At 42.1% G+C, this 57,671-nt stretch carries 52 protein-coding genes (2 of these 52 running past the window's edge); 9 read left to right on the forward strand and 43 right to left on the reverse strand.

Going from position 1 to position 57,671, the window contains the following annotated elements; translation table 11 throughout:
- Both FET73_RS01550 and FET73_RS01555 read right to left on the reverse strand, forming a co-directional pair.
- Window positions 1-340, reverse strand: the 5' portion of a protein-coding gene (locus tag FET73_RS01550) for a hypothetical protein (RefSeq protein WP_154222150.1). Its footprint begins 17 nt before the window's first position; the window shows 340 of its 357 coding nt (coding positions 1-340); its start codon is at window positions 338-340; its stop codon lies off the left edge, out of view.
- 406 nt (window positions 341-746) lie between these two features.
- The gene (locus FET73_RS01555) at window positions 747-2,948 is read right to left on the reverse strand and encodes a prolyl oligopeptidase family serine peptidase (RefSeq protein WP_154222151.1); all 2,202 of its coding nucleotides are present in this window, start codon (window positions 2,946-2,948) and stop codon (window positions 747-749) included.
- A gap of 155 nt (window positions 2,949-3,103) precedes the next feature.
- Between FET73_RS01555 and FET73_RS01560 the strand changes: the two genes are divergently transcribed.
- Window positions 3,104-4,735, forward strand: coding sequence for a cation:proton antiporter family protein (locus FET73_RS01560; RefSeq protein ID WP_154222152.1), 1,632 nt, complete (start codon window positions 3,104-3,106; stop codon window positions 4,733-4,735).
- A gap of 59 nt (window positions 4,736-4,794) precedes the next feature.
- Here the strand turns inward: FET73_RS01560 and dnaE are convergent, their stop codons facing one another.
- From dnaE to FET73_RS01675, 23 genes are all read right to left on the reverse strand, one after another.
- Window positions 4,795-8,244: a DNA polymerase III subunit alpha gene (dnaE, locus tag FET73_RS01565; RefSeq protein ID WP_154222153.1), complete on the reverse strand. Its 3,450-nt coding sequence runs from the start codon at window positions 8,242-8,244 to the stop codon at window positions 4,795-4,797.
- Complete coding sequence (locus FET73_RS01570) at window positions 8,244-8,837, reverse strand: ribonuclease HII (RefSeq protein WP_154222154.1); 594 nt, start codon at window positions 8,835-8,837, stop codon at window positions 8,244-8,246. Before FET73_RS01570 ends, dnaE begins: the two co-directional genes overlap by 1 nt.
- Complete coding sequence (gene lpxB / locus FET73_RS01575; RefSeq protein ID WP_154222155.1) at window positions 8,834-9,943, reverse strand: lipid-A-disaccharide synthase; 1,110 nt, start codon at window positions 9,941-9,943, stop codon at window positions 8,834-8,836. Before lpxB ends, FET73_RS01570 begins: the two co-directional genes overlap by 4 nt.
- Window positions 9,943-10,707 carry an acyl-ACP--UDP-N-acetylglucosamine O-acyltransferase gene (lpxA, locus tag FET73_RS01580; RefSeq protein ID WP_154222156.1) on the reverse strand — a complete coding sequence of 255 codons (765 nt, stop codon included), beginning with the start codon at window positions 10,705-10,707 and terminating at the stop codon, window positions 9,943-9,945. The genes lpxB and lpxA overlap by 1 nt, the downstream gene beginning before the upstream one ends.
- Complete coding sequence (gene fabZ / locus FET73_RS01585) at window positions 10,704-11,162, reverse strand: 3-hydroxyacyl-ACP dehydratase FabZ (RefSeq protein WP_154222157.1); 459 nt, start codon at window positions 11,160-11,162, stop codon at window positions 10,704-10,706. The genes lpxA and fabZ overlap by 4 nt, the downstream gene beginning before the upstream one ends.
- On the reverse strand, window positions 11,159-12,169 hold the full coding sequence (lpxD, locus tag FET73_RS01590; RefSeq protein WP_154222158.1) for a UDP-3-O-(3-hydroxymyristoyl)glucosamine N-acyltransferase: 1,011 nt from the start codon (window positions 12,167-12,169) through the stop codon (window positions 11,159-11,161). Before lpxD ends, fabZ begins: the two co-directional genes overlap by 4 nt.
- A 7-nt stretch (window positions 12,170-12,176) precedes the next feature.
- Complete coding sequence (locus tag FET73_RS01595) at window positions 12,177-12,677, reverse strand: OmpH/Skp family outer membrane protein (protein ID WP_154222159.1); 501 nt, start codon at window positions 12,675-12,677, stop codon at window positions 12,177-12,179.
- A 3-nt stretch (window positions 12,678-12,680) separates the two neighbouring features.
- Window positions 12,681-15,152 (reverse strand): outer membrane protein assembly factor BamA, encoded by a 2,472-nt coding sequence (gene bamA, locus FET73_RS01600; RefSeq protein ID WP_154222160.1) that lies wholly within the window; start codon window positions 15,150-15,152, stop codon window positions 12,681-12,683.
- Between the two features lie 29 nt (window positions 15,153-15,181).
- Window positions 15,182-16,546 (reverse strand): RIP metalloprotease RseP, encoded by a 1,365-nt coding sequence (gene rseP / locus FET73_RS01605; RefSeq protein WP_154222161.1) that lies wholly within the window; start codon window positions 16,544-16,546, stop codon window positions 15,182-15,184.
- On the reverse strand, window positions 16,543-17,721 hold the full coding sequence (dxr, locus tag FET73_RS01610; protein ID WP_154222162.1) for a 1-deoxy-D-xylulose-5-phosphate reductoisomerase: 1,179 nt from the start codon (window positions 17,719-17,721) through the stop codon (window positions 16,543-16,545). The genes rseP and dxr overlap by 4 nt, the downstream gene beginning before the upstream one ends.
- Window positions 17,718-18,524, reverse strand: a complete 807-nt coding sequence (locus tag FET73_RS01615; RefSeq protein ID WP_154222163.1) for a phosphatidate cytidylyltransferase — start codon at window positions 18,522-18,524, stop codon at window positions 17,718-17,720. Before FET73_RS01615 ends, dxr begins: the two co-directional genes overlap by 4 nt.
- Window positions 18,517-19,230: a polyprenyl diphosphate synthase gene (uppS, locus tag FET73_RS01620; RefSeq protein WP_154222164.1), complete on the reverse strand. Its 714-nt coding sequence runs from the start codon at window positions 19,228-19,230 to the stop codon at window positions 18,517-18,519. The genes FET73_RS01615 and uppS overlap by 8 nt, the downstream gene beginning before the upstream one ends.
- 26 nt (window positions 19,231-19,256) lie before the next feature.
- On the reverse strand, window positions 19,257-19,814 hold the full coding sequence (gene frr, locus FET73_RS01625) for a ribosome recycling factor (RefSeq protein WP_154222165.1): 558 nt from the start codon (window positions 19,812-19,814) through the stop codon (window positions 19,257-19,259).
- Window positions 19,815-19,872: 58 nt separating this feature from the next.
- A complete protein-coding gene (gene pyrH / locus FET73_RS01630; protein WP_179952133.1) occupies window positions 19,873-20,589 on the reverse strand; it encodes a UMP kinase in 717 nt (238 codons plus the stop codon).
- Window positions 20,585-21,463, reverse strand: coding sequence for a translation elongation factor Ts (tsf, locus tag FET73_RS01635; protein ID WP_154222166.1), 879 nt, complete (start codon window positions 21,461-21,463; stop codon window positions 20,585-20,587). The genes pyrH and tsf overlap by 5 nt, the downstream gene beginning before the upstream one ends.
- 96 nt (window positions 21,464-21,559) lie before the next feature.
- Window positions 21,560-22,432 carry a 30S ribosomal protein S2 gene (gene rpsB / locus FET73_RS01640; protein WP_154222167.1) on the reverse strand — a complete coding sequence of 291 codons (873 nt, stop codon included), beginning with the start codon at window positions 22,430-22,432 and terminating at the stop codon, window positions 21,560-21,562.
- Window positions 22,433-22,615: 183 nt separating this feature from the next.
- A complete protein-coding gene (rpmG, locus tag FET73_RS01645; RefSeq protein WP_154222168.1) occupies window positions 22,616-22,771 on the reverse strand; it encodes a 50S ribosomal protein L33 in 156 nt (51 codons plus the stop codon).
- 2 nt (window positions 22,772-22,773) lie between these two features.
- Complete coding sequence (rpmB, locus tag FET73_RS01650) at window positions 22,774-23,010, reverse strand: 50S ribosomal protein L28 (RefSeq protein WP_154222169.1); 237 nt, start codon at window positions 23,008-23,010, stop codon at window positions 22,774-22,776.
- Between the two features lie 18 nt (window positions 23,011-23,028).
- The gene (gene rplS, locus FET73_RS01655; RefSeq protein ID WP_154222170.1) at window positions 23,029-23,385 is read right to left on the reverse strand and encodes a 50S ribosomal protein L19; all 357 of its coding nucleotides are present in this window, start codon (window positions 23,383-23,385) and stop codon (window positions 23,029-23,031) included.
- Window positions 23,386-23,432: 47 nt separating this feature from the next.
- Window positions 23,433-24,122 (reverse strand): tRNA (guanosine(37)-N1)-methyltransferase TrmD, encoded by a 690-nt coding sequence (trmD, locus tag FET73_RS01660; RefSeq protein ID WP_218944243.1) that lies wholly within the window; start codon window positions 24,120-24,122, stop codon window positions 23,433-23,435.
- A complete protein-coding gene (rimM, locus tag FET73_RS01665; protein WP_179952049.1) occupies window positions 24,123-24,614 on the reverse strand; it encodes a ribosome maturation factor RimM in 492 nt (163 codons plus the stop codon). It abuts the gene before it with no gap.
- A gap of 6 nt (window positions 24,615-24,620) precedes the next feature.
- Window positions 24,621-24,869 (reverse strand): 30S ribosomal protein S16, encoded by a 249-nt coding sequence (rpsP, locus tag FET73_RS01670; protein ID WP_154222171.1) that lies wholly within the window; start codon window positions 24,867-24,869, stop codon window positions 24,621-24,623.
- 114 nt (window positions 24,870-24,983) lie between these two features.
- On the reverse strand, window positions 24,984-25,643 hold the full coding sequence (locus FET73_RS01675; protein ID WP_154222172.1) for a response regulator: 660 nt from the start codon (window positions 25,641-25,643) through the stop codon (window positions 24,984-24,986).
- Between the two features lie 84 nt (window positions 25,644-25,727).
- Here FET73_RS01675 and FET73_RS01680 point away from each other — a divergent pair, with 84 nt between their 5' ends.
- Window positions 25,728-26,939, forward strand: a complete 1,212-nt coding sequence (locus FET73_RS01680) for a patatin-like phospholipase family protein (protein WP_154222173.1) — start codon at window positions 25,728-25,730, stop codon at window positions 26,937-26,939.
- Between the two features lie 6 nt (window positions 26,940-26,945).
- On the opposite strand, the gene FET73_RS01685 is transcribed toward FET73_RS01680, so the two are convergent.
- Window positions 26,946-27,317 carry a VOC family protein gene (locus FET73_RS01685; protein WP_179952050.1) on the reverse strand — a complete coding sequence of 124 codons (372 nt, stop codon included), beginning with the start codon at window positions 27,315-27,317 and terminating at the stop codon, window positions 26,946-26,948.
- Window positions 27,318-27,396: 79 nt separating this feature from the next.
- On the opposite strand from FET73_RS01685, the gene FET73_RS01690 reads away from it, so the two are divergent.
- On the forward strand, window positions 27,397-28,986 hold the full coding sequence (locus tag FET73_RS01690) for a choice-of-anchor D domain-containing protein (RefSeq protein WP_154222174.1): 1,590 nt from the start codon (window positions 27,397-27,399) through the stop codon (window positions 28,984-28,986).
- 126 nt (window positions 28,987-29,112) lie between these two features.
- On the opposite strand, the gene FET73_RS01695 is transcribed toward FET73_RS01690, so the two are convergent.
- Entirely contained in the window at window positions 29,113-29,733 is a 621-nt protein-coding gene (locus tag FET73_RS01695) for a phasin family protein (protein ID WP_154222175.1), read from the reverse strand.
- A gap of 240 nt (window positions 29,734-29,973) precedes the next feature.
- Here FET73_RS01695 and tkt point away from each other — a divergent pair, with 240 nt between their 5' ends.
- Window positions 29,974-31,983, forward strand: a complete 2,010-nt coding sequence (tkt, locus tag FET73_RS01700) for a transketolase (RefSeq protein WP_154222176.1) — start codon at window positions 29,974-29,976, stop codon at window positions 31,981-31,983.
- Between the two features lie 73 nt (window positions 31,984-32,056).
- On the opposite strand, the gene FET73_RS01705 is transcribed toward tkt, so the two are convergent.
- Window positions 32,057-34,102 (reverse strand): sodium-translocating pyrophosphatase, encoded by a 2,046-nt coding sequence (locus tag FET73_RS01705; protein WP_154222177.1) that lies wholly within the window; start codon window positions 34,100-34,102, stop codon window positions 32,057-32,059.
- Between the two features lie 280 nt (window positions 34,103-34,382).
- Between FET73_RS01705 and lgt the strand changes: the two genes are divergently transcribed.
- Window positions 34,383-35,255, forward strand: coding sequence for a prolipoprotein diacylglyceryl transferase (lgt, locus tag FET73_RS01710; protein WP_154222178.1), 873 nt, complete (start codon window positions 34,383-34,385; stop codon window positions 35,253-35,255).
- Between the two features lie 6 nt (window positions 35,256-35,261).
- Here the strand turns inward: lgt and gspN are convergent, their stop codons facing one another.
- From gspN to FET73_RS01750, 8 genes are all read right to left on the reverse strand, one after another.
- A complete protein-coding gene (gene gspN / locus FET73_RS01715) occupies window positions 35,262-36,005 on the reverse strand; it encodes a type II secretion system protein N (protein ID WP_179952051.1) in 744 nt (247 codons plus the stop codon).
- Entirely contained in the window at window positions 36,005-36,478 is a 474-nt protein-coding gene (gspM, locus tag FET73_RS01720) for a type II secretion system protein GspM (protein ID WP_154222180.1), read from the reverse strand. The genes gspN and gspM overlap by 1 nt, the downstream gene beginning before the upstream one ends.
- A 10-nt stretch (window positions 36,479-36,488) precedes the next feature.
- Window positions 36,489-37,664, reverse strand: coding sequence for a type II secretion system protein GspL (gene gspL, locus FET73_RS01725; protein ID WP_154222181.1), 1,176 nt, complete (start codon window positions 37,662-37,664; stop codon window positions 36,489-36,491).
- A gap of 85 nt (window positions 37,665-37,749) precedes the next feature.
- Window positions 37,750-40,122, reverse strand: a complete 2,373-nt coding sequence (locus tag FET73_RS01730; protein WP_154222182.1) for an efflux RND transporter permease subunit — start codon at window positions 40,120-40,122, stop codon at window positions 37,750-37,752.
- 21 nt (window positions 40,123-40,143) lie between these two features.
- Window positions 40,144-41,058 (reverse strand): WD40/YVTN/BNR-like repeat-containing protein, encoded by a 915-nt coding sequence (locus FET73_RS01735; protein WP_179952052.1) that lies wholly within the window; start codon window positions 41,056-41,058, stop codon window positions 40,144-40,146.
- Between the two features lie 78 nt (window positions 41,059-41,136).
- Window positions 41,137-42,498 carry a DUF1329 domain-containing protein gene (locus FET73_RS01740; protein ID WP_154222184.1) on the reverse strand — a complete coding sequence of 454 codons (1,362 nt, stop codon included), beginning with the start codon at window positions 42,496-42,498 and terminating at the stop codon, window positions 41,137-41,139.
- Between the two features lie 15 nt (window positions 42,499-42,513).
- Complete coding sequence (locus FET73_RS01745) at window positions 42,514-44,442, reverse strand: DUF1302 domain-containing protein (protein WP_179952053.1); 1,929 nt, start codon at window positions 44,440-44,442, stop codon at window positions 42,514-42,516.
- A 10-nt stretch (window positions 44,443-44,452) separates the two neighbouring features.
- A complete protein-coding gene (locus FET73_RS01750; RefSeq protein ID WP_154222186.1) occupies window positions 44,453-46,537 on the reverse strand; it encodes an Ig-like domain-containing protein in 2,085 nt (694 codons plus the stop codon).
- Between the two features lie 93 nt (window positions 46,538-46,630).
- On the opposite strand from FET73_RS01750, the gene FET73_RS01755 reads away from it, so the two are divergent.
- Complete coding sequence (locus FET73_RS01755; protein WP_154222187.1) at window positions 46,631-48,028, forward strand: SLC13 family permease; 1,398 nt, start codon at window positions 46,631-46,633, stop codon at window positions 48,026-48,028.
- A 52-nt stretch (window positions 48,029-48,080) separates the two neighbouring features.
- Here the strand turns inward: FET73_RS01755 and epmA are convergent, their stop codons facing one another.
- Together epmA and efp are read right to left on the reverse strand one after the other, a co-directional pair.
- Complete coding sequence (gene epmA / locus FET73_RS01760; RefSeq protein WP_154222188.1) at window positions 48,081-49,052, reverse strand: EF-P lysine aminoacylase EpmA; 972 nt, start codon at window positions 49,050-49,052, stop codon at window positions 48,081-48,083.
- 1 nt (window position 49,053) lies between these two features.
- Entirely contained in the window at window positions 49,054-49,623 is a 570-nt protein-coding gene (efp, locus tag FET73_RS01765; RefSeq protein WP_154222189.1) for an elongation factor P, read from the reverse strand.
- Window positions 49,624-49,744: 121 nt separating this feature from the next.
- On the opposite strand from efp, the gene epmB reads away from it, so the two are divergent.
- The 3 genes from epmB to gluQRS all read left to right on the forward strand — a co-directional run bounded on the left by epmB (window position 49,745) and on the right by gluQRS (window position 53,877).
- A complete protein-coding gene (gene epmB / locus FET73_RS01770) occupies window positions 49,745-50,716 on the forward strand; it encodes an EF-P beta-lysylation protein EpmB (RefSeq protein ID WP_154222190.1) in 972 nt (323 codons plus the stop codon).
- A 192-nt stretch (window positions 50,717-50,908) separates the two neighbouring features.
- Window positions 50,909-52,960: an EAL domain-containing response regulator gene (locus FET73_RS01775; RefSeq protein WP_154222191.1), complete on the forward strand. Its 2,052-nt coding sequence runs from the start codon at window positions 50,909-50,911 to the stop codon at window positions 52,958-52,960.
- 17 nt (window positions 52,961-52,977) lie between these two features.
- Window positions 52,978-53,877 carry a tRNA glutamyl-Q(34) synthetase GluQRS gene (gene gluQRS / locus FET73_RS01780; protein WP_246172630.1) on the forward strand — a complete coding sequence of 300 codons (900 nt, stop codon included), beginning with the start codon at window positions 52,978-52,980 and terminating at the stop codon, window positions 53,875-53,877.
- Window positions 53,878-53,901: 24 nt separating this feature from the next.
- On the opposite strand, the gene FET73_RS01785 is transcribed toward gluQRS, so the two are convergent.
- The 5 genes in view from FET73_RS01785 to FET73_RS01805 are tightly spaced (at most 7 nt apart) and all read right to left on the reverse strand, a layout consistent with a single transcriptional unit that may run on beyond the window.
- A complete protein-coding gene (locus FET73_RS01785) occupies window positions 53,902-54,996 on the reverse strand; it encodes a peptidylprolyl isomerase (RefSeq protein ID WP_154222193.1) in 1,095 nt (364 codons plus the stop codon).
- Window positions 54,997-55,003: 7 nt separating this feature from the next.
- Window positions 55,004-55,894 carry a 5'-nucleotidase gene (locus tag FET73_RS01790; RefSeq protein WP_154222194.1) on the reverse strand — a complete coding sequence of 297 codons (891 nt, stop codon included), beginning with the start codon at window positions 55,892-55,894 and terminating at the stop codon, window positions 55,004-55,006.
- Between the two features lie 6 nt (window positions 55,895-55,900).
- Window positions 55,901-56,656, reverse strand: coding sequence for an NAD kinase (locus FET73_RS01795; RefSeq protein ID WP_154222195.1), 756 nt, complete (start codon window positions 56,654-56,656; stop codon window positions 55,901-55,903).
- A gap of 4 nt (window positions 56,657-56,660) precedes the next feature.
- The gene (gene gspK, locus FET73_RS01800; protein ID WP_154222196.1) at window positions 56,661-57,650 is read right to left on the reverse strand and encodes a type II secretion system minor pseudopilin GspK; all 990 of its coding nucleotides are present in this window, start codon (window positions 57,648-57,650) and stop codon (window positions 56,661-56,663) included.
- On the reverse strand, window positions 57,635-57,671 hold the 3' end of the coding sequence (locus tag FET73_RS01805; RefSeq protein ID WP_154222197.1) for a PulJ/GspJ family protein. It continues 575 nt past the right edge of the window; 37 of the gene's 612 nt are visible here — the last part of the coding sequence; its start codon lies beyond the right edge, outside the window; it ends in the stop codon at window positions 57,635-57,637. Before FET73_RS01805 ends, gspK begins: the two co-directional genes overlap by 16 nt.

Raw genomic sequence — 57,671 nt, forward strand, 5'->3', positions numbered from 1 at the left:
AAGAATAAGCCGCACGAGTGAACTTCAATCGCTTCATTTCGTAAATGGGTCGAGAACTGCTGGTTTGATTATTTATATCAATCTTGTAATCAACCCAAAGTTGGTTCAATGATTTATTTAAGGTTTCGAAATTACCAGATTCAGAAATACGTGCATTTACATCAACATCAGTGCCATTAGACATTTGGTTATTTATGAAATTTCTCAATTTATCTGCATCAGAAGCACCAGCTATGTCAGACCAAGTATTTTCATCAAACAAACCCGGCGTCACACCATAACCCAATCTACTGTAAACCATATGAGAAAATGACTGTTGGGGCAATTTTGCTGCTTTCATGCCCTCGAATAAAGGGTTTCTGTTTAAGCTTGGACCCTTATTTTTTTTTGAGTCTGCAAAAACAAGCTGACTTGAAAGAGGTAATGCAGTTAGCACTGTAGTGGCTACCCCTCCAGTCAATAATTTTCTACGATCCGTACTGTATTTTTTCATAACGTTCTTCATTAATTAATAATGACATTTTTAAAAAGTATACAAAACTTAATTGTGACACTTATCTCAAAACATTGTTAATTCAATAAGACTAAGCTCCTCATAACCTTTTTTTAATATCTATTGAACTGATTCTTTTAGCATAAAACCAAGGTACAAGGTGATCGCAGATTGCTGATGCTGTTTTTTACCTTAACCATAAAAAAAGGCCACTGACAGATCAGCGGCCTTTTGCATTACGGTTTAAACTAAATTACAACGTTTTAACACCCATGTTCCACAAAGTGAATGCATAAATATCGGCATACTGCTCTATGGTTTTAGACACAGGTGTGCCGGCACCGTGGCCTGCATCAGTTTCAATGCGGATCAACAGCGGATTGGCCTTGCTGCCTTTGGCTTGGAGTTCAGCAGCGAACTTGAATGAATGCGCCGGTACCACTCGGTCATCGTGATCACCTGTGGTGACCATGGTGGCAGGATAATCAACGCCTTGCTTGATGTTGTGCAGTGGCGAATAACCCAACAAATACTTAAACATCTCTTCATTCTGCTCAGCTGTACCGTAGTCATATGTCCAACCTGCACCTGCGGTGAATGTGTGGTAACGCAGCATATCCAGAACACCGACTGCAGGCAATGCCACTTGCATCAAGTCAGGTCTTTGTGTCATCACAGCACCTACCAATAAGCCACCATTAGAACCGCCTCTGACAGCCAGCTTGTCACTGCTGGTGAATTTGTTTTCAATCAGGTATTCACCTGCCGCAATGAAGTCATCAAAGACATTTTGCTTTTGCAATTGGGTACCAGCAATGTGCCATTCCTTGCCGTATTCACCACCGCCACGCAAGTTAGGTACCGCATAAACACCGCCCATTTCTAACCAAACGGCATTGGCAATGCTGAACCTTGGCGTCAAACTGACATTGAAACCGCCGTAACCATATAAGATGGTAGGGTTGTTGCCGTCTTTGTTCAGGCCTTTTTTGTGGGTGATGATCATCGGCACTTGGGTACCATCTTTTGAAGTGTAAAACACTTGCTTAGATTCAAATTTTTCTGGGTCGAAATTCACTTTAGGCTTTGAATAAAAGTCTGACTTTTGTGTATTCGGATGGTAAGTGTAAATGCTGCCTGGTGTGATGTAATTTGAGAACGAATAATACAACACCGTTTCATCTTCTTTGCCGCTGAATCCACTGGCAGTACCCACGCCAGGTAACTCGACCTGTTTAATCATTTGACCTTTGTAGTCATACTGCTTTACTTGCGATACTGCATCAACCATGTATTTGGCAAAGATATATCCACCACCATTACTGGCAGATAACACATGCTCAGTTTCAGCAATCAAATCTTTCCAGTTTTCAGGTGCAGGATTTTTCGCATCAACCGTTACGATGCGTTTATTGGGTGCGTCTAAGTCAGTCATCAAGAACAGCTGTTCTCCGATGTTATGGAACACACTGGTATTAGAATCTGTGTGGTCTAAAACGGTAACCAGCTTGCTGTCCTTTTGACTCAAGTCTTTGAGGAACAATTTGTTGCCATTGGTAGATACCGCTGCAGAAATATACAGGTATTTGCTGTCTTCAGTCACACCACCAAATACATAGCGGTGCTTTTCTTCTTCCGTACCTCCAAAGACCACAGAATCATCTGATTGTGCTGTGCCCAATTTGTGGTAGTACAGTTTGTGTCGGTCTGTTTTGGCTGACAGTTCACTGCCTTCTGGTTTGTCATAACTGGAGTAATAAAAACCTTCATTTTTATACCAAGACAAGCCACTGAATTTGATGTCAACCAAGGTGTCTTCAATTTGTTCTTTGCTTTCTACATCAATGATGCGCACTTTACGCCAGTCACTGCCGCCTTCAGAAATGGCATAAGCGGCTTTACTGCCGTCATGTGAGAAGCTCAATTGACCCAATGATACGGTGCCATCTTCGCTGAATTGATTCGGGTCTAAGAAAACTTCACTGGGGCCATCACCTTTTTTGCGGTAAACCACGTACTGGTTTTGTAAGCCGTCATTTTTATAGAAGTATGTGTAGTCGCCTTCTTTAAAAGGTGCGGTTACTTTTTCATAATTCCAAACCGCTGTTAAATGTTCTTTGATTTGGTCTTTATAAGGAATGTTGGCCAAATACTTTTGTGTGACTTTATTCTCAGCTTTTACCCAAGCGGCGGTGTCATCAGCCAAGTCATCCTCTAACCAACGGTACGGGTCTTTCACCTCGGTGCCAAAATAAGTGTCTACTACATCACCAGTTTTGGTTTCTGGATAATTCCATTCAAGCGAAGCTTGCTTTTCAGTTGACTGCTTTTCTTCAACTTGTGTGGCCACCACTTCTGTCGGCGCGGGTGCTGCATTGGTGTTTTGGGTGCTGACGTCACTGTCACATGCAGATAACAAAAACATCAAGATTAAATAAATTATAGGGTTTTTCATTGTGTTCTCAGGTTATATTTCGGCAATCATTATACAAAAAAATAAGAACAATATATGACTTTAAGCCATCGACTGTGACTGTGTTATCATGAATAATAAGTAGATACACTTTGATTTTTGACACTGGACCACAGATTGAACATGAGAATCAACCGATGAAGTTTGCAGAGATGGTAATGGCATTCAGCGAAGTGTCTTGGGTGATTGTGGCCTTCACTTTGGGGATGTTAGCCAAGCGGTTTCATTTACCGCCTTTGGTAGGCTTTTTAGTCGCAGGCTTCATCATCCAACACTTCCCCACGCTTAACCTTCAATTATTCAAACAGCTGTCTTCCGTCGGCATTACCCTATTACTCTTTACCATTGGTTTAAAAATCAAAGTCAAAAATCTCATCAAACCACATATTTGGGCAGTCACATCTGTGCATACCCTCTTAACTGTGCTCTTTTTTGCTTTGGTTTTTAAATTTTTCTCATGGTTGGGTATGACGCAATATTTAGGACTATCTAACAATACTTTATTAATCATTGCATTTGCACTGAGTTTTTCCAGCACCGTTTTTGTGGTCAAAATTCTTGAGGACAAAGGTGAATATTATTCACGCCATGGTCGCATTGCTATTGGCGTTTTGGTCATCCAGGATATTTTTGCTGTGTTGTTCATGGCAATTTCCACAGGAAAGCCTCCCTCCGCTTGGGCACTTGGGCTGTTGTTATTGTGGCCTACACGGCATTTAATATCACGCATTTTAAATGCCATGGGCCACGATGAACTGTTGGTATTGTTAGGCTTTATTTTATCTATGGGCGGCTCACTGTTATTTGAATTTGTTGGTATCAAAGGCGATTTAGGTGCCTTAATCATGGGTTTAATGCTGTCCAATCACAGCCGTGCCAGGGACATGGCCAAAACCATGATGTCGTTCAAAGATTTATTCCTGCTTGGGTTCTTTATTTCTATAGGCTTAACTGGCGAACTGACATGGATGCACATTGGCATGGGGTTTGTGTTATTGGCTTTGGTGCTGTTTAAATCCGCTTTGTTTTATTTACTGTTCACTCGGTTTAAATTACGAGCACGAACCAGTTTGATGGCCACATTGAACTTAAGTAACTACAGTGAGTTTGGTCTAATTGTTGTTGCCATGTGTGTGGCCAATCAATGGATATCAGCCTCCTGGTTGGTGACCATTGCTGTGGCCATGACCTTATCTCAAATATTGGCAGCTATATTAAACGCTCAAGCCCATCACAACTTTGTTAAATACCGGAGCTGGTGGCGTCGTTGGCAAAGGAAAGAACGACTTGCAGATGACCAGGAAGTCGACATCTCTGGTGCTGAAGTTGCCATTATTGGCATAGGCCGAGTTGGCTGTGGTGCGTATGACAGCATGCATGAATATTTAGGAAACCGTGTGATTGGCATTGATATCAACCCTGATGTGATTGCTGATAAAGCCAGTCCTGATCGTCGTATGATTCAAGGAGACCCAAGTGATGCTGACTTTTGGGACCGTGTACTAGAAAGCCATGAGTTAAAGTTGGTGATGATTGCATTACCTAACATCAATGCTTCTATGGCAGTGGTTGAACAACTGAAAGCACTAAATTTTGATGGCCAAATTGCTGCCACCACCCACTTTGAAGAAGAAATAGAAGCCTATAAAGATGCAGGTGTTCACAGTGTATTCAACGTCTTCATACAAGCTGGCAGTGGTTTCACACAACAGGTATTAAGCCAGGGAATGTGTGACAAAATCTTGCAAGGGCCCGCTTCTAAGCTATAACAAGCTCCTTTGATTGGCCCGTAAACCCCAAAAAAGGGGTTGATCATTAAATGCAACGATCAATGCGTTAAAACATCTTGGATTGAAGCTTTTTCCAATGCCTTTTCTATCAATTCATAACTGGGTCTGATGCGATGATCTTCTGATAGCTGCAGGTTGATTTTTTGTTTACTGCCGATGTAATGGACATAAATTTGGGCTTTTCCACGACCAAATTCACTCAATAAATCGTCTATATCTTTCACCAATTGTTCGCTGTTCTTTTCGCTGACAAAACACAAGCGATCACAATACATGGCAATGGCCGAATTGAGGTCAATCATACTGCTGATAGTACAAGCGAAGTACTCTTTGTCATCTTCCCCCTCTTTGCCTTTGAAAGTGCGTTTTCCAGCAGCACCTTCTATCATCACGATATCATAGGTGTTGAGCAACTCTTGGTATTCTTCGAACTGTTTGGCAGTTAAGGTGAACTCATAACTGCCTGAGGCATCTGACAGCATCATTTTCATTTTGTCATTAAAACCAGGCCTGATACCAGTAATCATACCCAGCATGCGAAAATCACCACCTGATTCCATCAATTTATTCATTTCAACCATGCGTTTCATTTCATAACTGCATTGGTTGGCCAAATAGGACCTGGCAGGCCTGATGGGGTGATCTGACATGAACGAACCTAAGACTGCCTTTTCTGCTAACAACTTCTCTAACAGTGGCATTTCTTCAACTTCAGGCAACGAAATGCTTTGGTAGCTGTTGTCCGCCATACCGCCAAATAAATCAAACTGCCCAGCATCTCGGTCTTTGCTTTGTTGATCTGCGGCTTTAACGACTTGTTCCATACCCTGTAGCAGTTGATTTCGATTGTTGTGTAGATGGTCAAAAGCACCGCCATTAATCAAGGCCACCAAGGTGCGTTTGTTACATTTACGTAAGTTGACGCGGTTACACAGGTCTTGGAATGATTTGTACGGGCCTGATTGCTCACGCTGAAAAACGATGTCTTCAATCGCACCCTCGCCCACACCTTTAATGGCTCCCAAACCATATTGAATCGCGCCATCGCGCGCCTTGAATCGATAAACCGAATGATTCACATCAGGCATTTTAACTTCAATACCAAAGTTATTGATGTCTTGAATTTGGTTAACAATTTTATCTGTTGAATCCATATCTGCAGATAAAACAGCAGCCATAAAGTGAGCTGGATAATGAGTTTTTAAATAAGCGGTCTGATAAGAAACCAAAGCATAAGCCGCTGAATGGGATTTATTAAATCCATAACCCGCAAAAGTTTCAATGTTTTTAAATATTTTAGCGGCGAGCTCACCATCAACGTCATTCTCTACCGCGCCATCAATAAAGATTTGCTTCTGTTGTTCCATCACCTCAGCAATTTTTTTACCCATCGCTTTACGTAAGATGTCCGCCCCACCCAAAGTATAATTGGACAGCACTTGTGCAATTTGCATCACTTGCTCTTGGTACAAAATCACGCCGTATGTGGGCTTGAGGATTTCTTCCAAACTGTCATGCATATAGTCAGGCTGTTCTTGGCCGTGTTTACATTTCACATAAGTGTCCACCATGCCTGAATCCAAAGGGCCTGGTCGAAACAATGCCACCAAAGCAATGATGTCTTCAAAACAGTCTGGTTTCAAACGTGTGATCAGCGCTTGCATGCCCGCAGATTCCAACTGGAATACAGAAGTTGTTTTGGCAGCCCTCAGCAATTCAAACGTCGGCTCATCATCCAAAGGAATCAAATCGATGTCTATTTTTTCACCCGTTTGGTTCTCTATCGACTTTATTGCCCAATCAATGATGGTCAGGGTTTTTAACCCCAAGAAGTCAAACTTTACCAATCCAATGGTTTCAACATCGTCTTTATCGAATTGCGAAACCACGCTTTGTGATTGTTGTTCAATGTAAATCGGGCAAAAGTCTGCAATCGCACTGGGCGCTATCACCACACCACCGGCATGTTTTCCTACATTACGCTTCAACCCTTCTAACTTTAGGCCCAACGAAATCACTTCATTGGCTTCATCATCGGTACGGTTCAATTCCGCCATTTCTGGTGAATCAAGGGCTTCAGTCAAAGTGATACCTAACTCATTAGGGATGACCTTGGCAATTCCATCAACCACAGGATAAGGATAACCCAACACACGGCCTGAATCGCGAATCACTGCTTTTGCCGTCATAGAACCATAAGTGATGATCTGACTGACTTTTTCTTTACCGTACTTTTCACCCACATAAGCAATCACTTCATCACGCCTGTCCATACAAAAATCGACGTCAAAGTCGGGCATGGAAATACGTTCTGGATTCAAGAACCGCTCAAAAAGTAATTCATATTTTAACGGATCTAAGTTGGTGATTTTTAAAACATAAGCGACCAATGAACCTGCCCCTGAACCCCGGCCAGGCCCAACCGGTATGTCATTGTCTTTTGACCACCTGATGAAGTCAGATACAATCAAGAAATAACCCGGAAAGCCCATGCCTAAAATCACTTTAACTTCGTGATGCAAACGTTCAAAGTAGTCGGCTTCTGTATAACCCTCTGCAACCCCGAATGTCGCCAAATGGTTAGTCAATAGCTCATCACACAATTTGGCGAAGTATTCGTCTATGGTCAAGCCATCAGGCACAGGAAAATCTGGTAGAAAATAATCTTTGAAGTTGAAATCTATATTACAACGTTTGGCAATCTCATAGCTGTTTTCGAGCAATACAGGAAATTTACTGTACAGTTGTGACATCTCTTCAGGGTTTCGTAAATACTGCGAATCTGTAAAGTCTTTGTCACGTTTTGGGTCGGCCAAAACATCACCTCGATTGATGCATATTCTGGCTTCATGGGCACTGTAATCTTCTGACGCCATGAAACGCACACGGCCTGACGCGACCATGGGTATGTTTTGATGGGCTGCCATATACATGGCAGCTGCATTGATCTGTTTTTCATTGGGCCGATTAATTTGGGCAACAGCCAAATAATAACGATCGCCAAATGTGCTTTTCCAGTCAACCAAACAATCAACCGCCTGTTCTAACTTTTTACTCTGAATCCAGTAACCCACATCACTGGCCACTGAGTCAGCAAGCGCAATCAAACCACTGTTGTGCGCTTTAATCATTTCAGTGGTGACACAAGGCGTGCCACGACCAATCACATGTTTTTGGGCCTTTGATAGCAATATACTTAAGTTTTTATAACCTGCCTCGTCTTGACACAATAGGGTCATTTCCCATGTTTTGTCAGGCAAGTCTTCGTTTTGCACCAGTACATCAGCACCCACTATGGGTTTGATGCCAGCGTTTTTTGCTGCTTTAAAAAACTTAATAGTGGCAAACAAATTATTCACATCGGTGATGGCCACAGCTGGCATGCCCATGTCTTTGACACTTTTAATCAATTGGGGAATGCGCACGGTTGAGTCAACTATCGAATATTCAGTGTGCACATTTAAATGAACAAAATGTGGATGAGACATCAGAACAGTTCCCCTTGAATCAAGTCTCGAACCGGTGCAAATGTTTTTCTGTGTGCAGCACAAGGCCCATGTTTTTTCAAAGCAATCATGTGTGCAGCTGTACCATAGCCTTTGTGGCGCTCAAAACCATATTCTGGGTGGTCATATCCTAACTCCTGCATCAACTCATCGCGGGCAGACTTCGCCAAAATGCTGGCCGCTGAAATCGCAGCCACTTTACCATCGCCACCAACAATGGCTTCAGAATTTATGCACAAATTCTGTGGAATTTTGTTACCATCTATTTGAACAAAATCAGGTGTAACCGCCAGATCATTCACCGCTTGAGTCATTCCTTTCATGGTGGCCTGAAATATATTGATTTGATCTATTTCTTCTACTGAAACATGAACAACAGTCCATGCCAGTGCGTGTGACTTTATGGGTGCTAACAAAGCCAACCTTTTTTTTTCTGACAATTTTTTAGAGTCATCTAATGCCAATAGTTCATCGGGCAATTCGTCAGGCAATATCACCGCTGAGACTGTTACCGGGCCGGCCAAAGGGCCGCGACCGGCTTCATCGACCCCTGCTGTTAATTTCACTGCCTTCATGATGACTCCAAGAACTGGTGCACCTGGGCCGCTGAAGCACCTTCACTGGGAGACAATAAGCTCAAATGTATTTGTTTGAATCTGGCTTTTAGTTTTGGTAAATCTTTGTCCGTCATTAAATGGTTCAGAGTGGTTAGAAGATTGACTTCTGTTAATTCTTTTTGCATCACTTCAGGCACCAAAAAACCGCCGTGCAATACGTTAGGCAGGCTATAGTAAGGCAGCTGCATCATGCGAAAGGATTTTACTATAAACCATGTAATTTTCGATATTTTATAAGCCACAACCATAGGTGTTTGACACAGCATGGCTTGTAATGCAACAGTGCCTGAACCCAATAAAGCAAAGTCTGCTTGCTTTAACAATTCAGTCGCATCGTCAAACCACAGCATTTTGACTCCTGCCTCTTTTGCCATGGCCTCACATCTTTGTTGTTTTTCTTTTGAAACATTGCAGCTGGCCAATTGTATATTCGGTAGCTGACTGGCTACACGTAAGAATAATGGCATCAACGTTTCTATTTCCCTGTTCCTACTACCAGGCAATATAGCCAATAAAGGCGTTTCATTGTTAGGTTTTGAAAATTCAGGATCAATGTTTTGAGCCAAGCTGTGACCGACAAAACTGGCCCCCATACCCGATGCTCTATAAATCTCTGGTTCAAACGGAAACAAGCACATCACATGATCGATAAATTGTTTCATTTTTTGTACCCGACCGGGTCGCCACGCCCAAACAGATGGGCTGACATAATGCATGACTTTAATGCCATGAAGTTTAAGCGATTTTGCAATGGAAAAATTCAGGTCAGGTGAATCAACGCCAATAAAAACATCCGGTTGATAATCTATGATTTTTTTAACTATGGTCTTTTTTAAACGCAATAACTTGGGTAAGTCTTTCAAGACTTCAAACAAGCCCATAACAGCAAAGTCTTCATTGTCTTGAATGACATTGACACCAGTGGCTTTTATTTTGGGGCCACCAACGGCCATGATTTCATAGCATTCTGGTCTTTTTTGAATTTGTTCTATTAGATCAGCACCCAACAAATCGCTGGAAGCTTCACCTGCCACCAAGGCGATTTTGTAGACTTTTTGTGTCATCAGCGAATGATGCTGCGTTCCGATCGTTCGATGAAATCAATCATCAACTGTACATCATCAGATTCAAGCTTCTTCATCTCTGCTACCGCTTCTGCCAAAGGTAAATCTGACTTATACAACAACCTGAAACCTTTCTTTATCATGCCTATACGCTCTTTTGAAAAACCGCGTCGTTTCAATCCTTCAAAATTAATGGCCCTAGGAATCGCAGGACTGCCTTGTGCCATAACAAAAGGCGGTACGTCTTTTTGAAAACCTGAATCCATAGCAGCAAAAGCATGTGCACCGATTCGACAGAACTGATGTAATTTACTGAAACCACCCAGAATCACATGGTCATGAATGTGAACATGGCCGGCCAAAGTGGTGCCGTTGGCCATAATGGTGTGATTACCCACCTGACAATCATGTGCAATATGAACATAAGCCATGATCCAATTGTCATCCCCCACTTTTGTGATGCCTTTGTCATCAGTCGTGCCCAAATTGATGGTCACATATTCACGGATGGTATTACCATCGCCAATGACAACTTGTGTGTCTTCATCTGCAAATTTTTTATCCTGAGGGTCTTCACCAATAGATGCAAAAGGATAAATTTTGTTATTTTTTCCAATTGAAGTCCGGCCAGAAACCACAACGTGAGACTTTAAAACAGATCCGGAACCTATGGTAACTTTCGGCCCAATAATACAGTAAGGACCAATCACCACATCATCGGCGACTTTTGCCCCTGCTTCAATGATGGCTGTTGAGTGTATCATTTACTCTTCTCTGCACATAAGAACTCTGCTTTGGCCGCAACCTTTCCATCAACTTTTACGGTCCCTGTATACATGGTCATGTTTTTAATGACCTTTTTTATATGGCATTCCATCACCATTTGATCTCCTGGCACAACCACTTTACTGAATTTGGCCTTGTCTACTTTGACCAAATAAAACAAGGCATCATCCGCCTGTCCGTCACGACTCAATTGAGTCAACACACCAGCAGCTTGAGCCATGGCTTCAACTATCATCACACCAGGCATCACTGGATGGTCAGGAAAATGACCTGTAAACTGTGGTTCATTAAAGGTGACATTTTTGATTGCTGTGATGGATTCTCCAGGCACATATGAAAGCACCTTATCGACCAATAAAAAAGGGTAGCGGTGCGGTATCAGGTTCATGATTTCTTCAACGCCTATGGTGCCGTTTGTAACTTCAGTTGTCATTTTATTTTTTTCTCTATTTGATTCACTTTTCTTGCCAATTGATCTAACTGGCGAAATCTGACCGCATTTTTACGCCAGTTTTTGGTTTCTTGTAAAGGTGACGCTGCACTGTAATTGCCTTTTTTCTTTATGCTATGGGTTACCAGGCTCATGGCCTGAACGATCACTTCATCACATATTTTTATGTGGCCAACAATACCAACGCCACCACCAATTAAACAATTTTTACCTATTTGAGTAGACCCTGCAACTGCCGTACAACCTGCAATCACAGTATGGTCACCAATGTGAACATTGTGACCGATTTGAATTTGGTTGTCCAAACGCACATCTTTACCTAATACGGTGTTTTCTATGGCACCGCAATCTACAGTCGTGTTGGCACCAATTTCACAATCATCACCAATAATAACCACACCTGTCTGAGGTATTTTAATCCACCCTTTCGTGTCTCTGGCCAAACCAAATCCATCTGCCCCAATCACAGCACCAGGATGAATGACAACACGATCACCCAAATGACAACCCGCTTCTACAGTCACCCCGGATTTAATGACACAATCATCACCTAAAATCACGCCTTCGGCTATGGTTACATTATTTTCGATTTGACAACCCGCACCAATTTGGCATCCAGGGCCTATAACAGAAAAAGCACCAACACCAACCCCCACACCCAGATTTACAGTGGCATCTATTGCGGTTTGTTGATGTATATTGGCAGGTTTTTTATCGGCTTGAGCAAACAATTGCGCCACTTTAGCAAATGCCACATAAGCATCAGGTGCCAGCAGCACATTACCCTCATAATCAACCGCATCCTGTGTGGTTAAAATCACGGCTCCTGCTTGGGTGTTTCTTAATTGATCTGTGTATTTGGTGTTAGCAAGGAAGCTGATTTGATCGGGTTGTGAAGCAGCTAATGTGCCTACCGAAGAGAGCATATAATCACCGTCACCACGGAAATCTAATTCAAGACTTGCTGCTATTTGCGCCAAAGATTTCATGGCTTTATTATTGGTTGTGGCTTTGTCGCAATTGCGCCAAAATTTCGTCAGTAATGTCCACTTCGTCGTTAACATATAAAATGGCATTAATTAAAATGGCATCAAATCCGTTGTTTTCTGCATACTCTGTTACGACTTTTTTTAGTTCTGCTTGCACCTCATCAACCATTTGAGAGTTTCGAATGGTAATCGCATCTTTTAAATCTTCTTTTGCACGTCGAACCTGACGCTCTAATATTCGAGCGCGCTCTTGTAACTTCAGCAATTCATCAGTAGTCATCAACGGACCTTCTTGTGTGATGCGTTTTTCTAATGAGGAGAGGTCTGATTCTTGTTGTGAAATTTTTTGGTTTTCAGCCTCAAATTCTGCAGTTAAATTTTGGTTTGCTTGCAAAATCTGAGGCGACTCACTGATGAGTATGTTCATGTCCACATAGCCAATTTTACCCGCTGCCCAAAGCACATTGCTGGATAACAATAAAATCAAAATTAGCTGATGCTTGTTCATTTTTTAGAACGTGTTACCAAAGGTAAATTGCAACTTCTCAACATTGTCAAATCGGTCACTGTTAAACGGATAGGCATAGCTTATCACAATTGGACCCATGGGCGCTTGCCATTTAAGGGCAACCCCTGTTGACATCCTTAACTCGCGTGCTTCAAAAGAATCAAAGTCTTCAAAAACGTTACCCACATCAATAAACCAAGCCAATCGTGCCGCATTAGAATCTTTAGCAAATGGTGGAGGGAATATTAATTCCGCAGATCCAACCACTTTAAAAGAACCACCCACAGCATCACCTTCTCTTGAAGTAACGGGCAAATCAGGGTTGTTGAAAAAGTCATCATTGATGGTTGATTTGGGACCCAAAGTATTGTCATCGTAACCGCGTACTGAATTCACACCACCAGTAAAGAAATGTTCGAAGAAAGGCAAGCCGTTGGTATCTCCATAACCATCACCATAACCCACTTCACCTTTCAAAGACAAAGTAAAAGAATCACTCAAAGGGAATAAAATATTTTCCTTCAAGTTAATTTTGTAAAACTCTGCCGTACTGCTAGGTAATGCCGCTTCAATACCAATCGAATGATAGCTACCACTGGTTGGGTTAAAAAAGCGATTACGTGAATCTCTTGCCCACCTCGCTTCTGCTTTATACAAAGTAAAAGCACGTCGGTATTGATATGGAATTTTAATAAATTCTGGATCTTCATCAGTGCCAGAATATGGCGGTATTACGCCATCATTACACTGTGGCGTTAACACAGGTAAATCTTCATCATCCTCAGGCCTGATAATCGTTTGACAGTTATACGCATAACCTCCCAAATCTATCAGCCCATCAATAATTGCTGAAGCACTTGACCCTTCGTTGGCACGCAAAGCAACCCGCTCATATGATAAATTGGTAAAAATGCGGTCAAACTCAGAAATTGGGAAACTTGCTTGAACACCCAAAGAACCATTGGTTGAATTGAATCGTGCTATATTCGCTTCACCTTGGTTAATGTTTGAATAATTCATACTGTACCCTATAGAGATGCCATCATCTGTAAAATAAGGGTCCTGATAAAACAAATTCAAACGTTTATAGTAGTTACTGGTATTAACAGCTACTGATACCGTGTTACCAGACCCCAATAAATTTTGTAATGAAACACTGCCCGATAAATTTAAGCCACTGAGTTGTGAATAACCTACACCAAAAGTGAACTGACCAGAGTTACGCTCTTCAACTTTGACATTCACATCCACTTGGTCATCAGTACCAGGAACCTGAGGCGTTTCGATTTCTACTGTTTCAAAATAAGGTTTTTGCTGCAACCTTAACTTAGACCGGTCTATCAATGCCTGTGAAAACCACGCCCCCTCGAATTGACGCATTTCCCTTCTCAGAACCTCATCTTTGGTTTTCACATTACCAATGAAGTTAACACGCCTGACATAAACTTTTTTACCTGGATTAACAAAGTAAGTCATATCAACAGTTTTATCTTCTTCATTAATTTGTGGTACAGGTTCAACTTCAGCAAAAGCATAGCCACGATTGGCCAAAACACTCTTTAAACGTTCTGCTGAATATTCAACCATATTTTGGGCAAAGTTTTCGCCTTCTTTGGTCATCAGGTATGACATCATTATTTTTTTGTCAAAAATAAATTCACCAGTAATTTCTTGCTTTCCAAAGGTGTGTAATTCACCTTCTTGCATATTGGCTGTGATATAGATGTCTTTTTTATCTTGACTGATTGTGACTTGTACAGATTCCACATCCGTATTAATGTAACCGCGATCCATATAATAAGATTTTAATTTTTCTATATCTCCATTTAATTTTTCTTTGGAGTATTGGTCATCTTGAGAATACCATGACAACCAATTTGATGTGTCAGACTCAAAAACGTCAATTAATTCTTCGTCACTGAAAATGGTGTTCCCCACCACTTTGATGTGTTTAATCTTAGCTGACTTACCTTCATCAATAGTAATAACAATAAACACGCGATTTCTGTCTAAATCTTTAACACGTGTTTTTATTTCAACATTGTATTTACCTCGAGAAAAAAACTGTCTGGTCAATTCATTTTGAACACGGTCCAGTTCTAACTTATTGTAAACTTCGCCTTCAGCCAAACCGATATTACTCAACCCAGCCATCAACTCTTCGGTTTTGATACTTTTGTTACCCGTAATACTGATGGTGGCAATTGCTGGACGCTCAACAACACGAACAATCAAAACATCGCCATCCTTTGCCAGTTTTACATCTTCAAAATACCCTGTACCAAACACGCGTCTGACAGAAGCTCGTACCATTTCTGAATTGACTTCATCACCACGTTTGATTGGTAAATATGAAAATATGGTCCCGTGAGAGATTCGATCAGCACCAATAATTCTGATATCTGAAACTGTAAACGGTTCTACTGCATGCGCAGAAAAGCCGAGCACCAACATAAGTAAAAATAATTTTCGCATAGTTTTTATCGTTATTTTTTCGCTGTATTTTAAGACAAGGAACGTAAAATGTCGTTATAAAATGCTACGGACATCAAAGAAAGTAGCAGAAACATACCCACCATCTGGGCTCTTATTTCAAAACGCTCACTCAAAGGAGCGCCTTTAATTTTTTCAAAAGCAAGGAATAACATTTGACCACCATCCAACATAGGCACTGGCATCAAGTTGATAATACCCAGGCTCAAGCTAACCAAAGCAAGGAAAGATAAATACCAAGCAAATCCTCGTCCGGCAGATTCATTGGCCACTTGTGCAATGGTAATTGGACCTGATAAATTCTTAACTGAAGCTTTGCCAGTCACCAACTTCCACATCATTTCCAAAGACTTTGAAGTAATTTTACCCGTTTCATTCCACGCTTGACCCAGGGCCTTCAAAGGGCCATAGCTTAATGTAAAGTACATTTCTCGCATAAATGCGATGTCTTTTTTAGCTGGATTCTGAGGCCTGACACCTAAAACTTTCTTATTCTCATCATCTGGGTTTACCGCTAATTTTTCTAACGTAATTTGTTGTTCTTTACCACTTCTGATGAATCTAATTTCAACTGGTGGCCGATTAATTTTTTGAACGGATTCAACCAAACCATACCAATCATTAACCACTTCACCATTGATATGTGTGATTTCATCTCCCTGCCTCAAACCAGCTTGTGATGCCGGCAAATTTTTATCCAATTCTGCCATGATAGCAGGGGCAGGAATGCGCCAGGGCGACAAACCGATATGATCTATTAAATCCTCTTCCGACACATGTTCTGGTACAGTCGAAAGCGGCAAGATTCTATTCACCAAAGAACCATTTATGGTTTCAACCTCGACCTCAATATCCAAACGGTCAATACCAGCGGTAATCAACGCCAAAGAAACATCGGACCAGGTTTTAATCTCCTCATTGGCCATTCTTCTCAAACGATCACCATATTCAAAACCAGCAGATGCCATGGTTTTTTGTGGCTCACCCAATGTGGGTTGAATTTCTTGTTTACCAACAACAAACATCAACCAATACAAAACAAACGCAAGTATGAAGTTAAACGCAGGTCCAGCAACCATAATCAACATGCGTTGATATATGGGTTTATTGTTGTACACCTCATGCGCAGGCTCACCACTGATTTCGCAGTCTCTGCTGTCTAACAACTTAACATAGCCACCGAGAGGAATGGGGGCAATGGCTATTTCTGTTCCATGTTTATCGTACCGTGACCAAATGGGCTTACCAAAACCCACACAAAATCTGATGACTTTTACACCAAATCTACGCGCCACCCAAAAATGACCCATTTCATGAATGGTAACTAAAACGCCTAAAGTGACGATTAACCAGAAAATATTACCTAAAACTGTCATATTGAAAATTTCTGTTGAATGAATTGTTGTGTTAATAGCCTGACTTCATGATCCGTACTGGATAATTGAGCCAAAGATTCTACATCATCAAAATCAAAACGATTCATTATAAAAGCATTGATATTCGCAATGTCCATGAATTTGATATTACCTTTCAGGAATTCAGCCACACTGATTTCATTGGCAGCATTCAATACCGCTGGTGCGGTACCGCCTTTTTTTATGGCTTCTCGAGCCAAGGTCAGACAGGGAAACTTTTCATCGTCCGGCGCCAAAAAGTCAAGCCGAGAAAGCGCAATTAAATCTAAGAAATCTCCATCATTGGCTAATCGATCTCTTAAACCCAATCCATAAGAAATCGGGATTTGCATGTCTGGCGTTCCTAGTTGTGCCAACACCGATCCATCAATATAGTGCACCAAGGAATGTATCGTACTTTGTGGATGAACCACAACTTCAATGTGATGTTCAGGCATATTGAACAACCAGTGGGCTTCAATCACTTCGAGGCCTTTATTCATCAAAGTGGCAGAATCAACAGATATTTTCGCACCCATATCCCATTGCGGATGGGCCACTGCTTGAGCAGGTGTGATGTGTTGAAATTCAGACAGTGGCTTTGACCAAAAGGGTCCGCCCGAGGCAGTTAATGTCAAATGTGACACACGTTCTGGTGTGATTCCCGTTTGGTAATTTTGAGGCAAACATTGGTACAGCGCATTGTGCTCTGAATCCAAAGGTATGATGTGTGCGCCTGTCTTTAATGACAAAGGCATCAGTAAAGCACCGGCAGCCACAACAGACTCTTTATTCGCCAATAACAGTGTTTTCCCTGCTTCAGTAGCTGCCAAAACTGAAGACATGCCTGCACTACCAACTATGGCCGCAACGACAAGGTCTATCTCAGTCATTTTCACTAATTCATCCAATGCATCTGATCCACTGTGAATGGAGACATTTATATCGTTCAATTCAGACTTTAATAAAAGATAACTCTGCTCATCTGTTATGACAACATGCTGGGGTTTGAACTCTGTGATTAATTGTAATGCTTTTTTCCAATTGCTATGGGCACTCAAAGCGAACAAGTTAAACTGATCTGGATGCTTTCTTAAAATGGCACAGGTAGAATCACCAATTGACCCTGTGGCTCCCAATAAGGCAACTTGTTTCATAACACAAACAACAGCATATAATACAATGGCGCTGCTGCAATCAAGCTGTCAAAGCGGTCAATAAAACCACCATGGCCAGGTAATAAATTTGAACTGTCTTTAATACCTGCTTGGCGTTTACCCAAGCTGGCCGCCAAATCACCTACAACTGAAAACAAAGCCACCAATGGGAAGACCCACAAACTTGTTTGCCAGTCTATCGGCATATAATGCGAAACCATCAAGGCAAACCCAATAACAAATAACTGTGCACCAATGACACCTTCCCATGTTTTACCTGGGCTGATATTGATCGCCAACTTGTTTTTTCCAAAAGTTTTACCACTGAAATAGGCGCCAACATCTGCCACCCAAATAGTCAGCAACAATATCAATGCCCACCATTGTCCTTGATCTTCTACCCGAATCATCAAAAAGGCAATTGCAAACAAAGCAATGGCTTCAGTACCCAATATGGCTTTTAAAAACAATTGCGCTTTTCTGTTTTCATGACCCAATTTAAATTGCCACAACCACAATAATGCCACAACCCAAACCAACCCAAATGCTATCAGTACATAATGTTGAGCAAACCCTGGCGTTACCATCATCAAATGAGCAAAATAACAACTACCTGCAGTGACTATAACCGCTAACACAATAGAAGCCATGAAAGGTAAGCGGTTCATCTTCAGCCACTCATACACACTGGCCACTTGAATCACAGCGGTCAATGCCATGAACCATTTCTTATCGCCCCAAATGACAATAGCCAAAACCAAAGGCCCCAGTAATAAAGCGGTTATTATTCTTTGTTTAAGCATTGATTTGCTCGCTTGTTTGGCCGAAACGGCGTTCTCTTTTTAAATACCTTTCAACAACTGATTGTACATGTGTTTCATCAAAATCAGGCCACAACATATCTTCAAAGAAAATTTCTGCATAGGCAGATTGCCACAATAAAAAGTTAGAAATCCTGTGCTCTCCACCTGTTCTGATTAATACATCAACATCAGGTTGGCCTGAAAGTGACAAATGTGCAGCAAACTCTTCCTGACCTAAGTGCTGAATTAATTCAGGTGCAGCCAAAACTTTTTCACAACATTGTTTAGCTGCCTGCACAATGTCCCATTGACCACCGTAATTAACCGCAATGTTAAGCATCAGTCGTTGATTTTCTGGAATTTTAGATGAGGCTTGAGACATTTTTGTTTGCAGCTTTTCTGAAAAACGAGATAAATCCCCAATGAAGTTTAACCTCACGCCTTGGGCATTCAATTCGGGTGTTTCTTTTTGGATTGAGTTGAGAAACAGATCCATCAGTTTACTGACTTCTTTTTCTGGCCTGTTCCAGTTTTCACTACTGAAGGCAAATAAAGTCAAATGTGGAATGCCTAATTTGGCTACAGCTTGAATCGTCTTTCTAACAGCCTTAACCCCGGCTTGGTGTCCCATAGTCCGAGGTCGCTTTCTTTGAGTCGCCCATCGCCCGTTTCCGTCCATGATGATGGCGATGTGCTGAATTGACATAGTTAAAATCTCTGGATAAATATAAATTATATTTCCATCAACTCTTTTTCTTTCTCTGCAACCACTTCATCAACTTTTTTAACATATTGATCGGTCACATCTTGAATTTGCTTTTCACCACCGTGCAAATCATCTTCAGTGATGTCTTTATCATTCAAAAGGTTTTTTAATGATGTGTTCGCATCACGACGGATATTTCTAATCGCAATCTTGCTGTTTTCTGCAATTGAACCCACAACTTTAACCAATTCTTTACGACGCTCTTCAGTTAAAGGAGGTAGAGGGATTCGTATGGTCATGCCAGCACTGACAGGATTTAATCCTAAACTGGAACTCATGATGGCCTTTTCAATCGGCTGTATCATGGTTTTTTCCCAAGGTGTTACTGTCAATGTTCTTGAATCTTGTACTGCCACGTTAGCCACTTGATTTAAGGCCGTAGCAGAACCGTAATAATCAACTGTCATCCCATCTAACAAGCTGGTATTAGCACGCCCTGTTCTTACGCCCTTTAATTCATGGTGTAATGAATCTATGCTCTTACTCATTCTGTCGCCAGCTTCTTTGACTATGTCATTTATCATTTAATTCTCCAATAATCAGGCAAATAATTAGCCAGTATCTGACCCTAGGTCAGAAAAATTAAGCAGTAACAATGGTACCGATATTGGCACCTTTGACTATTTCCATTAGGGCATTTTCTTTGCCCATATTAAATATTTGAATTGGCATTTTGCGATCACGACACAAAACAACAGCGGCAGTATCCATGACAGCCAATTTGCGTTCAATGACTTCATCATAAGTCAAATGATCGTATTTGAATGCAGATGGGTCTTTTACCGGGTCAGCTGAATAAATACCATCAACTTTTGTTGCCTTTAGTACCACATCAGCATTGATTTCAATCGCCCTTAAACTGGCAGCTGAATCTGTTGTAAAAAAAGGATTACCAATGCCTGCAGCAAACACGGTGACATTACCTTTCGCCAAATGTCGAATAGCACGGCGTCTGATATAATCTTCACAGACTTCATGAATTTGAATGGCCGACATGACTCGAACCTTCATGCCCTGGTTTTCTAAGGCATTTTGTAATGCCAAAGAATTCATCACGGTGGCCAACATACCCATGTGGTCACCAGTAACACGATCGATACCGGACTCACTGAGTCCGGCACCGCGAAAGATGTTGCCGCCACCAATGACGATGCCTATCTCAATACCCAAAGCATGGACTTGAGCGATCTCTTCAGAGATGCGATTGATGACCTGAGGATCAATTCCATAATCCTCAGACCCCATTAAGGCTTCACCACTGAGCTTCAGCAGTATGCGTTTGTATTTTATCGAATCAATTGCCACGGGCTTGTGCCATTACTTCCTCAACAAAGTTATCTTCTTTTTTCTCGATACCTTCGCCAACTTCAAATCGCACAAATTCTACCACATCAGCATTGTTGCTATTCAATAATTTTTCAACAGTTGTGTCCGGGTCTTTAACAAAGTTTTGACCTTTCAAAGTGATTTCAGCCAAGTATTTGCGAATACGGCCACCAACCATTTTCTCAATGATTTCGGCAGGCTTGCCAGAATCAGCAGCTTGAGCGATCAAAATTTCTTTCTCTTTTTCTAACACATCTTGTGGCACATCAGACTCAGAAACGAATTCAGGATTAACAGCCGCTACGTGCATGGCCAAGTCTTTAATCAAATCTTGTGAAGCACCTATTGCAGAAACAACAACACCGATGTTTTTACCATGTGAATAAACACCCACTTCACCATCTGTAGCAGAAATTACCTGTACACGACGAATTTGAACATTTTCTCCAATCTTAGCAACCAAGTTAGCACGTGCTTCTTCAATTGTTTTACCATCAACTTCAACGGCAGAAATCGCTTCAACTGACTCAGTTTTATTGTCCAATGCAGCTTGTACAACCATGTCTGTAAAACCTAAAAAGTTTTCATCTTTGGCTACAAAATCTGTCTCACAGTTAATTTCAACCATGACAGCCGTCTTATTGTCAGCAGCAGCAGCAATTTTAACAATGCCATCAGCAGCAACACGACCTGATTTCTTAGCAGCTTTAGCAGCACCAGATTTTCTCATGTTTTCAATGGCCACTTCGATGTTACCATCTGTTTCAACCAATGCTTTTTTACATTCCATCATGCCCGCGCCAGTGATCTCGCGCAGCTCTTTTACCATAGCAGCAGTAATACTCATTTTGATACCTCTTAATTTATATAAAACTGGCCCGTCTAAAAGAACGAGCCAGCTATCAAACTTTATGTAACCCGAAAACCGGATTATTGTCTAAAATTACTCTTCAGCTTTTTTAGCCACTTTCTTTTTTGTGACTTTTTTCTTGGTCACTTTCTTTTCTTCAGCAGGTGCTTCAGTAGCGTCATTTTCAGCTTTCACTTCTTCAGTTTTGGCTTCTTCGGCTTTAACGGCTTCTTTGGCTTCAGCTTTAGGTGCAGGTTTTGCAGCTTCTTTAACATCAATTTGCATTGAAGCCTTACCTTCTAAGATAGAATCAGCAGCTGTACCTAAGTACAAACGAATCGCTTTCATTGCATCATCATTTGCAGGAATAACGTAATCAACATTGGTTGTTAAGTTGTTTGTGTCAACAACAGCAACAACTGGAATCCCTAATTTTTTAGCTTCGTTAATGGCAATGGTTTCATAACGTGTGTCGATGATAAACAATGCTTCAGGCAAACCTTTCATGTCCTTGATGCCGCCCAAGGTTTTTTCTAACTTGATACGTTCTCTGTCCATGTTCAATTGTTCTTTCTTAACAAACTTCTCGATACGACCATCAGCTTGCATAGACTCAATGTCTTTCAATCTTTTGATTGATGCTTTTACTGTTTTGTAGTTTGTTAACATACCACCTAACCAGCGGTGAGAAACGAAAGGCATACCACAACGGGTTGCTTCTTCTTTGATTGCTTTGCTTGCAGCACGCTTGGTACCAACAAACATCACTTTGCCGCGACGTGAAGCAATGGTGCTGATGAAGTTCATCGCATCATTGAACATTTCTTCTGTTTTACGCAAATCGATAACGTGAATTTTGTTTCTTGAACCAAAAATGTATGGTGCCATTTTAGGGTTCCAGTATCTGGTATTGTGACCAAAGTGGGCACCAGCCTCCAGCAGCTGTTTGACATTAATTTTTGCCATTATAATTTCCTATTTAATTTAGGGTTGTAACAAAACACCATACTTTTCAAGACAACCAACCTTTATCAGATCAGCACCCAGCCTGTGAACCAGGTATGGTGTCGAATTAATTGCTTTTTAAAAGTGTAGCAACAAACACGAAAGCCAGAATTTAAATCCTGGCTTTATCAAGTGTCAAATCAATTACTTGATTTTCTTCTCTTTATAAATCACATGTTTTCTGACAACTGGATCATATTTTTTTATTTCCATTTTGTCAGGTGTGGTTTTTTTGTTTTTATCGGTTGTGTAATAGTGACCTGTTCCAGCACTTGAAACCAATTTTATTTTATCTCTCATGATTATACCTTCTCGCCACGGTAACGCATTTCAGCCAAAACGGCATCGATACCTTTTTTATCAATGATTCTCATGCCTTTGGCAGAGACCCTTAATTTAACCCATTTGTTTTCTGTCTCAACCCAAAAACGATGTGTTTGTAAGTTAGGCAAAAATCTTCTGCGGGTTTTGTTCATGGCGTGAGAAACGTTGTTTCCAACCGTAGTTTTCTTTCCAGTAACCTGGCAAACTCTTGACATAATATTCTCCTTGGTTGATTACTTCTTAACGTCCAACTTCTCGGTAATACGAGCCGCTTTACCTTCTCTACCACGCAAGTAGTACAACTTGGCGCGACGCACTTTACCACGACGTTTAACAGTCACACTGTCAATCATAGGGCTGTGTGTTTGGAACACACGCTCTACGCCTTCACCGTATGAAATTTTTCTTACTGTAAACGCTGAATTGATACCACGATTTTTAACCGCAATAACAACACCTTCGTAGTTTTGAACACGTTCACGTGTACCGTCAACGACTTTTACACCTACGATGACTGTATCACCAGGGCTGAACGCAGGTAAATCACTGCGTAATTGCGCAGCTTCCAATTGTTTTATAATGTCACTCATGATTAGATCTCATTATTTTATATTCTTATTGGTACATGAGTGACTTTTCAGTCCCCAGAGGTGCCGGCTATTAAGTCAGGTCTTTTCTGTTTTGTTACTGTCAAAGCTTGTTGTGATTTCCACTCGGCTATGGCCTTGTGATTCCCACTTAACAAAACATCGGGGACACCTGACTGTCCCAACAATTCTGATCTGGTGTATTGTGGTGGCGCCAACATCGACGTCATAAACGAATCCGTTTTGGCCGATTCTTCAGCACCCAAAACACCTTTTATCTGTCTGGCCACTGCATCTATTAAAACACAAGCTGCCAATTCACCACCGCTGATCACATAATCACCGAGGGAAATTTCTTCATCAACATATCCATCAAGGAACCGTTGATCTATGCCTTCGTAACGCCCACACAACAATGTCAAGGCAGGCAACTCCGACCAATCATTACACAGTTTTTGTGTCACTTTTTGACCCTGAGGTGACATAAAAACCAAAGGTCCAGATTCACCTTTATTCTTTATATCTTGCCATGTTCGGAACAGCGGATCATGCATCATAACCATGCCTGCGCCACCGCCAAAAGGCTTGTCATCAATAGTATTGTGCTTGTTTTGCGCATAATCTCGAGGATTAAACAAAACAAGCTCTATGACACCTTGTTTGATGGCGCGACCAATCACACCATAAGACAAAGCATCACTCACCATTTGTGGAAACAAGGTGATGACATTCAGCCGCATTTACTCAGCCTCTTGCCAATCCACCCTTATCACGCCTTCAGTCAATGAAACTGACTGAATAGTCTCCGGCTCAACAAAAGGAATTAAAACCTCTGCTACACCTTTGACCACTAAAACGTCATTGGCACCTGTTTCAAACAGCGAATCCACCACACCCAGTTCTTCACCACCTTTATTAATGACTTTCAATCCGACCAAATCTCGCCAGTAATACTCATCATTAGGTAAGGCTTTCAACTGTGTGGGCGCAATAGCCACTTCCAAACCAATCAAAGCTTCAGCTTTACTGCGGTTATCCACACCTTTAAAGTATGCAACCACTGTTTTGCCGTGCTTTTTGGACTTGATTCCTTTGTATAACTGCCCACCCACAATCCAATCGCGATAGACAGTGATATTTTCCATCGGCTGTGTGTAAGAAAAAACCTTCACCCAACCTTGAACACCAAAGTGACCAACAACCTTTCCTAAAGTTATTATGTCACCACTCACGGTGTTTTATGCCGCTTTTTGTGCTTGTTTAACCAAAGAGCCTACACGATCAGACATTTGTGCGCCTTGACCAACCCAATGGTTAATTCTTTCTAAATCCAAGTTCAATCGAACTTCTTGACCACGAGCCATAGGATTGAAGAAACCTAAACGCTCTAATGCTTTACCGTCACCCGCGTTGCGAGAATCAGTAGCGATAACTTTGTAGAAAGGTGCGCGTTTGGCGCCATGCCTTACCAACTTAATTTTGACCATATTAACCTCTAAAAAATTCAGGGCATTAAAAAAGACCGCGAATTGTAATGGATATACAATCGTTTTGATAGCTTTTATTCACTTTTTTTAAAGCAATCAGCCAGAAATTAGCACTCAGGCAATGGGACCTATTTCTTTGGCATCTAAAATGCCATGACGAATGGCCATGTGCGTCAATTCCACTTCATTGCGAAGTGACATTTTTTCCAACACCCTGTATTTATAAGTTGCCACTGTTTTGTCCGTTAATTCTAGCACACCAGCTATTTCTTTGGCCTTCTTCCCTCGAACCAACAACATCGCCACATCCAGTTCACGAGAAGTTAACACATCAAACGGCGATTCTTTATACCCACCTGGCAACATGGCCAGCGCCATCTGCTGCGCAATATCCGCACCAACATACCGCTGACCCATTGACACTTTTTTAATTGCATCCTCTAATTCTTCGGCTGCACACCCTTTGGTCAAATACCCCATCGCACCGGCATCCAACAATTTCTTCGGATACGGATTTTCAGCATGTATGGTTAGGATAATTATCCTCACATAAGGGTCAATCTGTGTAATTCGCCTGGTGGCCTCTAAACCATTCACTTTTGGCATATTCACATCCATTAACACCACATCAGGCTTCAACTCTTTAACCAAATTCAAAGCTTCCATGCCATCGCTGCATTCACCAATGATTTTTACACCAGACATTTTTTCTGCCACCAGCTTCAGTCCCGTGCGGACAATATCATGATCATCTACCAGTATCACTTTAATCATTTTAACCTTCCCTCCCCTGCTTGTATTTTCAAACCTTAACAAACAAATTCATTCACTTTTATAATTATTCATTATAATACCGCAATGATTACCCTAAAACCAGCAAATAAACCCACACCAAGTAACCAACAATACGGACTGGCCTTGGCTGGTGGCGGCCCATTAGGCGGCTTTTATGAACTCGGTGCACTGTGCGCACTGCAAGACTCAATCAAACGCGTCGATTTGACCGATTTAGATGTGTACGTCGGCGTCAGCGCAGGTGCCTTTATTGCCGCCGGCTTGGCCAATGGCATCAGCTTGCCTTATATGTGTGACATTTTCGCATCGAATAAAAAAACAGAAACACCTTTTAACCCAGACCATTTTTTACAGCCGGCCTACAAAGATTATGTAAAAAACTTAGCCAAAACACCTTTGTTGGTTGGCAAGTCACTACTTAAGTGGGCAAAAAACCCATTACATACCAGTATTGTAGACATGCTTGAAGTGACAGGCAAAGCCCTGCCCACCGGTGTTTTTAACAACAGCAAGCTGGAACATTTTTTAAATACCGTATTTACCAAGTACGGACAAAGTAATGATTTCAGAGAATTATCAAAAAAATTGTATATCATTGCCTGTGAATTAAACAGCGGGAAAATAGCCACATTCAGTACTGATAACAACAGCGATGTCCCCATATCAAAAGCTGTTCAAGCATCATCTGCCTTGCCCGGCTTGTATTCGCCTGTAAAAATTAAAAACCAAATGTATGTCGATGGTGCCCTAAGACGCACCATGAACGCATCAGCAGCATTGAAACAGGGTGTACATTTGTTGTTTGCCATCAACCCCATCGTTCCATTCAAACGATCGGAACAGATTGATGACAAAGGATTGGTTGAAGGTGGTTTGCCACTGGTACTGTCTCAAACTTTTCGATCTGTGGTTCAATCAAGATTAAAAACTGGCTTAGCCAAGTATAAGGATGACTACCCAGAAGCTGACATTATATTGGTAGAACCTGACCAAAATGATGAAGTCATGTTCAAAAGCAACTTGTTCAGTTACTCACAAAGGGCTAACCTGTGTGACTATGCCTACAGACACACACGCCAACAGTTAATCAAACGAAAAGACGAGATCAATGCCATCTTGGAAAGACACGGCCTGGCATTCAATAACGACAACCTCAACGACAATAGTCGTGACATTGAGTCCTTCATCAACAACAAGCCCAGCCAAGTCAGCTGGTCAGACCAAATCAATTCAAGCTTAGACGCCCTAGAACGTCAATTGAAAGCCAAAAGCTGATTGTTTTCATACATGCTGATCAATCAAGATGACATTGCCATCTGGATCGGTCAGCATCATACTGCCTGGCCCAGAGGATGATTCATCCGCTTCAGACATCAAATCAACACCTTGTGATTTAAGCTGCTTTTGAATGACACGCACATCATCAAATTCTGACAACACTTGGTTTTGCGCATCCCAGCCTGGATTAAACGTCATGATATTACTGTCAAACATGCCTTGAAACAATCCTATCGTGCTGTCACCATTGCGCATGATTAACCAACCTTGTTCAACATCACCACCCACAGCTTTAAAACCCAGCTTTTCGTAAAAGGTTTTTGAAACCACCAAGTCAGCAACATTCAAACTCAAAGAAAAAGCACCTAATTTCACAAACCACCTCGTGACAAAAAATTAAAAATATGATTATATACCTTAACAAACAGCCTTACACATTTTGAATAGCAATATCATGAAAAACCAAAAAACAACAAATTTAACCTCAGCCATAGCCTTTGCACTCACTTGCCAAACATGTACAGCCGAATCTATAGAAGTTAGCGAAGCAACAGATGACGGTACAGGACTGATAGAAAACAGCTTAAGTTGGGCCATCCATCAAGCCAACATCAATGAAACGCATGACATTATTGAATTGCAAACAGATGTGTTATTGACTGGTGTAATGAAAAGGTTGATTGACTCTGATGTAACTATTGAAAGCTCAGGCGCAAGAAAACACATCAATGGCAACCAACAATTCAGGCCTCTTTTTATCAAATCTGGCCAAGTTACCATCAATAACGTTGACATTATTGATGGCAGTGCCATTGGCGGAAACAGCAGCAAAGGCGGTGCTGGCGCAGGATTGGGCGGTGGACTTTTTATTTACGATGGGCAGGTAAAGCTCAACAACATCACATTTGACAACAACCAATCAAAAGGCGGGTTAATAAACCAATCTAATATTCAAGGCGGTGGTGGCATGTTTGGCCGAGGCAATTATTACGGTGGTGGCGGCTTATTTGGAGATGCCATAGGTAATTATGTAAATGGTGGATACGGGGGTTATGGAAATTACAGAGACAATGACCCACATTTTGGTGGAGGAGGAGGATACGCACCTCCGCCATACGTGGGCGGCTTTGGCGGTGGCGGATCATTCTCCTATAACTTTTACGGAAATCGAGGCGGATTCGGAGGAGGTGGAGGTTCTACTTATGCAGATTCGCCAAACTTTGCTGGAGGAAATGGTGGGTTCGGCGCAGGAGGTGGTTTATCACAAAAATACAACAACCATGGAGAAGCAGGCTTTGCTGCCACCAACCAGAATGCAGCAGGCTTAGGAGGCGCTGTATTTATCAGGTCCGGACAACTAGTGATGTCTGACGTTGTTATACAAAACAACCATTCATTGAGTTCGGGTCAGGCACAAGGCCTGGGCGGCGGTATGTTTATATTACACAACCTGAACAACAGTAACAGCAACAATCAAGGCATGCCAGACAAATTACCACGTGTGTTTGCTTGCGGAATGCAATACATAGACAACTCAGCCGATTCAGATGACAACTCTCTACACAATAATAACAATATCTATGACTCTGCAGCCAGGCTTGTATCAACTCAAGGCGGCTCAGAAATGAATGCTTGCCTACACGAGCAAGAGATTTTAGTCAGTGGAAACAACGTCAACATTTCAAGTGGAGACGATACACCTAACACTGAGGATAACACTGATTTCGGCACCGCTGTTTTTGTCTATCAAACCATTTCAAAAACTTTCAAAATAAAGAATTCAGGCAATTCACTATTGATACTAAATAAAATCGAATTAATTAACGACACCAGAGATCCTTTTAAAATTGTATCTGACTTGACTACAGATCACTTACACCCCAATGAAAGCACTAACTTCAGAATCAAATTTACTCCCAATCAACTGTTCAGTGAAAGCCATGGATTGATTAATATCAAGAGTAATGCTCCGAATCAAAACTATAATTTTGAAATTAAAGGACGATCCGTACATGACTTTATATTTAGAGATCACTTTGAGTAAAAATCAGACTGACTTTTCATTAGGCCTGAATTCAGCAGACACAAAAAAACAGGGTCGCCACAGAAGGAGGTTGTGGCGACCCTGTTTAGGTCAAATCATTTCATATGCACTGAGCCTACGACTTGTTTATTTTTTAGTGGTTTTCTTGGCTGCTTTTTTGGCAACTTTTTTGGCCACTTTTTTGGTTTTATCTGCTGCTTTTGCAGTGGTTTTAGCTACCTTTTCTGTCGCTTCAGCAGCTTTTTTGGTGGTTTTCTTGGCTGCCTTTTTGGTTGCTTTTTTTGCAGTGCTTGCAGCTTTCTTAGCAACTTTTTTCGGCTTAGCCGTTTTGCTGTCTGACAACTTGCTGACTTCTTCAGTCAATGCGTCAATTCGGCTCACCAAATCTTTCAACTCTTTTGTGCTCGGCACACCTAAAGAATGCAATGATTTTTCAACACGTTTTTCAAATACATCTTCTAATTTATCCCAACTTTCTGATGCACGTTTTTTTGCTGAACTGACAGTTGAGTCAACTGTTGACTTCACTTCATTGACGGCTTTTTGTGGCACGGCTTTGAATAACTTTTCAAAATCTTTGCCTTCATCAATTAATTTGTCGTAGATTTTTTTGCCTTCAGTTTGTGCTTTAGCAAAAGCACCCAAACCTGCCAACCAAATTTCATTGGCCGAACCTACCAAAGATTCTGCCAGTTTTGGTGATTTGTTATCAGATGCAGATTTTTTCAATGTTTTCTTTTTGGCCATAATTACCTCGGTTTGCTCTAGAATTAAAATGTTTAGTACAAAATTGTTTTGTATCAATGTGGCATATTTTGTGCAAACATTATAGAGCAAACACCCTAAATGCTGCAATTATCAAAAAAAATTGTCAATTTCTCGTCATCTGCGCTTTAGTGATTGTGCATTGCCACATGAATCCATACAATACAGAGCCCATACGAGCAACCAGTTTGCTTTCTTTTTTAAATCAAATCAAGACACAACATGACTGACAGAAAAACCTTAGCCAACGCCATCAGAGTTTTGGCAATGGACGCCGTACAACAAGCCAATTCAGGCCACCCCGGTGCTCCTATGGGCATGGCAGACATTGCCGAAGTATTGTTCAATGACTTTTTAACACACAATCCTAAGAACCCAGACTGGATTAACCGCGATCGATTCGTGATGTCCAATGGACATGGGTCCATGCTGCCTTATGCAGCATTGCATTTGTCAGGTTATGACTTGAGCATCGATGACTTGAAACAATTCAGGCAATTACATTCAAAAACACCTGGTCATCCAGAATATGGTTACACACCAGGTATTGAAACCACCACTGGTCCTTTAGGTCAGGGTATTGCCAATGCCGTGGGCATGGCTTTGGCTGAAAAGTCATTGGCAGCCATTTATAACAAACCTGGCCATGACATAGTTGACCATCACAGTTATGTGTTCTTAGGCGACGGCTGTTTAATGGAAGGGATTTCGCATGAAGTGTGCTCTCTGGCGGGAACACTCAAATTGGGTAAGTTGATTGCAATCTATGATGACAACAACATTTCTATTGATGGAGAGGTTGACGGTTGGTTTACCGATGACACAGTCAAACGATTTGAAGCCTATAATTGGCAAGTGCTTTCTGTTGACGGTCATGATGCCGATGCTTTGAAAGCGGCACTAGAACAAGCACAGCAGAATGCTGAGCAGCCCACCATTATTTGTGCCAAAACAGTGATTGGTTCTGGCGCACCAAACAAAGCCGGCTCTCATGACTGTCATGGCGCACCATTGGGTGCAGATGAAATTCAAGCCACACGAGAAGCTTTGGGTTGGACACATGGTCCATTCGAAATTCCTGCTGAAATTAAAAATGCTTGGGATGCCACCATTCAAGGTGAAGAAGCAGAAAGCAATTGGAATGCACAATTTGCAGCCTATAAAAAAGCTTACCCTGAATTAGCAGCTGAGTTTGAACGCCGCATGTCTGGCGACCTGCCTCACAACTGGAACGAAAGTGCCGACGCATTCATCGCCAAGGTGGCAGCTGACGCGCCAGAACTGGCCTCAAGACAAGCATCTAAGTTGGCCTTAGAAGGTTTTGGGCCTCACTTGCCAGAGTTTTTCGGTGGTTCAGCTGATTTAACACCTTCCAATAACACTTTTTGGTCAGGATCAAAATCCATCAATGAAGCTGTTGTTAATGACACGCCTTATGATGGTAACTACCTGTCATACGGTGTGCGTGAATTCGGCATGAGCGCGATCATGAACGGCATGGCTTTGCACGGTGGTTTCATCCCTTATGGCGCCACATTCTTGATGTTTTCTGAATACGCCCGAAATGCATTGCGCATGGCGGCTTTGATGAAAATCAGAAGCATCTTTGTTTACACGCATGATTCTATCGGTGTCGGCGAAGATGGCCCAACCCATCAACCTGTCGAACAAACACCCACTTTACGGTTGATTCCGAACATGCACGTTTGGCGTCCTTGTGATGCGGTTGAGTCTGCTGTATCTTGGCGTCAAGCAGTTGAAAAAATCGACGGCCCCAGCTGTTTGCTGTTTACACGTCAAGGGGTTAAACACCAAGACCGCACTGAACAACAAATTGCTGACATTGCCAAAGGTGGTTATGTCCTGGCTGATTGCTCTGGTGAGCCTGAGCTGATTATCATTGCCACGGGGTCTGAAGTGGGCATTTCTATGGAGGCCACTCAAGCCCTAAAAGCACAAGGTAAAAAAGTTCGCTTGGTTTCTATGCCATCAGCTGAACGCTTTGAAGAACAAAGTGCCGAATACAAAGCCAGTGTGCTGCCAGCACAATGTGACAAGCGCATTGCGGTTGAAGCGGCGCAAGGCGACTTCTGGTATAAATACGTCGGCTTGAATGGCCGTGTGATTGCACAAAATACATTTGGCGAATCAGCACCTGGTAATGTCTTGTTCAAACATTTTGGTTTCACAGTCGAGCATGTCATTGAACAGGCCAACGAACTGTTAGCTTAAGAAATTAAGTTAAAAAAATCCCCGCTGTCATGATTTGCCAGCGGGGATTTTTTTATGCTTCAATTAATATAATTCAGCCAAATATACCATTCGGCATTTGTGCCAACTTAGGCGCAATCACCAATGACACAATCGCCATCACATTAATCAAAATATTCATCGCAGGGCCTGATGTATCCTTGAATGGATCACCCACAGTATCACCGACCACAACAGCCGTGTGAACATCTGAGCCTTTACCTCCCAAGTTGCCTTTTTCTACGTATTTCTTGGCATTATCCCAAGCACCACCGGCATTGGCCATGGTCAGCGCCAACAGTACACAAGAAATCAAAGCACCACCGAGCATGCCACCGAGTGCAGCTGCACCCAATCCAAAACCCACCACAACTGGCGCAAACACAGCCAAAGCACCTGGAGCCACCATGCGTTTTAAAGCAGCTTGGGTTGAAATATCAACACACTTTTTACTGTCTGGTTGCGCAGTGCCTTCCATCAGACCAGGAATCTCTTTAAATTGGCGACGGATTTCTTTGATCATATCAAAAGCTGCATCACCCACTGCACGCATCGTCATAGCCGACACCACAAAAGGAAAAATACCGCCCAAGAACATGCCCATCAAGACCATCGGGTTACCAATGTCCAAAACAAAGCCTTCTACTTGACTAGAAATAACTTCGATAAAAGCGGCAATAATAGCCAACGCAGCCAAACCAGCCGCACCAATGGCAAACCCCTTACCAATCGCTGCTGTGGTATTACCCACTTCATCTAAACCATCTGTAATTTCTCGAGTTTCCGCACCCAGCTCAGCCATTTCTGCAATACCCCCGGCATTATCAGCGACTGGACCATACGCATCTATTGCCATGGTGATTCCCACTGTGGCCAGCATACCAACAGCAGCAATGCCCACACCATAGACACCCGCACCTTCAGGTAAAATCATAGCCGTACCAAAAATAATACCCGCCAAGGTAATGACAGGAATAACAACTGACTCCATACCCACAGCCAATCCTGCAATCATGACTGTCGCTGGACCGGTTTCCCCACCTTTAGCGATATCGCGTACAGGTTTACTACCGGTATAATATTCGGTCACCAAACCAATCAAAATACCGCCGACCGCACCCAACAAGACGCACATCCAAACTATTGAATTCACATCCAAGGCAGCAGTCGTAAAATAAGCGGCAACAATAAACAAAACAGTGGCGCCAATGGTTCCGAAACGCAACGCCACATCGGGCTTTTTACCTGAAAACATTTTCACTAAGAGGATACCCAATACCGAGCATAACAACCCAGTTGAAGCCAATGCCAAAGGCAAGAACATCAAAGATTCTCGCTCAGCTGCCATCTGGCTGAACAGTGTCACTGACATGGTAGAGGCAATCGCAATACAAGCAATCATCGAGCCGCAATAAGACTCAAAGATGTCTGAACCCATGCCTGCCACATCGCCAACATTATCACCCACATTATCGGCAATCACACCTGGGTTACGTGGATCATCTTCTGGAATACCTGCTTCAACTTTACCGACTAAATCGGCCCCCACATCAGCACTTTTGGTAAAAATACCACCGCCAACACGTGAGAATAAAGCCACCACTGAACCACCCATACCAAAACCATGAATCGCTTCAACAGTGTGTGGATCACCTGCAAACATCAAATACAGTGTACCCAAACCCAACAACCCCATGGCTGCCACAGTCAAACCCATGACCGATCCGCCATAAAATGCCACTGACAAGGCCTTGGCTGCACCGTGTTCATTGGCCGCAACAGTCGTTCTCACATTGGCTTTGGTGGCTGAAAACATACCAAAGTAACCTGCAATTCCAGAACAAACAGCACCCAGCACAAAGGCAAAAGGTGTTTGCCAATGACCAAAGCCCAAGTACAAGCCAATCGTCAGGATGGCAACAAAGCCATATAAAAGGGTATATTCTCGACGCATAAAGACCATCGCGCCTTCATGTATCTGTTGTGCAATTTCTTGAACTTTACCGGATCCGGCTGGCATTTTGACAATCATGCCGAAGATGACCAAAGCCATTAACAGGCCAAAGCCGCCCACCACAAGTGGCAGTATTTCTATATTCATGTATTGATTCCTCTTTTTGTATTAGGCGACACCTTTAACTCGGCTCTCCCTACACAAATTGCGCCATGACTGGCCACAGAACCAAGTACAGATTTCGTTATATTCGGCCGTGAGACCGTGCTCTCTTTTTATGAATCCGAGCCATATATTTGATTTTATTTTTCTCGGTTCTCTTTTATTGTAACAGCCCAAGATACAGTCCATCAATCGCAATTTTTACAGTTTAGGACGTTATTTTGACACTTTCCGTTATAATGTAATTTTTTTCACAGCAGTCAGCATGAACTCGCCTTTTTATTTGATCGATTTTGACCCCGTATTTCTGTCAGTTGGCCCTGTAAGCATACATTGGTATGGCGTAACGTATTTAATTGGCTTTGCCTTTTATTGGTTATTGGGCACATGGATGATTAACAACAGAAAAACCAGCTGGGACAAGGACCAACTGTCTGATTTTATGTTTTATGGCGCTTTAGGCGTTATTGTTGGTGGTCGCTTAGGCTGGGTGGCTTTTTATAATGACGCCTCTTTACTTAACGATCCACTGTTGATTTTTCGCGTTTGGGAAGGCGGCATGTCATTTCATGGTGGATTGATGGGTGTGATCACGGCCATGTTTTACTTCAGTCACAAAACCAAAAGACACTTTTTAGACACCGCTGACTTTATCGCGCCACTGGCACCTTTAGGCATATTTTCAGTGCGCATGGGCAACTTCATTAATGGTGAATTATGGGGCAGGTTAAGTCAACACCCTTGGGCGATGATATTTCCTGATTCTTTACCCCTTCACTTACAGCAAAGTAACTTTGTCAGCAAAGCAGCATGGTTAGCGGCACATGAGGCTGGTCAATTTACAGCTTATGCCAGACACCCATCACCTTTATATGAAGCATTGGGCGAAGGCTTATTGGCATTCTTCTTAGTTTGGGCTGCAGTTTTTCTTGCTAAAAAACGAGGCACAATATCCGCTGTGTTTTTGCTCTGTTATGCAAGCGCACGTTTTTCTGTAGAATTTATCAGAGAACCCGATGCCAACCGAGGTTTTATCTTTTTTGACTGGATGACCATGGGGCATATACTTACCCTGCCTTTGTTTGCACTGGCTATTTTGATTCTCGTTTCCAATCGAAAACAAGTTCGTAAACCATAGAAAACATCAGTAAAAACCAGCCAAGTTCAAGCGACGACCCCCACCCCTTCGAGCTTGGCCAACACCACTCAATACAGAGTCCAGTTCAAAATGACCACCTTTCGGTATAATGTCCACACTCAACTTCCAGCGATTGGGCTGTAAGAACAAAGTACCAGATACTGTCATCACCGCAGAGTCGCTACTTATAACACCAGTGACCATTCCTTCTTGTTGCGTTTCAAATACCAGCGTCACTGTTCCCATGTCTTTAAGACTGGGTTTAATCATTTTAAAGTCTTGTAATGTGATTGAACCTGAGGCCCCTTTTAAACCGCCATTTTTTTCAAACCTTAAGCGGCTCATATCAAAATTCAAGTAACCTTCCATTTGCCCATACCTCATGTGCAAGAAAGGTTTTAAAATACTCCAGTCTATATAACCTCGTAAAGATTGAATCACCACACGCGCTTCACTGGCATGGTCTAAAGCTGCCGTGAGGTCATGGTGCGCCCCCCTGACCCGCAATTTTCCACCTAAGGAATTAAACCAGTTAGGGTATAACAACCACTCGGCCTCACCCAATGGTAATTGTTGATACTTCAGTTTTTCGGCAGAGCCTTTAACTGCGGTACCACCAACACCAGTCATTACCAAGGGTTTTAAGTGCTTAGATGCTTTGTCATAATACAAATTAAGCGGTGTCACGGCCACAGCTATGACAGATAAAATTATTAAAATAAATACCAGTTTAAAAAATTTCCCAAACATCATTTCACCAAAGTCATTCGTATATCACATAATCCATTGGCCTTGTCTTTTGCTACTACATCTACTTGTATAACTGACACACCAAAAGCGCTTTCAATATTTGTTAACCAATCAACCACCTTATCGAAAGGTGCATTCTGTAACCAAAGTGTCATGGTATTTTCGTCAACAGGTTCAGCCCGCGTCACCAACGTTTGTAACGACAATCTGACCATCTGCTGATCTAACCAAGCAGAAAAAGTGACATCATTCGGCACAGAACCCTGTGTTTGTACACCTTGTTTTGTTGCTAAGCTTTGCTCCATTTGCACCAATTGTTGGTTTAAACTTTGTAGCCTCATGTGCTTGGATGCCAAGCTCCTGTTTACTGGCAAATAAACAAATGCCAAAAACAAAGCCAATATCAAAAATACAATGCCAGATTTAGCCAACTGTTGTTCGCGATCTGACAAGTTTAAAAACCATTTATTCATCCACAATGCCTCACAGTTTTTCCATTGTTATCACAGATTTAAATCGTCCCGCATTTTGTTCGTTAACACCAATCAAAACTTTAAATCCCAACGCCGATTGTTGTAAACTTTGTTGAAAGCGGTTAATCAAAGTCATAGTCTCTGCAGTAATTTGCACTTCCAGTTTTTTATCCACCATGCGAAGCGATTGAATGTCTATGTTTTGTTTGTGACTTTGAATGGCTTCACCTAAATGGTTCAGCGCCGTTAAAAAAGGTGTTTCTATTGACTCGGCCTGATTTACACGCTGCATTCGTGATTGTAATGCCGCATATGGATCCACCAGTTCGCTTTTGCTGGCATCACCAAACCGACTTGTAAACAAAGCCAACTGTTGAGACTTTATGTCATCTAACCTTTGATTTACCTGTATATGTTGAAAAGATTTAATCCCAATCCAGCTGACGATTAAAACGGCGGCTAAAATCAATACCTTTGCTTGACTCAAAGGCTTATTATTATCTTCAATCTTCAGCCATCCTGCAGGCATTAAGTCAATCACAGGATGGTTGTTGATGGCATAAAAGCAATCTGATAACTGAATAGCAGGCTTGGCTTCAAGTTCGGCTGACAGCCATTCAGGTGCTATCGGATGATTCGACTGAACCCAGTCTAAATCTGCAGCAAAGACCGGCAACATACTGACCACTTGTTCTTTTGCAACACTTAATGTCTCACCCTCACCCAAGCACAGCAAAGCTTGATCCTCATGAATCCAAATACTGACTACGCCTTCAGATTTAGGACAAAAATCCACTTCAGACAACAGACGCTTGACATTAATTTCATGTGTGATCACGGCAGCTTTTAGTTGTGATAAGTGCATTAGACTGACAACAGACACCTTCTGCCTTCCTTCTTCTAAGATGGCAAAAGCAAAATGATTGTCTTCAACGTCATTACTCAACTCCTCCTCAACAGCATAGGGGATTGATTGCTTTAACACTTCTGTATTTTTTGAAGGTACACTACTCTGGGTTTGATAAACCCAGGTAGCTGGGAGCAGCACTGTCCATTCTTTGTCTTTAGGCACATCGGCCCAGTCCTTGATAATAGACTCACGACTGCGCTTATTTTCTTGATCAAAAATACAGGCTTGATAAGGCACTCCATTTTGATTTAATCTCAGTATGTACTGCTGTGACATCTCAACATTTATCCAAAAAAAAGCCCCAACAGATCATTCTGTTAGGGCTTTTTATTATAACCAATTGCCAATCAAATGTATTGGCTTATGCGGTCGCTTTTCTGTGTTTTGGCATCAACCAATAAGCCAGTGCAGGTAACAACAGCAAGGCACCAACCATATTTAATACAAACATAAAGGCCAACAAAATGCCCATATCTGCTTGGAATTTTAGGTCGCTGAACATCCAAGTGCCAACACCAATACCCAAAGTCATGGCAGTGAAAAATACCGCTTTACCTGTCAGTTGTAAAGTTTCTTTATAGGCGTCAAATAAGCTCATACCTTGACGCAACAAAGTTTGTAACTTGCTGAAAATATAAATGCCATAGTCAACACCAATACCAACACCCAAAGCCACAACCGGCAGGGTATTCACTTTCAAACCAATACCCAAATAAGCCATTAATGCATAGGCCAAAGTTGACACCAAGAACAAAGGCAAAACGATACTGATGGTACCTGCGATTGAACGGAAAGTGATCAAACACAGCAAGATGATTGCGCCATATACCATGAATAGCATCGGCATTTGCGCACCTTTAACCACATCATTCGTTGCCGCCATGACACCGGCATTACCCGTGGCCAAACGGAACTTGACTTCACCTTCATTCAAAGCACCCTCTTCATTAACTGATGCCGGATTCGCAACTTGATAGGCTTGAACTGCGTCTACAACATTATTAATTGTTGTCGCTTTGTGGTCATCTGTAAATATTGTTACTGGCATTGCACTACAATCTCGATTCAAGAGGCCCGTGTCTGTATCAATATTGGACAATGACTGTCTCATCACATAGTTGTTTCGAGACAGTTCTCTCCACTTGATATTGCCTTCGTTCCAACCAGCTGTTATGATTTTTGCAACTTGCGGCAAAGTGATGACTTTTTGAACGCCTTCGACATTCGTCATGTGCCATGCAAAACGATCGATATTTTCCATCGCTTTAAAGCTTTCTGTACAAGCATTGGGCGTGGTTTCAGCAATCACATTAATCATATCAACACCGAGTGAAAATTCACTGCTGATTTTCATTGCATCTTGATTATATCTGGCTTCAGGACGCAGCTCAGGAACACCAGCTTGCGAGTCTCCAATTTGCATTTCTTGACCTTTGAAATAACCAATAACAAACAATCCAATCGCCAACAAGACCACCAAAGTAGCCACTGGGTTTTTAGCAAATTTAGCAATGCTGTGCCACACACCTTCTTTTTGCGTATTGCGCTCACATTTAGCACAAAAGGCTTCGAAGTTCTTCATCTTCACACCCGACAACAACAAAGGCAAAATCACCATGTTAGTGATGATAATCAGGGCCACACCAATAGTCGCTGTGATGGCCAATTCTTGAATGATACGGATGTTAATAAAATAAATGGTGGCAAAACCTATGGTATCTGATAACAAGGCAATGATACCCGGTGCTAACAGCGCACAAAACGCACCACGTGCCGCCAAATCAGCATTGTGATTTCCTTTTTGGTGAACCAACTGATCAGTCCACCCTGAAATCATTTGTACACCGTGACTCACACCTATGGCAAACACCAAAAACGGAGTCAAAATATTCATAGGGTCAATACCCATTCCCAGTATTTTCAAGAAACCCAGCTGCCAAATCACAGCCGTGATAGAACATAGGATTGGGTACAGAGTTAGCTTCCAGTGCTTAGAATACCAAAACAACAAGATTGCTGTAATCACGATAGCCAAAGCAAAGAAGTACAGCACGGAAATGGCACCTTCTGAAATGTCACCAACAATTTTCGCAAATCCGATGATGTGAACTGTTTGGCCGTCTCCTTCAAAATCTGTACGGATTTTTTCTAATTGTTCGGCAATGTTTTGGTAATCAATTTTTTCACCAGTTTGTGGATCTTCTTCAAGCAAATCTGCCCAAACCATGGCGCCATTAAAATCCTCAGCAACCAACCTTCCCAAAACACCAGATTTTACGATATTAGCTTTGACAGTTTCATAAGCTTCAGGACTGGGTGAAAAATCTGATGGAATAACATTTCCTCCCGCAAAACCATCTTCAACCACCTCTACAAAGCGGACATTCGGCGTAAATATTGACTTTACACTTGGTCGATATACACCTTCAATGAAATTCACTTCATCAGTAACTTTTTCCAGCTTCCTGAAAAACTGGTCGTTAAACATGTCTCCACTGTCATCGACCAATGCGACCAACACCCTGTTGGCTCCGCCAAAGTCTTCTTCATACTGCAAAAATGTTTGCATGTATTCATGATCTAATGGCAATTGCTTTTTAAAACCTGCATCTACCTGTAATTGACTGGCCATATATGCCATAAATATTGTGATAGCAACGACCATCAATAAAATTAATTTCTTGCCACTGAACAACACCGATTCACAGGCCGCAGCAAAAGTAGATTTTTTCATATGCTCACTCATAACAGCCCCTTATTGATACATCGATTGTTGATAAATACCTTCTTCGCCTACCAAGATTAAATCATTACCTGACTTAACTCCAGCAGCATAGTCATCACCTGAACTTTCTTCGCCCATGGCGCTGAGTGTTCCATCATGGTAACGCATTTTGGCACCATTGGCACCGACCAAGACCATGACATCATCATTGATTAAAATTGAACCAAACCAACTGTCCAAATTTGGGTTATTAACTTCTTCCCAGGTGACACCCTCATCATCACTGCGCAATACATGACCACGCAATCCATAAGCAATCACCTCATTGTTTAAACTGTTTATGCCAAACATAGAGCCGGGGTAAGGTAATTCTACATCTTGCCAAGTGCTTCCTTGGTCTTCACTTCTGAACATAAACCCAGCTTCTGCAGCCACAACCAATGTACCCGCTTCAGTGATAATAATGTCATTCAAATGGTAATCTAATTCTTCAGATATCAAATCATCATTCCAATTTTTACCACCATCCTCTGTTGAAAATAAAGTGCCATAGGCACCAATCACAAACCCAGTATTTTCATCTAGAAAGATTGCTGATAAAAAAGGCACTTCTCTTTCGGGGTCAGAAAACTGTAATTCCCAAGTTGCACCGTTATCACCGCTGTGAATAATGGTCGCATCATGCCCAACTGCCCAAACATGTTTTCCAGAAGAAGCCACCTTGGTTAAAGCAGCTCTGGTCGGTACGGCTGCAATTTGCTGCCATGACTGACCGTTGTCATCACTTTTAAGTACATGACCGCGCTCCCCAACTGCTATCATATCCTCACCTACATAGGTCACAGACAGCAACAATGACTCAGCTGCCAGCCCCATTATTTCAGCCGTGTCTTCAGCCCAAACAGAGCAGCTGAACAACACCAACAATAAATTAATTTTTTTCATTATTTTCATCGTTTTAATTACAAAAAATGGCCATGAACTTACGCCCATAGCCACCTGAACTTATTCTTGAATCACGAATTATCTTCTGCCGCGTTTACGCAAAGCTGAAGGAGTATAGCTTGATTCACTCAAAGGAGAGTTGAAAGTATTCACTTGATCTTGATTATCTAAACCAACTGATACATAACGTCCAGACTGTAAATCATGGTGCGTTTCAACCGTACTCCAGAACAAAGGAATTTCATAATAGTTGATGCTATGTGCTTCAGAATAACGCCACAATTCACCACGCTTATCATAATGGTCAGTTAACAGTATTTGATAGCTGTCCTCGTCTAAGTAATAAGTTCTTCGGCTGTTGATGTGGCGGAAACCTTCTCTCAGATTGGCTTCAATCACATGTACACGATGCACTTCATAACGCATGTACTCTGGATTTAAATGACCTGGCATGACCATGTCTTCTATCAAAGAGTCTGAGCTGTGCGCTTTGTAGGAATTATAAGGCACATAGATTTCTTTTGTTCCTACCCAATCCCAAGTGAAGCGATCCATAGCACCATTAAACATATCAGTCATGTCATTGGTACGTAAGCCATCAGACGCGGTACCTGGATTGTCATAAGCAACATTAGGCGCTCGACGAACACGTCTTTGGCCTGGATTATATATCCATGCTTGACGAGGTGTTTCTTTTTGATTCATGGTTTCATGAACCAACAACACACGCCCTGCCAAACGAGCTGGCGATTCTACCACTTGGTAAAAGTACAACAAGATGTTGTTGATGTCTTCTACCGTGTTACCTTCAACATAGTATTTACCATACAACTCTTCGCGCAAACGAACCAAAGTATATTGGCCTTTGGAAGTTGGTGCCACTTGGTTGTTATAACGAACACCACCTGAACCTTTGTACTTCAACTTATGGTTTAAAATCAGTTCATAAGCATTTTCAGGAAATGGAAAAGGAAAACCTTCTGCTACTCTAGCCACACCTTCACCGTCAGCTGTTAAGGTTCCAGTTCTGCCATTCTCTTTTGTCTTGTCATAAATTCGCTGAGGAAAAGATGCTGAGCGCCTGGTAGGATAAACGTTCATCTTGAAAGTTTCAGGATAACGGACAAACATGGCCCTTTGACCTTCAGACAATTTCTCAGCATACTCATTGAAATTACTTGAATCAATGGTGAACAATACCTTGTCATCAGCATAAGGGTCTGGATGGTGATCGCCCAACTGATAACCAGCAACAGGCTCAGTAATACCACCAGTCCATGCTGGAATGGTGCCTTCTTCGTTACCTGCTTTGATTGAACCCATTGGGGTCAAGTCTTTACCCAAACGATCTACTTGATCAGGCTTGGGGCCAGCATGCGCTGAACCCACGACCGTCAAACCAACAATGGCTGTTAATAACGATTTTTTTAATAAATTCATATACTGTCCCCGTAATTAGAATGAATATTTGACATTGATTGATGCAAAATCTCTGTCAAATAATTGATTATGTATGCCTGCGCCAGAGAAACGTGTGTGACTTACATCAACACTCCATTTTTCTAAGTAGGTTCCTGTCACACCTATGGTCACAGATTTACGGCCTTCGATGAAGTTACCACCCGGCCCTGGCGTGGTGCCATTAACATCGTGATTGAACCCCAAACGTGGAGACACGTTCCAAGCTGTACCAAAAGCGTTGTTATAATCGAATTTTGTGATTAAACGGTATCCCCACGAAAAAGAAGTGGCAAAAAATTCGTTCGCTTCTGTTACTGGATTACGACTGCTACCACCAGTAACAACGCTGGCACCTCCACTGGTATCAGTACCTGGGCCGTTGTACCTTAAGACTGATGTATCTGGTAAATCCCAAACATTGGTAAAGCCTACTTCACCGACTAAAGCGATTTGGTCTGTACCAAAAAAGTCATTGGGGCCGAATAATTTGGTTCCAGTGAACTGCAATTGAGACACTTCATGTCTTTCCCAACCTCTGATATAGTCACGTGGTTCAAATTGACCCAGCTGAGAATTAAAACGGTCATAAGGTGCTGGAATCGCTGCATTCAATGGCGACAAAGCCGCAAACAGCAACTCTACATCATCAAACTGTAAAGGCACGTTATCTCTATAACTTAATTCGCCTTGCAGTGACATACCCAAACTGTTAATTGTGGTATTAAAACTCAAACCAATTAAGTCGATGTCTTCAGGGAATTCAGTGAAGTACGTCGCTGAATTCGGTGAAGCAGGACCAAATGGGTAAGCAGGAGAGGCAGGATTACTTAAGTAACCTGGTAAATCAACACCTTCTAAAAAAGGAGCAATGGGTGCATTAGGATCACCAACAGCAATACCACTTAATACTGGTAAGCGTGAATGGTAGTTCAAGTAATACAAACCAAACTCTGTGTTATTCAAAGCTTCAGAGTAGTATCTGAATGCCAAACCAAATTGACCGTCATCGCTGGCACCTTGTCCAACAGAGCGAGGTACATTGGCTTGAATGATACCGCTAGACAGAGATTCTAGTCCTGGTACATTCATAAAATTTTGTAAATCATACAGCTCAGGTACTGTACCAAAATTCAAAGACACGTATTCAGCGCCTGGCGTTCCATAATCATTGGTACTAAAATAAGTTCCCATTGGATCTGGATCTGTCTGCTCAAACTCAAACATGTAAACCGCTTCCATAGACAAGTTATCTGTTATGTCAAAGCTCATAGACAACATATCAATTGGCAAAAATGCTTCTTTTAATTCAGCACCCGCTACTCGAATTTTTGATACGTCAACAGGGTTTATCACATTGATACCTTGTTGGATAAATGTAGACTCACCCCAAGAAACAACCTGACGACCCAATCTTACAGAGCCGTATCGTTCGCCGACAGCAAAGTCTTTATAAACATACGCATCTAACAAACGGAAACGTTCGCCTACAAACTCTTTGGCCACTTCAGATAATTTATCGTTGTCTGCATTTTCGAAGTCATAAAAGCCAGTCACACGGAAGAAACCGCCCCAATCCTTATACGAAAAAGCAATGTCTGAAGTGAATTTTGCGGCATTAGAAATCAAATCACCTTTGTCATAATTCAGGTTGCCGTTGTCACCATTGTTAGACCAACGACCAGGAGCCGCCAACCTTTGCTCAAAAGGCAAAGCACCAACAAACGGATTGATATTTGACTTACCAACCAAACGGTCATCACGGTCTTCAACTCGCCATGAGGCGCCATAAGACAAAGTGGTATCAACACTGAAACTCCAGTCTCCATTGTCCCATGTTTTTGCCATTGGAGCTGTTGTTGCGCCCAGGGCAACCATCATCATGGCTGCTTTTAATTTATTTAGTTTTAATTTAGTGTTTTTCATCATCAGCTCCTTATTGAATCACGTCAGTGTTGTTGACATTCAAAGTAGTGCCGCGTGATAAAATCCATGCAGCCATTTGACCTTGCATCTCTGCAGTCACAGCAGGACCGTCAGCAGGGTTTAACAAACTGCTGTGCGAACCTTGAGAAAATCTTACTGAAGCATCTAAGCCGTCGGCATTAAAAGCAGATTCAGAATAATTCATCAATCCCATAACTGCCATCAAAGGCTCTGTCCCTGACAGCGGCGCATTCGCCACTGCATTCGGAATCACATTGTCACCCAGGATTTCATGAACCAAAATGTTGTGATTAGCTGTTGCCATGGCACCAAAGTTAATTGGGTCAGCTGAATCTAAAGACGTTTGGGTTGCCAAAACAAATAAGTTGAATTCAGTTGTTCCAGGGTTAACTCCTATGGCTGCCAAGCCGCCCAAAATGCTGGGACCAAATGAAGGTGAAGCAATCAAGAAGTTTGTGATGCCGCCACCTGGTGCTGACAAGAAACCACTTTGAACATCAGGATTCAATGCCAAGTAATTAACACCTGTAATCGCACCTAATGACAATCCAGAGAATGAAACATTAGCAGCATTCAAATCAGGAGATCCATCCATATCAATATCCATCAAAGGAATGGTGTGCGTTAAGGTCAACACATCTGCCACACCTTGTCTGATGTTATCGCGAGAAACCAAAAGATTAGTCAAGTTAATATAATGAGCTGCAGATGAATCAATCACGCCGTCTTGATCTAAATCCATATCAAACGTCCGTTCATTTGAGATAGGTGCAAAAGGCGAATTTTCAATGTATAACGGATTTGTAGGGTCTGTAATACCATGTAAAGGTAAATCAATACCAACCACAACATAACCCAATGAGGCCATGGTGTCTGCAATCGCTAACAAGTTCGTACGGTCTTGAGTGATGCCATGTTGGAAAATAACCACAGGCCAACCCTCAGCTGGTTTGGTCATGCCAGAAGCTGCATTGGGCACAGTCATCAACACGGGAATGTTCTCTATTGAGTTTGCCACAGGAATTGGCTTAGCTACTGTTACATGTGTTGAAGAAGGGTCTAAACCGAATGCATCGAAAGGAGGCATATACGGACCGGGGGCAGCTTGCCAGCGACCTGTTAAGGCAGCAGTTGGGTTAGCAGCAGTTGGCGCTTCTAAGTAATAAGGTGTGGTCATTGTGCCGACATAAATATCAGCAATACCTGCGCCACCAATCAAAGAAGTGTTGGCACCCGATGGGCCCATCACACTTTGACCAGGACCTGAAATCGCTTTCACAGCAGACATCACAGGGGTAATGGACTGTGTTGTCGCAGTCCATGACAAAACGATGTCATCAGGATTGATGCCCACTTGTGAAGCAGCATACTCTTGTGAATTGGTCAATTGACGCAAGCCTTCCAAACCCTGAGCAGTTGCATTATCTAACAAAGGATCTGTACTGTTACCATTGGCATCAACCAAAGGCGACGTGCGTTTAGAGATGAAATATTGTTGATCTGGAGTTGCCGCATTGCCATCAGAATCTTTAATACCATTGGTCAAAACAGCCATATAAGTAGTCATTTCTTGCAAAGGACGCAAATGTACGATATTGATGCTGGCGCCATTGGCCACAGCCACAAAATCAACACCAAAAGTCATTTCTTGTTGAATACCGGTCACGCCACCGCCAGGCCCAGTTAATGAAACCTGAAACAATCGTACTGTCGCAGGATTAACTGATGCCGGAGTCATTGGCACCGAAAAGTTGGTCGCCCAAGGTGAAGTGGTACTGAATCCATCCAAGCCATTCAAAGACACCAAAGGATCTGAATAGTTGTTTGGATCCTCAACTGGAATATTTAATGTTAAATCAGTAGTGTCTTTAAAAAACAAATTGGTAGGTAAAGGCACCTTTGTCGGGTCGCCACTGGCTGGTTCAAAAATTGCTGTGATTACGCCCGTAACCAAAGTGCCATCTGGGTTGGTCGCTGGTGGCGCATCCACCGCACTGGGTGAATTGTTGCTGCTGCTACATGCTTGTAACAACATCAACACAGATGTCAGCATAAGGATTGGTTTTATTTTCATTTATAGTCCCCAAGTTAATAACACCCAACATCTTAATTTTTATTGCAGTAAAATTACAAGTCTAAACATTAAAAAAACATTAATTATTTCACCATGAACATACGCAAAGGTACTGAGAACACCGCTTCTTTTGAACGATTATTCATATTGACATTTTTGGCTGCCATATTATTTGCCCTCAACCTTTCAGGATGGCTCACAAGCCTACAGTGGTTAACCGTATCAATTACCCTGATAACTGCCACATTATGGGTAACTGAATGGCTGCCTATTCCTGTCAGCTCGCTTATTCCGCTGGCTTGTTTTCCCTTGCTTGGCATTTTGACACCTGCCCAAGTGGGACAGGCCTATGGCAGCCCTTTGATTTTATTGCTGCTGGGCGGCTTCTTACTGTCAACAGCCATGTCACACAGCAACACACACTTATACATAGCACAACGGATATTGAAGCAAGTGGGTACAGACCACCCTAAAAAGATATTACTTGGCTTTATGCTGACAGCCTCTTTACTCAGCATGTGGATTTCAAACACGGCAACAACACTGATGCTACTTCCGATAGCTTTGGCTGTTATAAAATCACAAAACTCGATTCGATTTGGTACATTTTTACTCTTGGGCATTGCTTATGCTGCCAGTATTGGCGGTACAGCCACGCCCATTGGCACACCGCCCAATTTAGTCATGATAGAAATCATGAAGAACAGCGGCCTAGGCGAAATAGGGTTCGTTCAATGGATGCGACTGTCTTTGCCTGTTTGGCTGATATTTTTTCCACTGATGTACTGGGTATTGAGTCTCAACATCAGTAACAATCAAACCACTGCTGATTCCATTGAACTCCAGCCACTGACAACAGAACAAAAAAGGGTCTTGATGCTTTTTGCAGCTACAGCCATTTTCTGGATAACCCGCACAGCACCTTTTGGTGGCTGGAAGGTATGGTTTGACTTACCTGCCGCCAATGATGCATCTGTCGCCCTATTGGCTGTTGTTGCTTTATTTTCAATTCCTAATGGCAAGGGTCAAAAGCTACTGACTTGGGAGCAAGCCAACACCATTCCTTGGGGCATATTACTTTTATTTGCTGGTGGCATTTGCATTGCCAGCGCCTTTAAAACCACAGGCCTCAGCACATTGCTCGCTGAACAGTTGCTTTTCTTGAAGGATTTACCACTTTTTGTTGTCATTTTGGCCATTTGTTTGACCATCACTTTTTTGACTGAAATCACCAGCAACACGGCTACAACCGTCTTGGTATTACCCATCTTGATGTCTGCTTCTGAAGCCATGGGTATACCACCGGTCCAATTACTGCTGCCCGCCACCATCAGCGCAAGCTGTGCATTTATGATGCCAGTAGCCACCGCTCCTAACGCCATTATTTATGCCTCCGAACACATCACCATGAAAGACATGATTAGACAGGGTTGGAAACTTAATGTCATTGGCGCACTTTTAATCGCTTGCATCTGTACCTGGTTTATTTAAAAACACCCAATAAACCAGACTGTTGCATTAACCTTTTAGTTTAAAGGTGGGACTATGCCCTGTCGGCAGAGAAAGGCAATATGGCCGACAAACCACCAGCACCCATCAAATGCATTAACAAGCGATCCAAACCAACAGCAACTCCTGAACATTGAGGCAAACCGGCTTCCAAAGCGGCCAACAGGTTTTCATCTATGGGTTTGGCCCTTTTCCCATGAGAATTTCGCCATTCGTTATCCGCTTTAAAGCGCGTTCTTTGCTCTGTTGCGTCAGTTAACTCTTGATAGCCATTGGCCAATTCCACGCCATTCCACAACAACTCAAAACGCAAACACACATTGGCATCGTCTGGGTCAATTTGCGCCAAAGCCGCCTGAGATGCTGGAAAACGATCAACAAACAACAGCTCATCCTCAGGCAATGCTGGTTCAATCACCACACCAAATAAAAAATCCAAAGCCTCATCTCGAGACAAATCTGCACCATGAAATCCATATTCAACAGACAAATCATTCAAGTTTTTCTGCGTTGTTTTGAATGGGTTGATGGCTACATATTCTTCGAATAGCTGTGTAAATGTCTGGTGTCTGACAGGCAGTTCAGGCAACCCAAAAGCCACAAACAAACTTTGCATCAATGCCGCCATTTCTTTCATTAAACAACCCAACTTAAAGTCTAGGCGGTACCATTCCAACATGCTGAATTCTGGGTTATGCAAATGTGACTGCTCTCCCAATCGGAAGACTTTCGCGATTTCAAAAATATCGCCTGAGCCCGCGGCTAACAAACGCTTATGAAAAAATTCAGGTGAAGTCCGCAAATAGGCAAAATCATCGATACTGTTGATGGACTGAGTGCAGAAAACATCAATTTGCCTGTCCGTGTTGGCGTGGCGTGATAGCACCGGCGTTTCTACTTCCATCACACCTTTATCAGCAAAAAATTGACGTATTTTTTGATACAAAAAAGCCCGCTTCTGAATAGCAGAAAGCGGGCATTCTGGCATCCATTTCGGGGCTGTCATTTTATTTTTTTACACGACCAACGTATTCACCAGAACGGGTATCAACTTTAATCGTTTCACCTTCTGGAACAAACAATGGCACTTGAACAACTGCACCCGTTTCTAAAGTCGCAGGTTTGCCACCGCCACCAGAGGTATCGCCGCGCAAACCAGGGTCTGTTTCTGTGATAACCAACTCGACAAAATTGGGCGGCACAACAGTCAAAGGCGCATTATTCCATAACACAACAGTACAAATATCCTCTTCTTTCAGCCACTTCACACAGTCAGAAACAGCCGTCTCAGAGGCTTCGAATTGTTCAAAGGATTCAGGGTCCATAAAATGATAAAACTCACCATCGGTGTACAGGTACTGCATCTCTTTTTCCATCACATCAGCACCATCTACTTTTTCACCCGATTTGAACGTTTTTTCAATGGTTCTACCAGTACGCAGATTTTTGATCTTTACACGATTAAAAGCTTGACCTTTACCTGGTTTGACGATTTCGTTGTCAACGATGTTGTATGGATCACCGTCCAATAATATTTTCAAGCCATTTTTGAATTGACTGGTACTGAATGTTGACATAGATACTCCGTTCTAGAAATTTTAAAGGGCGAAATTATATCACAGCAAAGTGGCATTTCCTTTATCAGTAAAGCTTAAGCAACGTGCTGTGTTAAAATGCCTGATTTTTTTAAATGACCTTATGTCTAAACCTTGGCAACATGCCCTGAAAACAGCACTCAAAGGAACCCAACTTGAGGACATTAAAAAAACTGACATTTTCCATGAATCAGGTCACCTGCTTTTTCCTACCGTTATCACCGAGTCACAACTGACACAAGCCGACCTTGATAACCCACTTGACCCCATTGCTTTGCAGTACATACCACAACCATCAGAACAACAGCTGCACCCTGGCTTCAAAACCGACCCTGTGGGCGATATTGATGCCAGCCAGTCACCGGGTTTAATTCATAAGTACAAAGGCCGTGTGTTGTTAATAGCCAGTGGAACATGTGCGGTGAATTGCCGCTATTGTTTTAGACGTCATTTTGAGTACAGCAACAATTTTGCTCCACGCAACAATTGGAAAGAAGCTGTCGATTATATTAAACAAGATACAAGCATCCACGAAGTCATTCTCAGCGGCGGCGACCCGCTCACCATTCAAACCAAAACAATAAAAGCTTTGAGTGATCAATTATTGGCTCTACCACACATCAAAACCTTACGTATTCACAGTCGAATACCCGTGGTATTACCTGAACGGATTGACTCCGACTTTATCAACTACATCAAAACCTTAACCCTCAATAAAGTTTTGGTTCTACACATCAATCACAGCCAAGAACTCAGTCAAGAGGCGCGTTGCGCCATACGTGATTTAAAATCTGCAAATGTCACCTTGCTAAACCAAAGTGTTATCTTAAAAAGTGTTAATGACCAAGCCAAAACCCTCATCGATCTCAGTCACAAACTGCATGACCTTGGGGTAATACCATACTACTTGCATGTCATGGACAAAGTTCAAAATGCCAGTCATTTTGACGTACCTTTAGCACTTGCCAAAAACTTGCACCAACAATTACAAGAAGCCTTACCTGGGTACCTGGTACCAAAACTCACCGCTGAAATTAAAGGCCAAAAAAGCAAAACTTGGATCAATAATCCTTGAATCCTGAAGCCACATCCCTTTTTAAATTTCGATAAATCTTCAAAAAAACTCAAATAAACAAGATTTTTTGTGACAAATTGTGTCATCCCTTGTGGTTTTGCTGTTTTTTGAGCAAATGACATTTCAGTATCTGCTTAAAAAAAGATATAATCATGCTCAATTGACTGTGTATAAAAAATTAAGGAGACCATTTTGGTATCAGATAAATCCATCAATTTATTAATCATTCATCAATCAGAAGAAGAAGCTGAACGTATTTTGTCACTGTTACGGAATTACCAGATAGCAGTTCGCCCCACTCGGTGTATTGATGAAGAGGCACTTCTGGGCATCTTAGAACGTAAACCCATCGACATCGTTCTGTGCCAACAACTGCAAAATGATTTACCTGTATTAACCACTATCGACCACATTAAAAGAATGGGCAAAGACATTCCAGTGATTGCCTTATTAGAAAACTTTGATGCCGACCTGGTTCAAGAATCAATCGAAAATGGCTGCAACAGTTATTGCACAGCAAAACTTCCTGAACACATGAAACATTGCGTTCACAGAGAGATGGAAAGCTTAAAGCAGCGCAGAAAAAACACTGAATTGGCACTGGAACTCAAACACACTGAAAAACGTTGTGATTTACTGCTCGACTCATCAAAACAAGCCATTGCCTATATCCATGATGGCATGCATGTTTATTCAAACCAGTCATATCATGAACTGTTTGACTATGATGATGTTGAAGAACTTGAAGTCACTCCCTTCTTGAATCTGATAGCTAAAGAAGACTTACAAAAAGCCAAAACCGTATTGCGAGACATCAGCAAACACATACTGCCTGATGAAGACATGGAATTTTTATTAAAAAAAGCCGACGGAGAAACCTTCTCAGGCATCATCAACTTTTCCAATGCCACCATCAATGGTGAGCAATGCGCACAATTCATTATCAACATCCCATCTGCTGACCCAGAAGTTGAGAAAGAACTTTTTGAAATCAAAAACAAAGATTTACTCACCAAATTTTTCAACAGAAGTTACTATCATGAGTACCTGTCAAATGCCATTGACGATGCCAAAACCTCTCGAGGTGACAGCTTGATTATGGTTGAAGCAGATGATGCTGAGAAAATCAAAAAAGCGCATGGCATTGGTAATTATGACCAATTTATAGTCAGCCTGTCAGAATTTTTGAATAACAAATTAGGTAATGATGTGACCTACTGCCGTTATGCAGGATCGACCTTTATTTTACAAATCAAACTGCCCATTGAAAAAGCAGAAAGGGTTGCTGAAAAATTACGTGCCATGGTAGCAGAAGAAATTTTCAGTGCAGGTGACACATCTATCAACTGTACCATCAGCTTGGCAGTGACTCAAATCACCAAAGAGTCTGAAACACCTAATTCCATAATCAAATTATTAACCCAACAAATTGAAAAATTAACAGAACGAGGTGGCAATGCCATAGCAACATTTGATCCTGCAGAAGAAGAAAAACTCGCTAAAGCAGCATCAAAGGCTTGGATTGACCGCATCACTGACGGCTTACAAAACGACAAATTCAAACTGCATTATCAACCAGTCATCAACATCGAAGGTGATGAGCAAGAACATTATGAAGTATTGGTTCGCCTACTTTCTGGGGAAGATTTAATTTCGCCGATTCAATTCATTCCAGTTGCTGAAAAATATGGCTTCATTAAGGACATTGACCGCTGGGTAGTAAAAAATGCCATCCAAGCCATAAAAAGCAGCAACAAAGATGTCGAATTGTTTGTCAAATTATCCCATCACACTTTAACTGATACGTCATTCCCACAGTGGTTGATGGAACAGTTCAAAACATTTGGTGTTGGTGGCGATAAATTGTCTTTTGAAATTAAAGAAAGTGATCTGGTCACCCATGCCAAAACCATGAAACCCATCATTAAAGCTTTGAAAGAAATTCATTGCTTTATTATAGTAGAAAAATTTGGCTCTGGACTCAACTCCTTCAGCATACTGAAACACTTTCCTGTTGATGTACTGAAAGTAGATTCCAGCTTGATGGAAGACCTGTCTAACAACGAGGAAAATCAGGGCAAGGTCAAAGATTTAATAGAAAAAGCCCATACCTTGGGCAAACAAGTAATTTGTGAACAAATCGAAGATGCCAATACCATGAGCATCATGTGGAAAATGGCAGTCAACTATGTTCAAGGCAATTTCATTGCGCCTCCAGGGCCTAATATGGAACAGTCTGAATAACAACCCTGAATAATCCATTGAAAGACACACCATACAGGGGGCGATTCGCGCCCTCTCCTTCTGGAAACCTGCACTTTGGCTCTTTGGTTGCCGCGATTGCAAGTTACTGCCAAGCCAAATCTCATGAGGGTGTTTGGCTGCTTAGAATTGAGGACCTCGACCCACCCAGAGCCATACCAGGCGCAGACCTGGCCATCATCAAGGAATTAACTCGGTTTAATATGGTTTCTGATGAACCTGTGATTTACCAGAGCCATGAACTTCAGCAGCATGATTACTTCAAGGCATTAGAATATTTGATTGATAACAAGCATTGTTATCCCTGCCTTTGTACTCGCAAAATGTTGATTCAACATGACATATACCCCAACACTTGTCAAAACAACCTTTTCCCTTGCACACAAGAGCATGCCATTAAAATCAAAGCCCCAGATCAAGACTTTGTATTTATCGATAAAATCCAAGGGACTCAGAGTCAAAACATTCAAAAACAATGCGGCGATTTTAACATCAGACGCAAAGATGGCTTGATATGCTATCAGTTGGCTGTGGTAATCGATGACGCCAAACAAGGCATCACTGAAGTGGTCAGAGGGATTGATATTCTCGACTCAACTGGCAGACAAATTTTCCTCCAACAAACATTAAACCTTACAACACCAGTTTATGCCCACTTCCCTGTCCTCACTTATGCCAATGGCAATAAACTCAGCAAACAAAACCATGCCAAAGAAATATATGGTGAAGACAGCTATGAACTGACAAGAATGGCGCTGCAAGTTTTGGGTCAAGAACCACCCAAACTGACGATTAAGAATCAAGGTCACATGCTGCGTTGGGGTATAGAAAATTGGGACATAAAAAAAGTCCCTTCGGTTAAAGAAGTGACTTTTGATTCTGAGACACGGCTCGACTAAAAACCGTGCCTCAGTCGTTTAATTTTATTGCGCAATGCCTGATAATTCCTCACACAAAGCCACATTGTCTCCTGACAAACGAGTAATTGGAAAACTACCCTCAACATTATCGGCATCAAACTCATAACTCACTTCTGCTTCTGTACAGCTATTAAACTCAATGGTTAAAGTACCGGTGGCAAAGGAATCTACAGCATCTGTACTGTCAAACAAACCATTCCGTGTCAGAGCGATAGGCTGAGAAAAGGTATTTCCATCAAATGTGCCTTGAGAAGTGAACCAGCGGTGTCCTGGGTGTCCAATGGTTGATGCCACTTCATCTTCAGGTTGGAACAAATCATAGGTAAACCAAGCCGCCAACAACGCATTGGCATCAGGCAACATTTCAAAATAGAAACCTTGGCCGTTTGTGGCTGGGTTGAACCAGCCACCTGAAATGCCCGCATTGACTTTGAATTCAGGCTCTTCTAGAACATAAGCTTTAACGATAGTAATAAAGTGACTGTCGTCCAACTGCGTTAAATCTTCAACCAAGTTAGTATAAAAGCTACTGGACCTCATACTTCCATAAAATAAATAACTGGGCACATTTAAAGCTGACCCACCTAAATTACTCACCCTTAAATCTAGAGTCCGTAAAGATGCTATTAAATCAACAACTTCCATACCATCCACCACCTCTCCAAAAACAGCATAACCATCTCTGCTATTGGTTTCATCAAGATGAAATGAATTATCACTTACATTAAAAAACCATTGATTAGTAGCACTATTTGGATCTTCAGTTCTTGCCATTGCAATAGTGCTTCGAGTATTTGAAACTGCAGACTCATTAACTATTTGTGGATTTGTAGCAACTACTGAAAACCTTCCATCACTTTGGTGTCGAAAACCACCACCCTGCACCACTTGAATACCATTTAAAGCTACTCTATGGAATATCACATCATCATATTTCCCAGAATTAACATATGCCAAAAAATTAGAAACGGTTATTGGCGTTTCTTCATCATATAATTCAATATCTATGTTACCCACATTAGTTTCAAAACGAACGGTAGTTGCATTTGCACTCATACTCAAAAAGCAAAGCATTAAAATCACTAAAGTCTTTTTCATAAATCCTCTATTTGTTTTTATTTTGATTGGTTACACCATAAGGCACGTGGCCTGTGGCAGTGTGTTCAGACGCCGTTTTAACATAAGAAAGCTGATCTTCAAAGAAAATATCCGCTTTAAAAGAAGTCAGAAAGGCCGACTTGTCCTGACCACCTAAGAACAACGCTTCATCGATTCGAATACCCCATTCACGTAAAGTCAGTATCACACGTTTATGTGATGGCGCAGAGCGCGCCGTCACTAGGGCTGTTCTTATGGGCGATTCATTAGTTGGGAACAAACTTTGTATGTCGTGTAATTGTTTTAAAAAACTTTTGAATGGGCCGGGTGTGAGGGGAATGTTGTGTTTATCCAGTTCATTTTGCCTGAACACGGCCAAACCCGACTTTTGGTAAATTTGTTCCGATTCATCAGAGAACAATACAGCATCTCCATCAAAAGCCAACCTGACAGGCCCATCTGCGGCCACAGAAGCTTTCCGCGTCATTAAATGTGCTGCTGCATGCCCTGCTTCAATTGCATTGAGCACATCATGTGAGTGCGCCGATAAAAACAATTGCACACCAAAGGCTGATAAATAGTTATAAGGAGATTCCCCATGACTGAATGCCGCCCGTTCGATTTTCAACCCATGATGCTCGATAGAATTGAATATCCTCAATCCCACATCCCCTGAATTCCGTGACAACAACACCACTTCAACCAAATGTTCTTTGGTCTCTGGGTGTCTGATTTCAGACAGTTTTTTTACCAATGGAAACGCCACCCCAGGCTCCAATGGGACATCTTCGCGTGCCAGCTGGTATGCCAAATACGCTTCGACACCTTCAGTTTGAAACACTTTATGGGCATCATTTAAATCAAATAATGTGCGTGATGATATGGCAATGGTTAACATGCGTTGTTACTCAAACTGTTCATTCAATATGCGATCTTCTAGGTTGTGTTGCGGATCATACAACACATGAATACCTATGTCCTTTCTGGCCCGTATATCCACGCGGCACACATGCCTGACTTCGAAGTTATCGGATGTGGCGCTGACCGGTCGCTTTCTGTGAGAAAGTATTTCGAAAGACACCACCGCATGAGAAGGAATAATCGCCCCCCGCCACCTTCGCGGCCTGAACGGGCTGATGGGCGTCACTGCCAAAATTTCACTCCCCATCGGTATAACAGGCCCATGAGCTGATAAATTATAAGCGGTACTGCCAGCAGGTGTTGCCACCATGATGCCATCACCCACTAAGCGTTCAATTTTGGTGTCTTCGTTTATCTTTACTTTGATGTGGGCAGATTGTTTTGTTTGTCTGAGCAAGGACACTTCATTGATTGCCAAAGATTCTTTGATTTGTCCATTGACCTGAAAGGCCTTCATTTCTAATGGGTGCAGTACGGTATCTTTGGCTTTTGAGATGCGTTCAATCAAATCGTCTTCACGATAGGCGTTCATCAAAAATCCTACCGTCCCCCTTGAGAGCCCAAAAACAGGTGTACTTTTTTCCATCAGTTGATGCAAACTGTGTAGCATAAAACCATCACCACCTAAAGGCACCACCACATCAGCCTGGTTCAATTCATGGTTTCCATAACGCTTGACCAAGCTTTTTAATGCCCTTTGGGCTTTGACAGATTTACTGGCTAAAAATGCTAATTTCATGTGGTTATTCTACTGCATCAAGTAAACGAAATGGAGATTGGGCTCGCTGTAAGGCCACTGCAGCACCATCCCCCCCTCGGCGCAGTAAAATGTAACTGTCGTGTACACTGCTTTCCATCAACACTTCTGCCTCTGCTTGTATATAGCGCGTTTGGACAGAAAGCAAATCTGTCAACTGCTCTTTAACGCCCGCCCTGCTTGTGATTATGCTCATTTCACTGTGCTCATAAAAAGCATTCAATTGAGAAAATGAAGCCGAGCCATCCTGGTAAACACTCAATGCCAGCGCTTCAGATATGCTTGGATTCAAAGCACGAATCATAATAGGTGGCAGCGTATTGATGTTCATTTTAGTGACTCTTGACTGAGCAGGCAAAACACACACATAGGGGTGAATAACATCATATATTTCAGGCGTAACCGCTTGAAGTAGCTTGAGCTGAGATTCATGCCAAAACGCTTGACTGCCAGTTTGATAACTGGGACTGCTGGCCAAATAGGCAAAATCTTCAGCACCTTGAGGTCTTGAAATTTGATCTGCATCGATCCAATCGATCGCCTGTTCGGCCACGGCCACATCGACTGACAATAAATTTAACAAGCGCTTAAAGTATTGGTAATGGTTTTCAGACACTTCACCGTTTCTCCACAGGTTATTGACATTGAAACAGTCAGATAAACCCACCAGTCCACCAGACATGATGGTACCATCAGCGGGAATTTGCTTGATACCTTGCAACCAGTTGTCGTTGTTGTTATCCCAAGGTAGGTCAGATTCTTCATAATCTTTTTTTAACACGTCACTCGCCCACAGCATCAGACCCTGTGACAAATGTTTTGCCTGATAAGCTTGTTGAATATTGTGCATCCGAGCCATATCCAATGCCGTTCCATACCAAAGGCTGGTCGCCAATGCCGAAGCGATGGCCACCACCAGCAAAGCTGTTAACATGGCCATGCCTTTTTGTTTGCTGTCCATCATGCCTCTTGCCATGGAACCATGATCCAATCTGAT

The organism is Marinicella rhabdoformis (assembly GCF_009671245.1).
Lineage (GTDB): Bacteria > Pseudomonadota > Gammaproteobacteria > Xanthomonadales > Marinicellaceae > Marinicella > Marinicella rhabdoformis.

What these genes read in the sequence shown, in the direction of transcription:
- FET73_RS01740 (WP_154222184.1), bottom strand. Translation starts at nt 42,498, where the DNA reads ATGAATTTATTAAAAAAATCGTTATTAACAGCCATTGTTGGTTTGACG.
- lgt (WP_154222178.1), top strand. Translation starts at nt 34,383, where the DNA reads ATGAACTCGCCTTTTTATTTGATCGATTTTGACCCCGTATTTCTGTCA.
- FET73_RS01675 (WP_154222172.1), bottom strand. Translation starts at nt 25,643, where the DNA reads ATGATTAAAGTGATACTGGTAGATGATCATGATATTGTCCGCACGGGA.
- epmA (WP_154222188.1), bottom strand. Translation starts at nt 49,052, where the DNA reads ATGACAGCCCCGAAATGGATGCCAGAATGCCCGCTTTCTGCTATTCAG.
- FET73_RS01730 (WP_154222182.1), bottom strand. Translation starts at nt 40,122, where the DNA reads ATGAAAAAATCTACTTTTGCTGCGGCCTGTGAATCGGTGTTGTTCAGT.
- FET73_RS01795 (WP_154222195.1), bottom strand. Translation starts at nt 56,656, where the DNA reads ATGAAATTAGCATTTTTAGCCAGTAAATCTGTCAAAGCCCAAAGGGCA.
- bamA (WP_154222160.1), bottom strand. Translation starts at nt 15,152, where the DNA reads ATGCGAAAATTATTTTTACTTATGTTGGTGCTCGGCTTTTCTGCGCAT.
- uppS (WP_154222164.1), bottom strand. Translation starts at nt 19,230, where the DNA reads ATGTCAATTCAGCACATCGCCATCATCATGGACGGAAACGGGCGATGG.
- frr (WP_154222165.1), bottom strand. Translation starts at nt 19,814, where the DNA reads ATGATAAATGACATAGTCAAAGAAGCTGGCGACAGAATGAGTAAGAGC.
- fabZ (WP_154222157.1), bottom strand. Translation starts at nt 11,162, where the DNA reads ATGACAACTGAAGTTACAAACGGCACCATAGGCGTTGAAGAAATCATG.
- tsf (WP_154222166.1), bottom strand. Translation starts at nt 21,463, where the DNA reads ATGAGTATTACTGCTGCTATGGTAAAAGAGCTGCGCGAGATCACTGGC.
- FET73_RS01595 (WP_154222159.1), bottom strand. Translation starts at nt 12,677, where the DNA reads ATGAACAAGCATCAGCTAATTTTGATTTTATTGTTATCCAGCAATGTG.
- rpmG (WP_154222168.1), bottom strand. Translation starts at nt 22,771, where the DNA reads ATGAGAGATAAAATAAAATTGGTTTCAAGTGCTGGAACAGGTCACTAT.
- dxr (WP_154222162.1), bottom strand. Translation starts at nt 17,721, where the DNA reads ATGAAACAAGTTGCCTTATTGGGAGCCACAGGGTCAATTGGTGATTCT.
- gspM (WP_154222180.1), bottom strand. Translation starts at nt 36,478, where the DNA reads ATGAATAAATGGTTTTTAAACTTGTCAGATCGCGAACAACAGTTGGCT.
- dnaE (WP_154222153.1), bottom strand. Translation starts at nt 8,244, where the DNA reads ATGTCTCATCCACATTTTGTTCATTTAAATGTGCACACTGAATATTCG.
- FET73_RS01735 (WP_179952052.1), bottom strand. Translation starts at nt 41,058, where the DNA reads ATGAAAAAAATTAATTTATTGTTGGTGTTGTTCAGCTGCTCTGTTTGG.
- FET73_RS01785 (WP_154222193.1), bottom strand. Translation starts at nt 54,996, where the DNA reads ATGAAAAAGACTTTAGTGATTTTAATGCTTTGCTTTTTGAGTATGAGT.
- efp (WP_154222189.1), bottom strand. Translation starts at nt 49,623, where the DNA reads ATGTCAACATTCAGTACCAGTCAATTCAAAAATGGCTTGAAAATATTA.
- rplS (WP_154222170.1), bottom strand. Translation starts at nt 23,385, where the DNA reads ATGAGTGACATTATAAAACAATTGGAAGCTGCGCAATTACGCAGTGAT.
- gspK (WP_154222196.1), bottom strand. Translation starts at nt 57,650, where the DNA reads ATGGCAAGAGGCATGATGGACAGCAAACAAAAAGGCATGGCCATGTTA.
- FET73_RS01755 (WP_154222187.1), top strand. Translation starts at nt 46,631, where the DNA reads ATGAACATACGCAAAGGTACTGAGAACACCGCTTCTTTTGAACGATTA.
- FET73_RS01705 (WP_154222177.1), bottom strand. Translation starts at nt 34,102, where the DNA reads ATGAATATAGAAATACTGCCACTTGTGGTGGGCGGCTTTGGCCTGTTA.
- rseP (WP_154222161.1), bottom strand. Translation starts at nt 16,546, where the DNA reads ATGACAGTTTTAGGTAATATTTTCTGGTTAATCGTCACTTTAGGCGTT.
- FET73_RS01560 (WP_154222152.1), top strand. Translation starts at nt 3,104, where the DNA reads ATGAAGTTTGCAGAGATGGTAATGGCATTCAGCGAAGTGTCTTGGGTG.
- FET73_RS01790 (WP_154222194.1), bottom strand. Translation starts at nt 55,894, where the DNA reads ATGTTAACCATTGCCATATCATCACGCACATTATTTGATTTAAATGAT.
- lpxB (WP_154222155.1), bottom strand. Translation starts at nt 9,943, where the DNA reads ATGACACAAAAAGTCTACAAAATCGCCTTGGTGGCAGGTGAAGCTTCC.
- rpsB (WP_154222167.1), bottom strand. Translation starts at nt 22,432, where the DNA reads ATGGCAAAAATTAATGTCAAACAGCTGCTGGAGGCTGGTGCCCACTTT.
- epmB (WP_154222190.1), top strand. Translation starts at nt 49,745, where the DNA reads ATGTCTAAACCTTGGCAACATGCCCTGAAAACAGCACTCAAAGGAACC.
- FET73_RS01745 (WP_179952053.1), bottom strand. Translation starts at nt 44,442, where the DNA reads ATGAAAAACACTAAATTAAAACTAAATAAATTAAAAGCAGCCATGATG.
- FET73_RS01680 (WP_154222173.1), top strand. Translation starts at nt 25,728, where the DNA reads ATGATTACCCTAAAACCAGCAAATAAACCCACACCAAGTAACCAACAA.
- trmD (WP_218944243.1), bottom strand. Translation starts at nt 24,122, where the DNA reads ATGCGGCTGAATGTCATCACCTTGTTTCCACAAATGGTGAGTGATGCT.
- FET73_RS01570 (WP_154222154.1), bottom strand. Translation starts at nt 8,837, where the DNA reads ATGAAGGCAGTGAAATTAACAGCAGGGGTCGATGAAGCCGGTCGCGGC.
- gspL (WP_154222181.1), bottom strand. Translation starts at nt 37,664, where the DNA reads ATGTCACAGCAGTACATACTGAGATTAAATCAAAATGGAGTGCCTTAT.
- FET73_RS01690 (WP_154222174.1), top strand. Translation starts at nt 27,397, where the DNA reads ATGAAAAACCAAAAAACAACAAATTTAACCTCAGCCATAGCCTTTGCA.
- FET73_RS01750 (WP_154222186.1), bottom strand. Translation starts at nt 46,537, where the DNA reads ATGAAAATAAAACCAATCCTTATGCTGACATCTGTGTTGATGTTGTTA.
- FET73_RS01695 (WP_154222175.1), bottom strand. Translation starts at nt 29,733, where the DNA reads ATGGCCAAAAAGAAAACATTGAAAAAATCTGCATCTGATAACAAATCA.
- rpmB (WP_154222169.1), bottom strand. Translation starts at nt 23,010, where the DNA reads ATGTCAAGAGTTTGCCAGGTTACTGGAAAGAAAACTACGGTTGGAAAC.
- gspN (WP_179952051.1), bottom strand. Translation starts at nt 36,005, where the DNA reads ATGTTTGGGAAATTTTTTAAACTGGTATTTATTTTAATAATTTTATCT.
- rpsP (WP_154222171.1), bottom strand. Translation starts at nt 24,869, where the DNA reads ATGGTCAAAATTAAGTTGGTAAGGCATGGCGCCAAACGCGCACCTTTC.
- tkt (WP_154222176.1), top strand. Translation starts at nt 29,974, where the DNA reads ATGACTGACAGAAAAACCTTAGCCAACGCCATCAGAGTTTTGGCAATG.
- lpxD (WP_154222158.1), bottom strand. Translation starts at nt 12,169, where the DNA reads ATGAAATCTTTGGCGCAAATAGCAGCAAGTCTTGAATTAGATTTCCGT.
- FET73_RS01615 (WP_154222163.1), bottom strand. Translation starts at nt 18,524, where the DNA reads ATGCTTAAACAAAGAATAATAACCGCTTTATTACTGGGGCCTTTGGTT.
- FET73_RS01555 (WP_154222151.1), bottom strand. Translation starts at nt 2,948, where the DNA reads ATGAAAAACCCTATAATTTATTTAATCTTGATGTTTTTGTTATCTGCA.
- lpxA (WP_154222156.1), bottom strand. Translation starts at nt 10,707, where the DNA reads ATGATACACTCAACAGCCATCATTGAAGCAGGGGCAAAAGTCGCCGAT.